Annotated in this window: 45 protein-coding genes and 2 riboswitches (2 of these 47 running past the window's edge); of the genes, 26 read left to right on the forward strand and 19 right to left on the reverse strand. The window is 46.0% G+C overall.

Annotation, left to right across the window (positions count from 1 at the left end; genetic code table 11):
• Nucleotides 1-98, reverse strand: the 5' portion of a protein-coding gene (locus H1S01_RS00825; protein ID WP_188038229.1) for a coiled-coil domain-containing protein. Its footprint begins 841 nt before the window's first position; 98 of the gene's 939 nt are visible here — the first part of the coding sequence; the start codon lies at nt 96-98; the stop codon falls past the left edge of the window.
• 118 nt (nt 99-216) lie between these two features.
• Here H1S01_RS00825 and queC point away from each other — a divergent pair, with 118 nt between their 5' ends.
• From queC to H1S01_RS00845, 4 genes are all read left to right on the forward strand, one after another.
• Nucleotides 217-900, forward strand: a complete 684-nt coding sequence (queC, locus tag H1S01_RS00830; RefSeq protein WP_188038230.1) for a 7-cyano-7-deazaguanine synthase QueC — start codon at nt 217-219, stop codon at nt 898-900.
• Between the two features lie 12 nt (nt 901-912).
• A complete protein-coding gene (locus H1S01_RS00835; protein ID WP_188038231.1) occupies nt 913-1,647 on the forward strand; it encodes a TIGR03915 family putative DNA repair protein in 735 nt (244 codons plus the stop codon).
• Between the two features lie 65 nt (nt 1,648-1,712).
• Nucleotides 1,713-1,958 (forward strand): hypothetical protein, encoded by a 246-nt coding sequence (locus H1S01_RS00840; RefSeq protein ID WP_188038232.1) that lies wholly within the window; start codon nt 1,713-1,715, stop codon nt 1,956-1,958.
• A 40-nt stretch (nt 1,959-1,998) separates the two neighbouring features.
• Complete coding sequence (locus tag H1S01_RS00845) at nt 1,999-2,301, forward strand: MTH1187 family thiamine-binding protein (protein ID WP_188038233.1); 303 nt, start codon at nt 1,999-2,001, stop codon at nt 2,299-2,301.
• A 90-nt stretch (nt 2,302-2,391) separates the two neighbouring features.
• On the opposite strand, the gene H1S01_RS00850 is transcribed toward H1S01_RS00845, so the two are convergent.
• The 3 genes from H1S01_RS00850 to H1S01_RS00860 form a co-directional block, all read right to left on the reverse strand.
• On the reverse strand, nt 2,392-3,996 hold the full coding sequence (locus H1S01_RS00850) for a spore germination protein (RefSeq protein ID WP_188038234.1): 1,605 nt from the start codon (nt 3,994-3,996) through the stop codon (nt 2,392-2,394).
• 176 nt (nt 3,997-4,172) lie between these two features.
• Entirely contained in the window at nt 4,173-4,316 is a 144-nt protein-coding gene (locus H1S01_RS00855) for a hypothetical protein (RefSeq protein ID WP_188038235.1), read from the reverse strand.
• Between the two features lie 114 nt (nt 4,317-4,430).
• On the reverse strand, nt 4,431-4,976 hold the full coding sequence (locus H1S01_RS00860) for a hypothetical protein (RefSeq protein ID WP_188038236.1): 546 nt from the start codon (nt 4,974-4,976) through the stop codon (nt 4,431-4,433).
• Between the two features lie 369 nt (nt 4,977-5,345).
• On the opposite strand from H1S01_RS00860, the gene H1S01_RS00865 reads away from it, so the two are divergent.
• From H1S01_RS00865 to H1S01_RS00880, 4 genes are all read left to right on the forward strand, one after another.
• Nucleotides 5,346-5,900 carry an S-layer homology domain-containing protein gene (locus H1S01_RS00865; protein ID WP_188038237.1) on the forward strand — a complete coding sequence of 185 codons (555 nt, stop codon included), beginning with the start codon at nt 5,346-5,348 and terminating at the stop codon, nt 5,898-5,900.
• Between the two features lie 605 nt (nt 5,901-6,505).
• Entirely contained in the window at nt 6,506-8,335 is a 1,830-nt protein-coding gene (locus H1S01_RS00870) for a PAS domain S-box protein (RefSeq protein WP_188038238.1), read from the forward strand.
• Nucleotides 8,336-8,632: 297 nt separating this feature from the next.
• A complete protein-coding gene (locus tag H1S01_RS00875; RefSeq protein WP_188038239.1) occupies nt 8,633-9,040 on the forward strand; it encodes a PH domain-containing protein in 408 nt (135 codons plus the stop codon).
• 402 nt (nt 9,041-9,442) lie between these two features.
• The gene (locus H1S01_RS00880) at nt 9,443-10,600 is read left to right on the forward strand and encodes a DUF6765 family protein (RefSeq protein ID WP_188038240.1); all 1,158 of its coding nucleotides are present in this window, start codon (nt 9,443-9,445) and stop codon (nt 10,598-10,600) included.
• 357 nt (nt 10,601-10,957) lie between these two features.
• Here H1S01_RS00880 and H1S01_RS00885 read toward each other — a convergent pair whose 3' ends face one another.
• From H1S01_RS00885 to H1S01_RS00895, 3 genes are all read right to left on the reverse strand, one after another.
• A complete protein-coding gene (locus H1S01_RS00885) occupies nt 10,958-11,803 on the reverse strand; it encodes an RCC1 domain-containing protein (protein WP_188038241.1) in 846 nt (281 codons plus the stop codon).
• A 139-nt stretch (nt 11,804-11,942) separates the two neighbouring features.
• Nucleotides 11,943-12,668: a glucosaminidase domain-containing protein gene (locus H1S01_RS00890; RefSeq protein ID WP_188038242.1), complete on the reverse strand. Its 726-nt coding sequence runs from the start codon at nt 12,666-12,668 to the stop codon at nt 11,943-11,945.
• A gap of 21 nt (nt 12,669-12,689) precedes the next feature.
• Complete coding sequence (locus H1S01_RS00895; protein WP_188038243.1) at nt 12,690-13,046, reverse strand: winged helix-turn-helix transcriptional regulator; 357 nt, start codon at nt 13,044-13,046, stop codon at nt 12,690-12,692.
• A 157-nt stretch (nt 13,047-13,203) separates the two neighbouring features.
• On the opposite strand from H1S01_RS00895, the gene H1S01_RS00900 reads away from it, so the two are divergent.
• The 3 genes from H1S01_RS00900 (at nt 13,204) to H1S01_RS00910 (ending at nt 15,025) form a co-directional block, all read left to right on the forward strand.
• The gene (locus H1S01_RS00900) at nt 13,204-13,725 is read left to right on the forward strand and encodes a nitroreductase family protein (protein ID WP_188038244.1); all 522 of its coding nucleotides are present in this window, start codon (nt 13,204-13,206) and stop codon (nt 13,723-13,725) included.
• A 276-nt stretch (nt 13,726-14,001) separates the two neighbouring features.
• Nucleotides 14,002-14,736 carry a hypothetical protein gene (locus tag H1S01_RS00905; RefSeq protein WP_188038245.1) on the forward strand — a complete coding sequence of 245 codons (735 nt, stop codon included), beginning with the start codon at nt 14,002-14,004 and terminating at the stop codon, nt 14,734-14,736.
• Between the two features lie 127 nt (nt 14,737-14,863).
• A complete protein-coding gene (locus tag H1S01_RS00910; protein WP_188038246.1) occupies nt 14,864-15,025 on the forward strand; it encodes a hypothetical protein in 162 nt (53 codons plus the stop codon).
• A gap of 69 nt (nt 15,026-15,094) precedes the next feature.
• Here the strand turns inward: H1S01_RS00910 and H1S01_RS00915 are convergent, their stop codons facing one another.
• From H1S01_RS00915 to H1S01_RS00930, 4 genes are all read right to left on the reverse strand, one after another.
• Nucleotides 15,095-15,667 (reverse strand): DUF1697 domain-containing protein, encoded by a 573-nt coding sequence (locus H1S01_RS00915; RefSeq protein ID WP_188038247.1) that lies wholly within the window; start codon nt 15,665-15,667, stop codon nt 15,095-15,097.
• 71 nt (nt 15,668-15,738) lie between these two features.
• A complete protein-coding gene (locus H1S01_RS00920) occupies nt 15,739-16,854 on the reverse strand; it encodes a DUF1501 domain-containing protein (protein ID WP_188038248.1) in 1,116 nt (371 codons plus the stop codon).
• A 126-nt stretch (nt 16,855-16,980) separates the two neighbouring features.
• Nucleotides 16,981-18,276: a DUF1800 domain-containing protein gene (locus H1S01_RS00925; RefSeq protein ID WP_188038249.1), complete on the reverse strand. Its 1,296-nt coding sequence runs from the start codon at nt 18,274-18,276 to the stop codon at nt 16,981-16,983.
• Between the two features lie 170 nt (nt 18,277-18,446).
• Nucleotides 18,447-19,367, reverse strand: a complete 921-nt coding sequence (locus H1S01_RS00930; RefSeq protein WP_188038250.1) for a DMT family transporter — start codon at nt 19,365-19,367, stop codon at nt 18,447-18,449.
• Nucleotides 19,368-19,623: 256 nt separating this feature from the next.
• On the opposite strand from H1S01_RS00930, the gene H1S01_RS00935 reads away from it, so the two are divergent.
• From H1S01_RS00935 to H1S01_RS00955, 5 genes are all read left to right on the forward strand, one after another.
• Nucleotides 19,624-21,405, forward strand: coding sequence for a YcdB/YcdC domain-containing protein (locus H1S01_RS00935; RefSeq protein WP_188038251.1), 1,782 nt, complete (start codon nt 19,624-19,626; stop codon nt 21,403-21,405).
• 207 nt (nt 21,406-21,612) lie between these two features.
• Complete coding sequence (locus H1S01_RS00940) at nt 21,613-22,263, forward strand: HlyD family secretion protein (RefSeq protein WP_188038252.1); 651 nt, start codon at nt 21,613-21,615, stop codon at nt 22,261-22,263.
• A 10-nt stretch (nt 22,264-22,273) separates the two neighbouring features.
• Nucleotides 22,274-24,064, forward strand: a complete 1,791-nt coding sequence (locus tag H1S01_RS00945) for a DHA2 family efflux MFS transporter permease subunit (RefSeq protein ID WP_188038253.1) — start codon at nt 22,274-22,276, stop codon at nt 24,062-24,064.
• Between the two features lie 285 nt (nt 24,065-24,349).
• Nucleotides 24,350-26,014, forward strand: a complete 1,665-nt coding sequence (locus H1S01_RS00950; RefSeq protein WP_188038254.1) for a PAS domain-containing sensor histidine kinase — start codon at nt 24,350-24,352, stop codon at nt 26,012-26,014.
• A 246-nt stretch (nt 26,015-26,260) separates the two neighbouring features.
• The gene (locus tag H1S01_RS00955) at nt 26,261-26,524 is read left to right on the forward strand and encodes a hypothetical protein (protein WP_188038255.1); all 264 of its coding nucleotides are present in this window, start codon (nt 26,261-26,263) and stop codon (nt 26,522-26,524) included.
• A gap of 89 nt (nt 26,525-26,613) precedes the next feature.
• Here the strand turns inward: H1S01_RS00955 and H1S01_RS00960 are convergent, their stop codons facing one another.
• Nucleotides 26,614-27,312 carry a 4'-phosphopantetheinyl transferase family protein gene (locus tag H1S01_RS00960; protein WP_188038256.1) on the reverse strand — a complete coding sequence of 233 codons (699 nt, stop codon included), beginning with the start codon at nt 27,310-27,312 and terminating at the stop codon, nt 26,614-26,616.
• A 388-nt stretch (nt 27,313-27,700) separates the two neighbouring features.
• Here H1S01_RS00960 and H1S01_RS00965 point away from each other — a divergent pair, with 388 nt between their 5' ends.
• From H1S01_RS00965 to H1S01_RS00980, 4 genes are all read left to right on the forward strand, one after another.
• Nucleotides 27,701-37,096 (forward strand): non-ribosomal peptide synthetase/type I polyketide synthase, encoded by a 9,396-nt coding sequence (locus tag H1S01_RS00965; RefSeq protein ID WP_188038257.1) that lies wholly within the window; start codon nt 27,701-27,703, stop codon nt 37,094-37,096.
• Between the two features lie 240 nt (nt 37,097-37,336).
• The gene (locus H1S01_RS00970) at nt 37,337-38,884 is read left to right on the forward strand and encodes a phytoene desaturase family protein (RefSeq protein WP_188038258.1); all 1,548 of its coding nucleotides are present in this window, start codon (nt 37,337-37,339) and stop codon (nt 38,882-38,884) included.
• A 31-nt stretch (nt 38,885-38,915) separates the two neighbouring features.
• Nucleotides 38,916-40,451 carry a phytoene desaturase family protein gene (locus H1S01_RS00975; protein WP_188038259.1) on the forward strand — a complete coding sequence of 512 codons (1,536 nt, stop codon included), beginning with the start codon at nt 38,916-38,918 and terminating at the stop codon, nt 40,449-40,451.
• The gene (locus H1S01_RS00980; protein WP_188038260.1) at nt 40,448-41,506 is read left to right on the forward strand and encodes a hypothetical protein; all 1,059 of its coding nucleotides are present in this window, start codon (nt 40,448-40,450) and stop codon (nt 41,504-41,506) included. The genes H1S01_RS00975 and H1S01_RS00980 overlap by 4 nt, the downstream gene beginning before the upstream one ends.
• Nucleotides 41,507-41,787: 281 nt before the next feature.
• Here H1S01_RS00980 and H1S01_RS00985 read toward each other — a convergent pair whose 3' ends face one another.
• From H1S01_RS00985 to H1S01_RS00995, 3 genes are all read right to left on the reverse strand, one after another.
• On the reverse strand, nt 41,788-43,839 hold the full coding sequence (locus H1S01_RS00985; RefSeq protein ID WP_188038261.1) for a methyl-accepting chemotaxis protein: 2,052 nt from the start codon (nt 43,837-43,839) through the stop codon (nt 41,788-41,790).
• A 372-nt stretch (nt 43,840-44,211) separates the two neighbouring features.
• Entirely contained in the window at nt 44,212-46,173 is a 1,962-nt protein-coding gene (locus tag H1S01_RS00990; protein WP_188038262.1) for a methyl-accepting chemotaxis protein, read from the reverse strand.
• 330 nt (nt 46,174-46,503) lie between these two features.
• Nucleotides 46,504-47,274, reverse strand: a complete 771-nt coding sequence (locus tag H1S01_RS00995) for an ATP-binding protein (protein ID WP_188038263.1) — start codon at nt 47,272-47,274, stop codon at nt 46,504-46,506.
• On the opposite strand from H1S01_RS00995, the gene H1S01_RS22735 reads away from it, so the two are divergent.
• The 3 genes from H1S01_RS22735 (at nt 47,216) to H1S01_RS01005 (ending at nt 49,771) form a co-directional block, all read left to right on the forward strand.
• Entirely contained in the window at nt 47,216-47,374 is a 159-nt protein-coding gene (locus tag H1S01_RS22735; RefSeq protein WP_480035565.1) for a DUF7248 family protein, read from the forward strand. The two genes, H1S01_RS00995 and H1S01_RS22735, sit on opposite strands and share 59 nt — an antisense overlap.
• A gap of 87 nt (nt 47,375-47,461) precedes the next feature.
• Nucleotides 47,462-48,202 (forward strand): Crp/Fnr family transcriptional regulator, encoded by a 741-nt coding sequence (locus H1S01_RS01000; protein ID WP_243236870.1) that lies wholly within the window; start codon nt 47,462-47,464, stop codon nt 48,200-48,202.
• Nucleotides 48,203-48,505: 303 nt separating this feature from the next.
• Nucleotides 48,506-49,771 carry a LysM peptidoglycan-binding domain-containing protein gene (locus H1S01_RS01005; RefSeq protein WP_188038264.1) on the forward strand — a complete coding sequence of 422 codons (1,266 nt, stop codon included), beginning with the start codon at nt 48,506-48,508 and terminating at the stop codon, nt 49,769-49,771.
• 184 nt (nt 49,772-49,955) lie between these two features.
• On the opposite strand, the gene H1S01_RS01010 is transcribed toward H1S01_RS01005, so the two are convergent.
• The 4 genes from H1S01_RS01010 to H1S01_RS01025 form a co-directional block, all read right to left on the reverse strand.
• Nucleotides 49,956-50,750: a M99 family carboxypeptidase catalytic domain-containing protein gene (locus H1S01_RS01010; protein ID WP_188038265.1), complete on the reverse strand. Its 795-nt coding sequence runs from the start codon at nt 50,748-50,750 to the stop codon at nt 49,956-49,958.
• A 259-nt stretch (nt 50,751-51,009) separates the two neighbouring features.
• Nucleotides 51,010-51,888, reverse strand: a complete 879-nt coding sequence (locus H1S01_RS01015; protein WP_188038266.1) for a ComEC/Rec2 family competence protein — start codon at nt 51,886-51,888, stop codon at nt 51,010-51,012.
• The gene (locus H1S01_RS01020; protein WP_188038267.1) at nt 51,881-52,111 is read right to left on the reverse strand and encodes a DUF3006 domain-containing protein; all 231 of its coding nucleotides are present in this window, start codon (nt 52,109-52,111) and stop codon (nt 51,881-51,883) included. Before H1S01_RS01020 ends, H1S01_RS01015 begins: the two co-directional genes overlap by 8 nt.
• Nucleotides 52,108-52,308, reverse strand: a complete 201-nt coding sequence (locus tag H1S01_RS01025; RefSeq protein WP_341479018.1) for a nucleotidyltransferase substrate binding protein — start codon at nt 52,306-52,308, stop codon at nt 52,108-52,110. Before H1S01_RS01025 ends, H1S01_RS01020 begins: the two co-directional genes overlap by 4 nt.
• Before the next feature lie 264 nt (nt 52,309-52,572).
• Here H1S01_RS01025 and H1S01_RS01030 point away from each other — a divergent pair, with 264 nt between their 5' ends.
• The 3 genes from H1S01_RS01030 to H1S01_RS01050 all read left to right on the forward strand — a co-directional run.
• Entirely contained in the window at nt 52,573-53,415 is an 843-nt protein-coding gene (locus tag H1S01_RS01030; RefSeq protein WP_188038269.1) for an MBL fold metallo-hydrolase, read from the forward strand.
• 91 nt (nt 53,416-53,506) lie between these two features.
• Nucleotides 53,507-53,694: riboswitch (Lysine riboswitch) on the forward strand.
• 119 nt (nt 53,695-53,813) lie between these two features.
• Complete coding sequence (locus H1S01_RS01040; RefSeq protein WP_188038271.1) at nt 53,814-55,067, forward strand: diaminopimelate decarboxylase family protein; 1,254 nt, start codon at nt 53,814-53,816, stop codon at nt 55,065-55,067.
• A gap of 90 nt (nt 55,068-55,157) precedes the next feature.
• A riboswitch (Lysine riboswitch) is annotated at nt 55,158-55,349 on the forward strand.
• 518 nt (nt 55,350-55,867) lie between these two features.
• On the forward strand, nt 55,868-57,671 hold the 5' portion of the coding sequence (locus tag H1S01_RS01050) for a CBS domain-containing protein (protein WP_188038273.1). 845 nt of this gene lie beyond the right edge of the window; only the first 1,804 of its 2,649 coding nucleotides appear in the window; the start codon lies at nt 55,868-55,870; its stop codon lies beyond the right edge, outside the window.

The following is a 57,671-nucleotide window of genomic DNA, read 5'->3' on the forward strand; positions in this document are numbered from 1 at the left end:
TTGCTGCGTTCCGATTGGGTCATCTGTGTCACCATCGATTCGACTTGACGAATCTGAGACTGGAGATTTTGAATTTGTTGCGGCAGAGACTGGTTCATGTAGTATACTCCTCCTATAAGAATGTCTTCCGACTACTGATAAATTTCCCCACAGGCTATCCAGGTAAACAAACAATTCTTGGCAAATAATGGACCATTGAGAGGCTCATAGGAAAGGATGATCGATGTGGCAACGGTGGGTGTAAGGGCCGTCGTCATTCTCTCGGGCGGTTTGGATTCGACAACCTGTATGGCTGTGGCCGACGAGAAAAGGGAAGAAATATATGCAATAACATTTGCCTATGAACAGCGGCACCTTCGGGAGATCGAAGCGGCGAAAAAAGTGGCCCATTATTACCGAAGTGTCCATCACATCATCGATTTAGGCAAAGTCTTTGGGGCCAGCGCTTTGACATCGTCCCATTTAAAGCCGGAAACAGAACAACAGCGCGGCACGATTCCGCTCACGTACGTGCCGGCGCGCAATATCCTCTTCCTGTCCTATGCGCTTTCCTTTGCGGAAAAGGTAGAAGCCTCGAAAATCTATATCGGCGTAAATGCCCTGGACAATCCCGGCTATCCCGACTGCCGGCCCGAGTTCATCGCCGCCTTTCAGCATATGATCCAGGTAGGTACGAAATTGGGGACGGAAGGACGAGGCGTCCAGATCGAAGCGCCTCTGATCAACTGGACCAAAGCTCAAATTATCGCGAAGGCCGTCGAGCTAGAGGCCCCCCTTCACCTTACCCACACCTGTTATAACGGCACTTCGCCGGCTTGCGGCATCTGTGACAGCTGCCGGCTGCGGCGAGAGGGTTTTGAAGAACTCGGTTTGACCGATCCGATTCCCTATCGCCGATAAGGGAGACGAAAGATGATCCATTACATCTACGACGGCAGTTTTGACGGCCTGCTCACCGCCATTTATGAGGCGTACTACCGGCGTCAAGTGCCTGACGACATCCGAGCCGAAGGGTGGGGGGAAGAAAACCTTTTTGCCGAACAAGTGCCGATTGAAACGGATTTGGAAAAAGCGGAAAAAGTCTTCGCAGCCATCGAAGGAAAGATCTCTCCCGATGCGGGCCATCATGCAGCCTACGCTTTTTTATCGGAAATCGACGGGATGGAACAGGCCATCTACCAGTATGTAAAGCTGGGTTTTTCCATGGGTCCGAAAGTGGATGCCTACCTGACCGATGACCGTGTCCTAAAAGTACACCGCATGAGCCACAAAGTGCGGACCGAGAGGCACCGCATGCTGGGGTTGCTGCGCTTTCGCCTGCTCCAAGGGAATATCTACTACGCACCGATGGAGCCGGACCACAACATCGTCAGTTTGATCGCCCCGCACTTTACCGAGCGGCTCAGCGACCAGAACTGGATCATTCACGACTGCAAGCGGGGGCTGGCCGCTTTGTACAACCGGCAGGAGTGGATCCTGACGGAGTTGGAGAGCGACGGTGCCGTCGCTGAGGTGCAGGCAGAAGCTGTCTACCAGCAACTCTGGCGGGACTACTATCACAGTATCGCCATCACCGGGCGGACGAACCGCAAACTGCAGCGCCGCTGCATGCCTGTGCGCTATTGGAAATATCTCATCGAAAAGTAAGGGCGCCCCGGAAAGGATAGACTGATAAAGACGGCAGGGAAGAATGGATGATCGGAGGGAGCGGCATGGACGATAAAGAATTAGCCGGAATCCTGTCTGACCTGATGCTCAAGGACGGACGTTTCACGGCCAGTTATATCCGGGGAAACCAATTATTTATCCAGTACAACGATCTGGAGGAAGAAGGTCCGGTCTCCAAATGGGTCGGCATTCAGATTCGAACAGGCGAAAGCCTGGAAGAAATGGAAAAACCGCCGGAAGGCGGCTGCAACTGTCCCCGGCGGAGCGGGCAACCGGCAGCCGGAAAATAGGGAAGCCAGGAGAAACATAATAGACGAAAGGGGAACGAAAATGTCTGTCATCGCCGAAGTCACTGTGGTGCCGCTAGGAACAGGCTCGCCAAGCCTTAGCCGCTATGTGGCCGCCTGCCATCGAGTGCTGCAACAAGCCCAGGGAATTCGCTACCAATTGACCCCGATGAACACGATCATCGAAGGGGAATTGGACAAGGTGCTGGAAGTGATCCGCCAGATGCATGAAGTCCCTTTTGGCGAAGGAGCCCAGCGAGTCTCCACATCGATCCGCATTGATGACCGGCGGGACAAAACCCTCACTATGGAGGGAAAGGTAGGCGCGGTCGAAGCGAAATTATAGCCCCCTGTATAGATCAAAAAAGCTAGCCGTCTGGAAAAGAGGGCTAGCTTTTTTTGCGTCATCGAAAGGTTATCATCAAAATGTCATTTTCTAAACATCATCTAAACTATTCAAGTTATACTTCATCGATTTCAAGTCCATCCGTTGCCCATCAATGGTTTTAAAGGTACGAGGCCGGTTCGTCCGCCATTTGGGAGAGAAGACATAGATTGTGTCCACGAGGTCTCGCAAATGGATGGCTGACATCTGGCTCAGGTAGGGAACGCCATAAGATTTGAGGGAACCTACGTAGGCTAGAACCGTTGTGGCGCCGAAGACGATACCAGGCATTCCCCAAAAGGTGGCCCAGATGACAAAATAGTATTTTAACAACCGCATGGCCGGCAGCATGGCAAGGTTAGACACGGTCAAATTGGTGATCGCCGTGACGGCCACGATGATAACCATGATGTTCGACGCCAAGCGGGCTTGTACGGCTGCTTGTCCTAAGATAATCCCGCCGACGATCGTCGCCGCGCCGCCGACGAGCCGGGGCAGCCGTTGGCTCGCCTCAAGAATGATGTCGAGCAGAATCAACATAATCAGCACTTCCAAGGTAGGAGGAAAGGCGAGGCCTTCCCGGGAGGCGGCAATATTCATGATCAAGTTCGAGCCGATGACCCCGGTGGGAAAGTTGGTGAAGGCGATATAAAGGGCAGGCAGCATCATGGTGAGGTGGTTGCCGAAGATCATCCGTAACATGCGAAAAAAAGTAGCCAGCAGGGGAGCGACGTAATAATCTTCCGGTGTCCGCCAGAAATCGATGAATAGGGCAGGTACAATCATCGCACCGGGAGAGTTATCGATGAAAACAGCGATGCGCCCCTCGAGCAGAGAAGCAGAGACCCGATCGGTTCTTTCGCTCGGAAGCGTAAGGGGGAATATATTAAAGGAACGTTTGTCTAAATAGATGGATAATTCAGCTACGTCGTGAATGATATCGATATCCAGGCTTTTTAAGTCTTCTTTGACAGCTTCGACACGAGGCGGGTAAGCGATGCCTTCGATGTAGGCTACAGCTACTTTGTTTTTACTCCGCCGGCCGATTTGAAAGGAATCAATCCGGAGACGTTCATCTTTGATATGTTTCCGAAGCAAGGCTGTATTCACTCGGAGGGCTTCCACAAAGCCTTCCATGGGGCCGCGAACAACCTGCTCCGCCTTGGGCTCGCTGACAGTACGGTGTTCATACTGGTGATTCATGATGACTAACCCGGAAGAGAGTCCGTCAGCCAGCAAAAGGGTATTACCATCGAGAAGCTGGCTCTTCGCCTGATCGATCGTGGTGATCTTCTGCCAATTCGGGACAGAAATGATCGTCTTCCCGATCGCTTCGAAAATATCGGACGTTTCATCATGGAGGCCGGCAACGTTCTGCAGAGGTTCGATCACGTGCAGGGCCAGTTCTTTTTTGTCGATCAACCCTTCAATAGCTGCCAGCATGAACTTCCGGCCGAGAGCGGGATTCTCGATCGTCCGAAAAAAAAGATCCTTCGGTTTGCCGAGGGCGTTTTCCAGCATCTCTTTGGTCGCTTTCAGCGCTGCCGGGAGTACTTGCTCTACTTTCCCTTCCCGGTCGTCGGGAGGTGGGATTTCGGTCATCCGGTGCTTATATAGAAAGGTATCCCACAAATTGTTATCCTTGTTGTCTTCCATCTTCTCACCCTTCGTTAGATTCGCCAGCAGGGGAGTGAAACATGTAGATTAACACGTAAATAAAAATGTAAATCCAACACGTAAATAAATACAACAAGTAAATAAAAAGAGCCCTTCCTCATCACTCGAACTTCCTTCGGTTCAAGTTTGAGGCCCGGACTCTTTGAGGATACCGACTATTCCATATGCAATCCGGCCGAAGGCACTACTTCGGTACTGCCCTTCACACTGGACAGATTCTGGGGTAGCAGATCTTCATCATCTAAAATGGCACCGGAGTCTTCACCAAGATTCGGCATGGTCATATTCGGATCTCCCAAGGCGATCACCTCCGAACACAGTATGCCCTGTCATAAGAAGATAATGCCATTAAAGCAAAAAGACCCCGAACCTCTCGTTACGAGGTCCGGGGTCTTAGGTATCGAATTCGCTTTTTAATTCAACAGATCTCCTGTGATCTGAACGCTTTTGGAGGGATCATCCGAATCGGCTTTCGATTTTTTGGCCCATTCCAAAAAGCTTGTCGTATCCATATTGGGATTTTGTTTCAAATCCTTGGCCCCTTCGGCACCGACGATGACCGTGAGGCCAGTCTTGCCATCAGGCTCGGACATGGTGATGGCAGCCACACCGATGGGGAAGTCGGTTCGGTAGGTCGCGAGGATGAAGTCGCGGGCATATTGCTGCGCTTTGGCTTTCATCTGGGGATCCTTCATCAAGGGGAACATGGCGATGACACCACGGCGGCCGTCAGAGAGGGAACCGATGGTGATATTCCCTTTCGCTTCTTCCGGTAAGAGGGACTCCAAATACTTCGGCATATCTTTGATATCCTTCGGTGTTTCCAGGGAAGACAAATTCGTGCTAACCACAGCTGGTTTGCTGGAAGAACAACCGGCGAGGATCGTAACCATCAAAAGCAAGGACATCATGAGCGCAATCAGGCCTTTGCGGCGAGAACCAGTTACGAATTGCAACATATATATACCTCCATGATTTTACTGGATGATTCAGCAAACTAATTATAACGCAAGTGAATGGGAAAGGGTATTGTAAAATATTTGGGGGGAAAAGAATCTAATAGATACCTTTAAAATGAGCAGTTTCCGGTGACGTGTACTGGAGTTCTTCTAAAAAGAATGCCACGCCCTTAAGTAAGGTGGAGTGTCGTTCTTTTTTAAAAGTATAATCATTGTCGGACTAATTTTCTAAGAGATAAAGATTAAGGGTATTATTCCCTGGATAAACAATAATTTTTACTATATAAGCAGTACAAAATGGTTTACTATTATTTTTGATATTCTACAACTTATTGTGTTTTAGGCACAACGACTGATGGAGGTATTTCGATGGGTAAATTCAATAAAGAACTGATTAAAGGTATGATCGCCGGGGCTACATTGGCGACCATGATTACTTCGGGGATTAGCATTGCAGTTGCCAGCAGCACTTATGGTGATGTTCCTTCTGGCAAATGGTATACGGACGCGGTGATGTGGGCGAAGCAAGAAGGTATCATGAAAGGTGTTTCTGAAGATAAGTTCGCACCTGACGAATATATGACCCGCGCACAGTTCGCTCAAGCAATGAAAAATCTTCAGGAACAAGGGTACCTTGTAAAGTCGTCTACTACGACGAATCCGACAGCACCAAGCCAAAATACTTCGAATAATACCACACCAACCACTTCTACCGAGGGAACAACGGGTAACGTAACTCCCACTACTCCCGCAGAGGAAACGACAGGCAACACCACTCCGGTCACCCCTGTAGAGGGAAACACGAGCACCACAACTCCGACTGTTCCAACAGAAGGGACAACCGCAAATACAAACACAACGACCCCGACTACGCCTGCACAGGGAAATAGTAGTGAAACTACAACCACTCCTGCACAGGGGTAACGAAAATTAGATCCAATGGTACGAAATAAAGCGAGAGCCTTGGTATTAAAAACCAAGGCTCTCGCTACTTTGATGTTGATATATATATTCGGTTGCCAATATGAAAATAAAGAGATAGCAGGTGAGCAAATTGAAGGTCATGGAAATTAGTGCGTTCTGTTGGGAGACGGTCTTTCATTGGGTAAGATTATAGCCAATTTTTGAAAGTTTGAACAGAGAGTGAGTTATGGGATATCAGGTCGGCGTTGCTTGGGAGAAGAAGGGATTAATTTAAGGGAAAATAACGTTAAAGGCCCGCCAGTTAAGGCGAGGTTTTTTTGCGTTGGGTGATGGGGCCAATTGACGGAACTACAGTTACACTTCAATTTTGACGTGTAATCGACCGAAGATCACTATTGCCCACCGGGGGTACAGAAGATGAGGGAACATAGAAGGATGAGTTGCGGTCTTGGCGGCAGTGTTGCCGGTGGGGGGGGATGAGGTGAAAAGGAATGTTGAGGGGAAGCAATTCGCCGATAATTAAGACTATTTCAGCAATTTTCTTGATTTAATTTACAATTAGTTGGATAATAATTGAAGGTATCTGATTTTTAAGGGTGATGTCGTTGAATCAAGAAACCAAGCGACAAAAAGCTAGTGATAGTCTAACAAACGAGCATTCTCCCCTGCCAAAGATAAGCGTATCTGAGTTAATCAACTTTTACAATCTTACTTCAGATTTACTGGTCGTTTATGATTTAGAGTGGCGGATCATTAATGTCAACTCTTCGGCTGAAAGATTGTTTGGGTATTCTCCAGAAGAGCTTATTGGAGTAAACAGCAAAAATTTTATTCATCCAGCAGATAGGGATGACGCAATCAAAATCATAGAAACGAACATAGGTATGTCGACGCCCATCGTTAACACCAGCCGTATTATGTGCAAAGATGGTAGTTATAAATGGATTAAGTGGAATAGCGTTCCGGTGTTAGAAGATGAGAGAGTTTTTGCTATAGGAAGAGATATTACTGAAAAAATCAAACTAGAGCAAGAGCTTAAAACCTCAGTAGATAAAACAAATCAATTTCTTGAAAGAATAACAGATTATTTTCTTTCCGTTGACAAGAATTGGACTATTGAATATTTGAATCAGAATGTATTAGATTTATATAAATCTGACTATAATCTGAACGAATCTAAGGATGATTGGATAGAACAAAAACTATGGGATAAGCTCAGTCGGGAGACTAATAAAGAATTTTATGCTTCACTTGAAAAGGCGTTAAAACAACAAAAACCTATAAATTTTACCGCTAAATCTAGTCTTAACCACTGGTTCGAAGTTAATGCTTATCCGTCTGGGAATGGATTAACCATTTTTTTTCGTGATATTACAGAATCAAAAATATTAGCTGAACAACTACGGCAATCTGAAGAAACTTTTCGTATAACCTTCCACGATAGTCCTACAATGATATCCATAAATTCATTACCCGAAGGTAGATTCCTTGATGTAAACCCTAAGTGGGTGGAAGTTATGGGTTATCAATCTCAACAAGTTATCGGTCAGCTCCCAAGTAAATTAAATATAGGTGTTAAATTATTTGATGGTAAAACAATTACTGAGAAAATACGAGACAATGAGATTGTAAAAAACGAGAAGATAAAAATGGTAAATGTTAAAGGAAGAGAAATAATTGGCCTGTTATCGGCAGTGCCCATACAGATCCATAAAAGAAAATCCTTCTTAGTAAACATTGTGGATATGACAGATTATTACAACCTTGAGAACGAAATATTACGCTTAGAAAGGCTAAACTTAATTGGCCAATTGGCCGCTGGTTTAGGCCATGAAATTAGGAATCCTCTTCAAACTATTAGAGGGTTTTTACAGCTTCTTGAGAATAAATACAAAAATGAAAAAGATTATTTTGACTTAATGATTTCGGAGTTAGATAGGGCGAATCATATAATCACGGAGTTTTTGTCATTATCAAAAAATAGACCTGGTAATCCTAAACGACTTGATATAAATAAAATAGTAACCACTCTTTTTCCGCTGATACAATCAAAGGCTTTCCTCGAAGAGAAAGATGTCCATTTAGAATTAAACGCCTCGTCCGACATTGTCGGAGATGAAAAAGAGCTAAAACAACTAATACTTAACTTAGCTCAGAATGGTATTGAGGCAATGCAACCTAGAAAAATGGTAAAAATACGAACCTTCGAGGAAGGATCTCATCTTACGCTTGCCATATCGGATCAGGGTAAGGGTATAGCTCCTGAGATTTATAGTAAGCTCGGAACTCCATTTCTCACAAGCAGGGCAGACGGAACAGGGTTAGGCTTAGCGGTTTGCTACAGTATAGCGGAACGTCATAACGCAAAAATCGACGTTGAAACAAGTTCAGAAGGGACAACATTCTTCGTAAAGTTCCCCATAAATCAACGATGAGAATAATCACAACAACAGTCCTGGTCGCAACACCGGGGCTGCTTTTCTTTTTTCGTACCGAATTTCAAAAACGCCGATAACTTCCCGCACTTAATCACCTAAAATCCCCCTACACCCAAATAAACCCGCTGTAATGGCCCACGTCCGATTGGACCTCCGTTGTGGATTGAATGGTATGGTTGGGTGGGTTGAGAGGCGTAGGGGGGAACGTGAAGGGGCGTTTTAAGTGCAGGAAATAAATTTAATGAGTAGAATGCATATACCTGTAAATAATGGCTATTATTTGGGGGTGAATTCATGTACTATCGTTCTAAACTCGACTTTTGGGTGGTAGGTTTTTGGATTGGAACATCGAGTACATTAATTACAGGAATTATCAATGGAAATAGCGTTGCTATTATCCTTGGAATAATTGTTGCCGCTACAGGTTGCTGGTTTATTCTAACGACGGGATATGCTTTAGGGGAACACTCATTAACAATAAAAACCGGCCCATTCAGAAAGATTTTGACTTACTCAGATATTAAAAGAATTCGAAAATCTCGAACGTTTCAATCTGCTCCTGCAATAGCTATAGATCGCTTAGAAATTGTTTATGGAGACGATATGAAACACGTTCTTATATCGCCGGTGCACCAAAATGATTTTTTGCTGCAGCTAAAAAAACGATGTCATCAGATGACAATAGAAGGTGTTTTTAATTGATTAAGCCTCCATTTGGTATGGTTGGTCGAGTTGGAGGGCGTAGGGGGGGACGTGGAGGGGTGGTTTTATTAGCTCCAGGAAATTATTGGGTGAAAAAGGTCTACGGTCCTTTGAACTCCAACATCGAGGCATGTTAATCTAAAAATGCCTTCTTTTCAAATATCCATCTACCTACCGGGATGTCTAGCTCCCGGTATTTTTTTGTGGATTCAAAAGTGGAATAAAGCGTAAATCGAAAAAATTTAACTATTCGACGAAGTTTTACATGGACAAGTCTTCTTGGAGTATATAATCGAAAGTAAGCAAAATAACGAACATGAAAAGAGGTGATTATTTACAGTTACTAATTTAATTTACCCGAAATCATAATCAAAAAATTTAATTCTGGAGGTGTAAGAATCCATGCAGGCCGATTTCCATTTTGGAGTAATTTATGTCTTGGCAAGAGCTGCGGGATTTGAACCCAAGGACGCAGAAGTTATTGCTTACAGTTCACAATACGTGGATGATGCTAAACATGGTGGATTTATTAAGTTTAATAACTACCCAATGTTCTATCATTTACGAACTACATATACTGAGATAAATAAAGATAATTTCGATGAACTATCTAATCAGCAAACTTGGATTCCCTTTCATTTTCTGCCCGGTAATCGATCTGATAAATCCAGCGAATTTGGTTATATAAGTAGTTTAGTTTGTAGGAAAAACAGCGATTTGGCAAAAGCTATGGTTAATAAATGCATCGAAGAGAAAGATAAGGGGGGAGGATTGTATCGTTTAGGAATCGTTCTTCATGTTTATGCGGATACATGGGCTCATGATGGTTTTCTTGGAACCACACACAGCTTAAATCGTGTAACCAATTTAGAAGATAGAACCTCCGAAGCATTTAATTTGCATAATATTAAACACTACATGGCATCATTGGTCAAAAAGCCTTTGGAAGAAATTGAGGATAATTTAGCAGATACAATCAAGCGACTCTGGAAAAAGAGCGAAAACGATCCTCTGGATGAGATTGAAAATAAGTTTTTATTAGGACATCTTGCCGCGTTAACCTATCCTGATTTACCTTATAAGAAATGGAGTTACATTAATTATTGGGGTACTAAAGTCGAAAGGGATAATACTAAACTCTTTCTAGAAGCAGCTGAAGAGATATATCGAGTTTTGAAACAATATAGAGATGGCAATCCCGTTGAAAATACAGATTCCATCCCGAAAGACTTGAAAGAAAAGATAGAAAAGATGTTCAAAGAAAATTGTAATCCAAACGGGCATATTAGACTGGCAAACTGGTTGGATGCGATCAAAAATGGTCACTTTGGCAAAGAATATGCTGACCCAGCCTTGAATTATATCCCCTCCGGGGAAGGCTCGTGGAAGCATACTGCTTTACTTAGCTCAGACGGAGCTGATATAGACTCGGATAACATTTACACTTGTAATATTAATGTGTTTGAAAACAGTCACTGGCGACGCTTTCATAACGCGGTTAAGGCACATCTGCACTATATTATTAATGATTTGATGGTTGAAAAAAAGGTCTGTCTCTAAGCGTAAGTGCGACTTCGCCACCCACCGGCGAGGTCGCTTTTTTGCGTTTACATAGCAGATGAGTTTTTTGAGGGATAAGTGGGGGAGTTTGTGGGGTTGATAGGGGTAGGTAGTCGCAAACTCATCTGCTATGGATAACTAAGCGGATAAGTTATATCTCTTATAGTTTACAGATACTTTGTCTTACGAATGATGGGATTGAAGGAAAAGCCAAGTCTGATTTAGAATAAAATTTATACTTGAAATAAAAAGCGGTCTACGACAACGCATAGTTTATGGGGGCAATAAAAATGTGGAGTATTAAAGAGCAAATAATATCCGTGGCCAATTCGTTAAATATCTAGGAGGATTTTACGGTTACGAATGAGTTATACCGGCGGATACGGCAACCACCTCGTTTAAGTAAGGCGGAACATTACACTGCCCATAACTGTTATCACCTATAGCGATAACGGTTCCATCTTTTTTAAGAATCAAGGAATGAAAACCGCCGGCTGAAATAGCCGTTGCATCAGTTATACCCATTACGTTGCATTGACCTAAATCGTTTCTGCCCCTAGCAACTACAGTACCATCACTTTTCAATGCGAGAGAGTGCCCCCAGCCAGCATCTATAGCGATGATATCGCGTAAATCGGATACGTTACATTCGCCGAAATAACCGCCTCCCCAAGCGACAATGATACCATTTTTTTTAAGAGCCAGAGAGTATTCATCTTCGGCATCGATTGCAATAACATCAGTTAGGTTAGATGGAACGTCACATTGACCACTATTGTTAGAACCACGGGCGATAACAGTGCCATCTTTTTTTAACGCCAGAGAATGTGATTTTCCGGCTGCTATCGAGATCACATCATTTAAATCAGAAACGTTGCATTGTCCATCACTGTTATTACCCCAGGCCACAACAGTACCATCGCCTCTTAAGGCCAGAGAATGAAAGCTTCCAGAGGCAACCGCTACTACATTCGTTAAATTAGTAGGTACGTTACACTGGTTGTTCCAGTTTTCTCCCCAAGCAATAACAGTACCGTTATTTATGGCCAAGGTGTGATCGTTTGCAGCAGATAACTTTACCTTATAATTGGTTTCGGGCGAACCAAAGGCTGCACTGAACGTCCAGGTTAAACAAAGTACAGTAAAAAAGAATGAGGCTGCCAATGTCGTGAAAGTTGTAAATCGATGCGCTCTGAAATGCAAAATATTCCCTTCTTAAACATATTATTTAATATAAGTTATTAAAAAGCTATGGTCAAGTCGAATTCGTTGGATGAATGTCGAACATAAAAATATCCTTGAAAATACGAAAAACCGCCATGTGAGGCGGTCCTTTCATAGACTAAACAAAGTATCTTCTCTCACTGATTTTTATTCCCGAGTCCTTAAGCATGTTGAGCACATAATCAACGGCTCGATTCACAATCACGGCTGCCATTTCACGGGTTAGAGGTTCAGCAGGTTTAAAGGTTTTATCCTCATAGCCTTTAAAGATTCCCCGCTCAAAGGCGGTTTTTATATCGGCATAGGACCACCTTTCTGGGGAAACATCAACAAATGGTTCATCAGGTTTAGCTATTTCTGGGGTATCGTATTTGGCTAAATTATATTTATTGATAATGCTTATCAGCTTTTTGGGATAATCAGGGTCTGTGGCATAACCGCAAGTGTATAGCTGTTTTGCTGCGTCTTCTGGAGACTGTGCTTCTCGTACGGGGGCGTAACGCTCATTTAATAGGAACTGAGAGTGATCTCTGAGGCTTTCGTCCCAGGAATGATATGAACGAAACTGCGCATCGATGGTAATTCGTTTTCCTTCAATGATCTCGGAAGTGGAACTCATGATCGTTCCGGCTGGGCCCGTTCCTTTGATTCCAAATAGATTGTAACTGAATTGTCCAGTATTTTTATCGACGGGCACAAATTTACCCCATCCTGTTTCTAGTGCTGCTTGTGCAATTACAATACTCGCAAAGATTTGAAATTCTTTTTGTAGTTGCATCGCAGGTTGTGAGATAGCTGCTATAAACGAATCGGGATTACCTGGAGTAAATGCGTTAAAAGACATTACCATCACCTCTTAATTATCTTATGGGTGAATAAGCATTTGCGTTTTAAGCTCATGTTCCTCCACATAGGATTTCCCGAATTGACACATAGCCTCAAGGACCGGTTTTAGGTTTTTACCTGATTCCGATAAAGAGTACTCCACTTTCGGAGGAACCTCAGGATAAACCTTCCTTATAATCAACCCGTCTTCTTCTAGACTTCGCAACTGCTGCGTAAGCATTTTTTGCGTGGCTTGTGGGATTAACCGTTTTATTTCGCTAAACCGTAACGTTCTATCCAATAAGTGCCATAGGATCAAGGCCTTATAGCGACCGCCGATGAGCTCTATCGCCAGCTCCATGGTGCAGTTAAACAGGGCATTTTTGTATTTGATCATCCTTATCCTCCTAAACGGGTAGTAAGTATCTAAATGGGTACTATATTACTAAATAGTGCGTACTTGTTTAGATGCATTGTAGTCGGTACTATTATACTGCATAAGACATCAGGGGAATATATCCATTAGAAGGTTTCGTAAGGAAAGGATGATAAGCATGGGATTTTTAGAAATCGCCAAAAAGAGGTATTCCTGCCGTAACTTCCTCCCTAATCCGGTGGAAAAGGAAAAGTTAGACCAAATATTAGAGGCGGCCAGGGTGGCCCCGACAGGAGCCAACAAACAACCCTATAAACTGCTGGTCGTTCAAGAAACGGAAGCACAAGAAAAATTAAAAAAGGCCGCCAAAACGTATGGGGCTCCCTTGTCGATTATCGTTTGCGGAGATCATAGCAAAGTTTGGGTCCGGCCTTTTGATCAAAAGAACATTCTCGATATCGATGCCAGTATTGTAACGGATCATATGATGCTTCAGGCCACCGAACTTGGTTTAGATTCTGTATGGATCTGCTATTTTAACCCGACAGTGTTACGCGAAGAATTCAATATCCCTGCAGAATACGAAGCCGTTAACATCCTGGCTATCGGCTATTCTGCCGAAGAAGCTCATTCTCCAGACCGCCACGAAAAAACCCGTAGACCGCTTCAAGAAATGGTCTGTTACGAGGAATTCAAATAAGCGACTTCTGTTTGGGACAAAAACTGTAGTTTGCACACATGTAAATAGGCACGTTTTTGAAACCACGAACAGCGATCTTGCCAACATGTGCAGGGTCGCTGTTCGCTTGTTCTAAAGTGATGTCATGTATTTTGAATCAATCACCGAAATATACAAAAAAAGGATTTTTGTATATCTTCCGCGAAATACCTAGAGTATACGCTGTGCTTTCAAAGAGAAATGAATGTACGGACGTAGACAAATGAAAGCATGAAAAACGGTCTTCGAGGTACGTTTATGGAGTTAGCGATGGTCTTTTTCGTCATATTAATATTTGGAATCACGGTGATGGTAATTTTAGGAAAGGGGCGGATCAAAGGGGTAATTGCACCTCTGGCGATTTTGTTAATCGCTGATTTTTTACTTCTCTACGGAAAATATGTTGTCTCTGACGGTTTTCTGACGTTCATTCTATACGTACCTTCACTGGTACTGATCGCAATCTCCAGCATATTGTCGTTGATTATTTGGGTAAAAAGTAAAAGAGACAGTATCGATCAGCGCAAGATACTGGCCGTTGCCCTCGGCGTTGTTATGACGGCTGTAATTATGGCAACTCCCGCACTAGACCAAATGGATAAGTTCAAACTCTATCAAGAAGAATATCTCGCCGTTTCCGACGCCATATTCCAAGCGTACGATCAGGGGAAACTTTCCCTGGGAGAGGAATTCACGTCACCGCCGTACAGTATTTTAGGTGTAGATAAGCAGAATAGTCGATTTCCCGAGGAAGTGGCACATAAGATGGATACTTTACATAAGTCGGCTGGCGTCAATAGTTATATTGTAGCCGACCAAGACGTCATCTATTTTTGCTTCGGGGCCAATCTCCAATCGATCGATGGCATTGCCGTATGTAGAAACGGTAAAGACCCTACGGTAGATCTATCGCTGAAGTCAAGGTTCTTTGATGGTGCCACTTCTTACGAATACATCACTGAGGGGGCCTATCATTTTAGAGACGGGTTGTAAATCTCTTGGACCGAACCTTCCGAGGTCGGTTGACTAAGACAACTAGAAATTAGTTAAAGAAACAGCCACGCAAGCACTTTATTCAAGCTGTACAGTATACGCTGTGTTCCCAAAGTGAGGTGAATGTATGGATTACAGTTTGAGCCTGGTATTCGCCCTATTGATCAACATGCTCGTGATCAGAATCATCATGGAAGTGTTAGCTCGATTTGGCATTGACTTCGTAGGGTTCTTTCAAAACTTGTGGAAAAAGCTAAAAAAGCAACGCCCGTCTTCACGGCCTCAATAAACCGCGTCCAGAGCGCGTTCAGAGGAGGCCAGTTAAGACGGGCTTTTTTTACATGTTATCTTGAGTCCTTTAAAGAGGACGATTTTCGTCCATCTCTTTTCCCAGGAGCAATAGCTTATTCATCGTTTTCCAATTGCGTATCGTGGCGGGCACCTCCAGTTTCGCAAGTTGACCGGCAAGTTTTGAATTTCGAATACTCTGATGAAATAATAGATAAATATCCCGTCCCTCGATGAAGAACTCTTCATGTTCACTGTTGTACTTTACTAAGGATTTTACGCTATCCTGTGAAAGGGTATCTGTTAGCAAGGCGACGTATAGGCACTCGCTGTTCGATAACGATTCGATTTCCGACACCTTTTTCTCCGGAAAAGGGCAACGGACTATAATTTGTTCAAACTCTGCTAGAGTTCTTAAAATCACGGCAACTGAAAATCCAAAGCTTAGCTCGATTTGTGACTCGATTTTTTTACAAAGTGCACTTTCCGGTTCGTCAGATTTTAATAGAAGATTGCCGCTTTGAATGTACGTTCGTACATCACCAAGCCCGACTGCTTCCAGTGATTTCTTTAACTCGTTCATTTTAATGATATTTTTTCCGCCAACATTAATTCCTCGTAAAAGGGCGACATACGTAGTCAAAGCAAATTTCTCCTTTCCCTGCATTCAGGATAACTACGTCGAACTTAATTTGAGATAGACCACTTTGCGACCTACAAAAAACCGACGGGTGCATATTGCGCCCCCAACACAGTCTCCGAAGACCCTCCGAGGAACCGATCGATTAAGGTAGCATAGAGGCACCGGAAATCGGTGGTATACTTCAAATCTCCTTGATCTAGGTCGGTCAACGATGGGTATTCCCCATAAAGACCTCCCTTCACCGGTGCACCAATGAAAAAGACCGGTCCTGCCGTTCCGTGATCGGTGCCGCCGGAAGCGTTTTCATTCACGCGCCGACCGAACTCGGAAAAGATCATCAGCAGCACCTGATCGGCTTTCCCTGATTCATCCATATCCTGACAGAATCGACTGACTGCATCGTCGACCTGCTTCAGTTGACTCGCCTGTGCCTGTGCCTGTCCCGCGTGGGAGTCAAAACCAGCGAACTGAGTATAGATGATTTGAGGCTGTGGCGGCTCGCCTTTGATCAATGCAGCTGCGTCGGCCAATGCCAGACCCGGAACGGTACTGAGGTAGCCTTCCCTCGTATGTTTAAGACGGTGTACTTTTTCTACAGATACCACTAGGCTATTCCCTTTTTGTCTTACCAAGCGGTAGGGATCGGTGGAAGAGGTGCTGTTCGGGGAATCTGAGGTATACATCTGTTTGAAAGCGTCAACCATGGCTGTGTCTTTAGACAAGGTGTAACTTGATAGGGAAGGAATGACCGGTACGGATAAATCCCCTGACAGTGCCAGCAGCATTTGATTACTAATGACGACGGCACGCAAGGGGTGATTTATATCGGGTGTAGACTCCATGTATCTTGCCAGCCAGCCTTTTCGCGCTTGCACATCGGGGTCGGCCAGATTCCAGATATCCATCGAACGGAAGTGGGAGCGGTCTGGTTTCGGATAACCTACCCCTTGCACGATGGCGACGCGGCCGGCACCGTAGAGTTTATGTATACCGGCGAGGGACGGCGCCAACCCCAGCCCGTTTTCGAGGGGCAGCACTGTATCCGCTTTGATCGCGATGGTGGGACGGTTCTTGTAATAGGCTTCATCCCGATAAGGAACTACGGTGTTCAGCCCGTCATTCCCACCGGCCAATTGGACGACGACCAGGGTCCTATCACTACGGGGTGCCTTGTTTTGGTGAGCCAAAGGGGAACTGTTTGTGAAAAAGCCGCTGCGCCATCCGGCGAGGGCGGCCGTTCCTAATCCCGCAGCCGCAATCCCGGTGCCGACAAGAAACTGTCTGCGTGTAAAGGAATTTATGACGTCCGCCCCCTACATCTTCTGATTTTCAGGTGAGATGAGCAACAGCGCCAGAAGTCCCTGAGCTTTCGTCAGGGACCAGTCGCCCTTTGCGAAATGCAGCAGGGCTTCGCGAGTGTTGGCTGTCAAGATAAGACATAAGATACTTGACCATTCTTCGATAGCGGCTTCTGCCGAGGGGGGCATATTTTGTCCCAGTGGACCTTCTTTGGCCAATCGAGCAGCCTCCTGGGCAAACTGGAATCGCGAGCGCAATGTGGCACTGTTCAGCCAGATCTCTCCACTGGGCCAACCGGCCACATTGGGGGGCTGAAAAAGCAGTTGTCCCATTTCGTTTAGCCAGTGGGAAATTTGATCTGCCGTCAGATGGATACCAGTGAGGCGGATAGTTTCCGCAAGAAACTGTGTAGGATTTTTGACTAGGCTATGTTCTTCAGCAGCTTGGTAAAATTCCTCACGGGTGAAGAGAGCTCCCAGAAGCGTTTTCATATCATATTGGCCGTTGCGATAAAGGTCTGCTAATTCCCGGACCAGTTCCGGCTCGGGATTTTCCTGGTAAAAATGACGGCATAATTTTGTGGTGATAAACTCGGCTGTCCGGGGATGTTCCAGTAACAAATTTACGACACCATCAGCATCAAAGGTATCGCTTTTTCCGAAGAGAGTCTTCACACCTTGGTCATGAAGCTCCCGGTGGAAGACGCTTGCACCGGTTTTATCCAGTTGCCAGCCGGTAAACGCTCGGGCGGCCGCTTTTATGTCGTCTTCGGTGTAATTCCCGACTCCCAAGGTGAAGAGTTCCATCACTTCGCGGGCATAGTTCTCATTGGGTGCTCGGGAAGTGTTGCGGTAGCCGTCAAGCCAGATCAGCATGGCCGTATTTTTGGTAATCGCTTTTAGCAAGTCGCCAAATTTACCTAGACCGAACCGGTAAAAGAGGTCATATTGCTGTGCCATATAAAGGCTGCGGTTTACTTTGGCGAGAGAAGTGGCGAAGTGGTTGTGCCAAAAAAGGGCCATCTTTTCCTGAAGCGGAAAAGTGCCTTCGGTGATGCGTTTGATCCAGGCGGCTGGCATGGCTTTATAGTTATTTTGTTCCCGCTGACGGCGGGCTTTTCGCTTTTCTTCGTCTTTCAATGGTTGATTACCGTCGTCGTTGATGTATGTACTCATAGAAAGAGGATGAGGATCTTCGCGCAACCACGACTCCGGTACATCCGCATTCTTCGGGACAGGGTAAAAGGGGCTGCCAGCCCAGCCGGCTCGCAGCAGCAGTGCGCGGCGGCGTTTTTCACTCTGATCAGCCAAATGGCATAACCCACCTTTCTTAGGAACCCTTCCCTCCATTGTAGCACCATACAGCACCTGGGGTCTGTAAACTGCCCTAAAATCACCCGTCGATGGGATAAAAAGGCCCAGAAAATGACGCTCTCGTTACGGAGCGCTTTTTCCGGGCTTAGAGATGGATGGTGGGTGTTTTAGGACGAACCTTCCTCGACCGTTTTGCTGGGGCGGCTATGTAATATCATGCCGACGATGACGAGCATCATGCCTGTGAAACCGCTCGTTGATGGTAAGGCGCCGCCTAAAAAGAGCATATCGCCCAACAGCGAAAAGATAATTTCTCCGGCTTGCGTCGCCTCGACGGCAGCCAACTGGTGGGGATGATTTTTGGCTATGTCTGTGGCCATAAAAAATAAGGTGGTTGCAATCACGCCGGAACTGACGGCGACGTTGAAGGACTGTTCGATTTGACCCAGGCTCGGCAGAGCGGTTGCGAACAAACCGTATAGGGATAAGAGAAGCCAAAAGGGCATACTCGCCAGGGTCATCCCTAAGATACGCTGGTAGGTATCTAATTTTCCCGCACAGAGGAGGATCATCTTTCGGTTCCCCAAAGGATAAGCGATAGCCCCGACGAGGACTGGGAAGGAGCCGATCAAGATCTCTTGGAGAGAAAGTGTATCGAATTGTACTTTTTGCATGATCAAAATGCCGAACAATATGACCATAGAATAGAGCACGCTTTTCCTGGGGATTTTTTGGCCACGATAAATCAAGGGGATCATTAACGTGCCGGCTACGATGGTGACTTGCCACATCCCCGCGATTAACCAAGAAGGGCCATAGGTAGCGGCGTAACAGAGTGGAGTGTAAAAAAGTCCAAAGCCGACGGTGCTCCACAAGATCCACCAACTGAGATGTCCTTTCATCACAGAGAAAAGCTCTGCGAGATTGCCCCGCAGATAGACGATGATGAGGAAAAAGGGTAGCGTGAAAAAATAGCGTAAGCTGGCACTCCAAACCCAACTTCCCCCAGAAAGTTCCATCAGCCTGTTTAGAACAAAGGTAATTCCGAAGAAAGCCGATGCGAAGATACCAAGGATGATCGGTTTCAAAGACGGCCTCCTTATTGTTTATAAAGTTTAGCGAAGCATAGGGCTCTCCTTAAAATTATACAATGGAAACAAGCCATAAAGAATTAGGTTTAGTTAGAATTATCTGGAGGAGTTACTTGATTTGTGTGGAATTTAATCTCATGGAATACACATACAAGAATATGCAAATATGAACGACATAGCCGGTGTTGTATACTGGGCGTTACGCAATCGGTGTGTTGACGAGACGAAGGGGAAATCGGGGGAAGGTCGACCGATGAACTGTCCAAACACTCCTGTCAAGAAAATGGCCGCCTTAACGATGACGTTGACAATGGCGTTGCTGCTTGGGCAACCGATTTGGATACCGGAATCGTCCATTCGAACAGCGGAAGCCTCCTTACCGGAAAACAAAGGCGAGACAGTTGCACAGGCGGACGCGGGGGAGACTTCTGAACCTTCCTCGGAGGTGATAGCACGCGCCGATGAGCTCTTACAAGCGCTGATCGAATCCAACCCCGCCTTAGGTAGGTTGAAGCTGCAAGGTAAATCGAAAGAATTCGTTGAAGGTACAGCCACGCAAGCCCTTTATTCCGGCTGTACATCTACCTGGAACATCACCTTAGGCAGTGAAAACGCAGATGAATGGGCACAGCTTACGGTGGACGGACAGTCGGGAGACGCGATCCGCTTTTGTTGGAACAACTATGTAGCTTCGAAAGAAAAGAATTTGACGGAAGAGCGAGCCAGAGAAGTGGCTTCGTCCTTTCTAAAGAGCGTTGCCGGTGAACAATTTTCCGTATATCGCATCAAGGAAGAAAGCCTAATCGAAAATGGAGAGTTTGCTTTTCAACGAACCGTTCGATTCGAACGGTTGATAAACGGCATCCCCCTGTTGAATTGTGGCTGGTATGTCGTCGTTGACGCATACGGACGCATCAATGACGCGAGGTTAGAAGGTCCTCATAATTTTTCCGACGCCTCTTTTCCGAAACCGACCGGTCTGTTACCGGTCGAAGAAATCAAGGCAAAGGTCGATAAGTGGTTACCATTTCAGTTGTCCTATAGGCCAATGACATCGGACGATTCGAAACAAGGCCCTCCTAAAGCCGGCCTCGTTTACACACCCGTGGTGACCGGAATCGTATTGGCAGACGCCGTGACAGGAGAGGCGCCGCCATCCCAAAAGTCGGAAATTGAGGTTTTTCGCTTCAAGGGCGATGATCGCAACATCATAGGCAATGAAGCAGAGGCGGTTCAGTGGTTGAAGCGAACCTGGGGAGTCGACGTCCAGACCATGGAACAGATAAGGGTTCCTATGCCTGGTCATGAGCCTGCCGAGGTATTATATCGTTGTCGAGTGCCCTTTAAGGGAGGGGTAGCCGTCCAGTCAGGAACGACCGATTCAGGAAATGGCTCCGAGCAGGGATGGGTCAGGGAATACAATATCGCCGTGGAAGCAACGACGGGAAAGTTTATCCGTTATAGCGTGATTCAAAGCGGTGAGGATATCCCACAACTGTCCTTACCGGAAGATCAGGTGAAGGAAAAAGCCCGCCGATGCCTGGAAAATATGCTAGGCAGCGGTGAGTACGATGTAGAGATGGAAATGCTGGACCGTACGGTCCACATTCCTGAATGGGTCGATCGCAGCCGGTTTTTAAAGGGCGAGTTTATTCCCGATGGACTTTATAATTTCCATTTCCGATTCAGGCATTATGGCATACCGGACGGGGAGATTGGTGCATCTTGTCTGGTCGACAGTAATACTGGCGATATAAACCTGGAGCAGTTGAAATACCCTCAAATGAGGGACTACCCGGATCCGTCTAAAGCGGTCTCGGTAGACAGGGTCAAGGCAGCTTATCTCAAAAAGTGGACGCCCCGCTTAGTCTATAAATGGCCTGATTTTTACGGACAAGGGGCACCGAAAGCCAATCTCTACTATACTATTTCTGATGAAATGGTAGGGGTTACATACGATGCCCTTACCGGGGAAGAGACGAGCCTGTATGCTCCTAGTTCAAGTGGAACCATTATGTTTGATTGGATTCGTTGAGAAACCGCCATGGTCTGGCGGTTTTTCTTTTTGAACGGAATGACAAGATAATAGCGAAAAAGATATTGTGAAAAAAGCCAAAGTGTTTTCTCTGCTCCCAGGCGAGAACGCTTCGCTGTAACAGGTATAGGCGAAACTAAAGTGGGGAAAATGATTTCGAGTTTTTGTAACTTCACCACAGTACCGCGCTTCAGAGGAGGACCTTGCGTGAACAACTTTCGAAGAATGTTGACCGTAAACATACTCGTCTTAGCCTTACTCGCCGGCGGGGCGATAGCCGCTGTATACTTTTATAATCGAGCGATCAATTATGTGACGACAAACAATGCACGTATTGATGCGACTCGTGTCACCATTACACCATCCGCTTCAGGTCAATTGATCGGTTGGAATGGGGACATCGGAAAAAAGTATGCCCCCGGTGAGCGAGTCGGCATGATTCAACCCGCCGTCCCAGGTTCCCCGCCTGTAGATGTGACCTTTCCGATGAGTGCGACGATCGTACAGCAATCGGCCGTGAAAAACTCCTTTGTCGCCGCCGGCACACCATTGGCGTACGCCTACGATATGGATAATCTTTTTGTGACGGCGAACATCAATGAAAACGACTTAAGCAAGGTCGCAGTCGGACAGAACGTTGACATCACTGTCGATGCTTTCCCCGGAACACTCCTCAGCGGTAAGGTTAACCGCATCGGGATGACGACGGCGGGGACATTTACCTTGTTGCCGGAACAAAACACCAACGCCAATTATACGAAGGTCGCTCAGGTGGTCCCCATATCCATCGCGTTGGATGGAACGAAAGGGCTCGACATTAAACCGGGGTTGAGTACCAACGTAAGAATCCACCGTTAGGAGTGGGGTCATGGTTCTTGAGTATTTGATAGGCTATCTCATCTTCGCCCTCATTGTCATCGCAGCGGCCTATGCGTTGTATATCTATAGAACCAATGAGAATCTGCCCGAAAATGAACCTCCTGTCATAGACCCTACCTTCACGGGAATGATCTCCGGACCCGTGACGGAGCCCTTTGAGACTCCCCATCACGAACTTGCCCGCAGCGAAGGTGAAGTAAGGCAAGTCAACCCATCTCCGCAGGAGGTCAACGAACCGCTGCAGGAACTTCCTGTCGGACGAATTGTCACGGTCATGATGTTGGGGGCCTTTGTATCCATCCTCAACCAAACGTTGATTAACGTAGCGATTCCCCACATGATGAATGACTTCAATGTCTCAGCCAGTACTATCCAATGGCTCATTACCGGATTTATGCTCGTCAACGGCATCCTCATTCCGATCAGCGCCTTTTTAATGGAGACTTTTAGTACGAGACAATTGTTCATCGCGGCGATGATTTCCTTTACCATAGGTTCGGTGATCTGTGGTTTCGCCAACTCCTTCGCCGTGATGATGATTGGTCGTGTGGTCCAAGCGGTAGGAGCTGGGATCCTTATGCCGCAAGTGATGAACGTATTCCTGACGGTGTTTCCACCGGAAAAGCGGGGCACGGCGATGGGAACCATGGGTGTGGCCATGATTTTCGCCCCTGCGGTAGGACCGACCTTGGCCGGGTGGATTGTGCAAAACTATACCTGGCGCATCCTCTTTTTCATCATGGTTCCCATTGGCATTATCGACATCGTCATCGCAATCAAGTGGTTGTCCAATGTGGCTAAACTGACTTTTCCCGAGTTCGATATCTGGGGAGTGGTCTTTTCCACCGTTGGTTTCGGCGGGCTCCTTTACGGGTTTAGTCGAGCCGGGACTGTCGGGTGGGGTTCGGCAGAAGTGCTCCTCTTTGTAACACTCGGCGTTGTCGGTGTCGCCTTGTTTATCTGGCGTGAATTGACCGTTGAAAACCCGATGCTAGAATTCCGTGTCTTTCGCTACGGTATTTTCTCTCTGACGACGGCGATCAGTTCGATCACAAACATGGCCATGTTTGCAGCCATGCTCCTTTTACCGATATACCTACAGAATATCCGTGGCTTTACACCCCTGCAGTCCGGCTTATTGTTGCTGCCGGGAGCCTTGATCATGGGGGTCATGTCACCGATTTCAGGAGCCCTCTTCGATCGTATCGGTGTTCGTCCACTCGCGATCGTTGGGTTGCTGATCACAGCAGCAGCCAACTATGAGTTCGCAAAACTGACGGCGACGACCACCTACCACAATATCGTCTTGATCTACTGCTTGCGAAGTTTTGGAATGTCCTTATTGATGATGACCGTTATGACAGCAGGCCTCAATCAACTCCCCGGCTATCTAAACAGCCATGGAACAGCCATGTCCAATACAATACGACAAGTGGCCGGCTCCTTAGGCACCGCGTTGTTGGTGACGATCATGACCAATCGCACCAGTGTACATCTGGGAGATTATATGAGTGCGATGGTCTCCACCAATCCGGCAGTCAATCAGCAATTCGGTGGAATCACACACGCCTTGGCCGTAGGCACAGGTGTGACGGCAGCCCAAGCTCAAGGGCTAGCGACCACTGTTGTCTATGGCTTATCGGCCAAATATTCGGCGATCGCTGGGATTAACGACGCTTTTTTGGTGGCGACGGGAATTATCCTGTTGGCCTGGGTGATGTCTTTCTTTATTCGAAGGGTCCCTTATGGGAAGACTGAGGTCGTGACGAGAGATTCATAAACAAAAAAGCCTAGCGATACACGATTATCGCTAGGCTTTTTTACTGGTTAAAGGTCGGCTAGGGTTTTTTATTGATAGCAAATATCATAACGCCTTGTTGTAGAGAACCTAGTGGCTAAATGTTTCACTCTTTATACTCATTACGATAAAAAATTATATAGGGACATGTATACCTGCCGGAGCATCTCGCTCCGGTTTTTTTGGTAAAGTACGTTTATATTTGTCATTAGGTGGACTATAATTAGCTAATAATCTGTGACAACGCGCTGACAGGGGCTGTTAAGCTTGGATAGTCTTCCGAAGGAAATAGATCAATTTATCGATAAGTTGACTGAATTTAAACAAGAATATACAGATCTTTTCTATAAATATCAAAATAATACACGACTGATGGTAAAAAATCAGACCGTCATCGATAATCTCTTAAATGTAATCCCTGATATTATTTTTGTGAAAGATGCCAATGGCGTCATGTTAAATTGTAACAAGGCCCTCTGTGACTTTTTTGGTATGGATAGTAAAAGAATCATCGGAAAGACCGACTATGAGTTGTTTTCCAAAGAAGATGCTAAACTTTACCGTCAGATGGATTCTAAAGTAATGCGAGAAAAAAGAACCCAAAAAATTGAGGAATGGATCCTTTATCCCGATGGGAAAAAAGTGCTGGTTGAGACGATCAAAGAACCCATTTTCGATCAAAATAATCAAGTGGTTGGCATTATCGGTATCTCCAGAGATATTACGCAACATAAACAAACACTGATGGCATTACAGGAAAGCGAAAAAAAGTTGGAGATGTTCTTCTCCCAGTCGATGAACGCTTTCTTTTACATAATGAGCGACGAACCGATTCGCTGGGATGATTCGATCGACAAAGAAGAAGTGTTGAATTATGCGATGCGGCATCTGCGAATTACGAAGTGTAATGACGCTTTGTGCAGCCTCTATAGAGCTCAAAGAGAACAATTAATCCATCTGCCTATGAATGATTTTTGGGGCAAAGACACAGCACAATGCAAGAAAATGTTAAAAGAACTGTTGGATTCAGGTAAACTTCGTGTTGAAATGTCTCGAGAGAAGTTCGATGGCACAGCCATGTATGTCGAAGGAGACTATCAACTTTTTTATGCTGACGACGGGAGAGTGCTCGGCTATTTTGGCGTTCAACGGGATATCACTGCGAAAAAACGAGGTCTCAAGGAGTTAGAAGTCGCTAAGGAACAAGCTGAAGCGGCGAATCATGCCAAGAGCCAATTCTTGTCGACGATGAGTCACGAAATCCGCACGCCCATGAACGGAATTTTAGGAATGTCTGAACTTCTTTTGGATACGCCCATGTCTGAGGAGCAAAAGGAATTCGCCAAGATGATCAAGGATTCTACCCATGCTCTCTTAAACGTCATCAGTGACGTGTTGGATTACTCTAAGATCGATTCGGGATCTATGATGATCGAGAAGGTGGAGGTACATCTTCAAGAAACGATTACGGATGTTATCGATCTTGTAAAGGTTACGGCTCAAGCAAAGGGACTACCCTTAATTAGTTTGATTGATCTCGAGAGTGCCCCGGCGATACAGTGCGATCCGGTTCGCCTTCGTCAGGTATTATTGAACTTACTGGACAACGCCGTTAAATTTACGCAACGTGGGGAAGTAACCTTACGAGTGTCCACCCAAGAAATTCATAGTAAGAAAGAAGTCCTCTTTGAGGTTATTGACACAGGGATCGGCATTGAGGCTAAAGATATCGAACGCATCTTCCAACCCTTTAGCCAAGTGGACAGTTCCTTTTCGCGAAGATACGGTGGTACCGGTTTAGGGTTATCTATCTCAAAGCGTTTAGTCGAGCTGATGGGCGGAACGATTGGAGTACATAGCCAGATCGGCAAAGGAACGAAATTTTGGTTTACCATTCCGTTGATTGAATGGACCGCATTTATTGCTGAGTAAGGCAAGTACCGAACGCATGAATGAGTAACGGCATAAGTGTTAGAACGCGAGTTAACAATAGCTTATAGATGAAAAGCCGCCGAGGGAGGGTGGCTTTTTTGCTATCTCATGACCTGTGGATGAACCTATTCGGGTAACACTTAATCGGTTATTGCGTAGATTATCTATATCGATATAGTGTAAAGCTATAAGTGATGAGGTATAATTCCTATAAGATTTCTGTAGATTCAAAGGGGGACGATAGCGATGTCTCTGGCTGAGTTACTTAGAGAGGGAGAAGAGTTTAAGTACGAGATGCTCAAGCTAAAGCTATCGGATAACTTTTTTAAGAGTAAAAAGTATTTGGATTGGATAGAGCGATGTATCCAATCGTTGAATGACCAGATCTCTTCGGAGCCCTTAGCTAAAAAGTTTTTGCATCTATCCAAAAAGCCGACGCAATTCAACGATATTACTCACGATGGTATCCTCTATATGTTAAGGGCCTTTTGTTTGACTGAGAGAGGATAAGAGCCGTTGGTAGGCGGCCCCACAGTGAACCATTCACTGCGGGGTCGCTTTTTATTGCTCAAAAGTCGGTAACCGTTGAACTTGATAAGCTAGGGCGCTTTACCATCTAAGGTTTCCAAAATGTCATGAATGGTCACCTCAGTTATTGTCGAACTGAAATTATTATCTAATGAACAGACTGAAACGATATGGTCTTTGTCAATATCAAAATGCGTAAAGAAACAAGATTGTAATGCGTTATCGGTGATAACGGAAATCCTATCATTTCGTATGTCCATCGAAAAAGAATCAAGGGGTATGACTAATCCTCTTCCATCGGCCTTAATATAGCTTTCCTTTAACGTCCACAGCAAGTAAAAGTATCTAAGTCGATGATCGACAGCTTGGTTTAATAGCTGGCAGTATTCTTCTTTTGAAAAGAAGTTCTTAGCAATGTCAAGATCTATCGGCCGAATATGTTCAATATCGATGCCCACAAGTTCATCGGATATGGCACAAACCACCCAGTTGCCCGAATGGGAAACATTAAAACTTACATTACTTGGATCAACCAAAAAAGGCTTATTATAGGTGGTGACATTGAAGTGCAGTTGGTTGTTCCTATATCCGGTTCTTTGACAGATGGCGAATCGTGAGAGCAAGTCTCCAAAGAGACAGCGAAGTGAATCCTGTTGAAATCGATAGTTATTTACTTTTTTGCTTCTCTCTTTACAAACAAATCGCATAAGTGAATCTTTTCGTTGGCTATCTGCGTCTGAATTAATTTGAATACCATAAATCTCTGTCATGGCAAACCCAATCTCCCTAATTGTTTTTATTCATCGTTCCCAGGATTAGCTTTTTAAGCTTCCCAACGGAGTTACTCTATAGAATCAAAAAGCCTACACTCCGATATATATATAAATATAATAAATTTTATTTTAAAAATTTTTAAAAATAAAGAATGATTAAATCCCCTAAACATACTATAGAAAGTGAGAATATTATTTAGAACTTTTTAAAGGAAGGGGGAGTAAAAGAGGTACAGGCCTAACTATAAGGTTCTGTCGGTAGAAAAATCTTTTCTATCAGTCTAGACACGTCCGTCGGACGTGAAGTTTCCATTTAAGTGATAATGATCACTTACGCGTTGAATAATGACGATAGTCTGCGAAGTTCAGTGGAGGGAAAAAGTACATGTGCAATGAACTGTCCCGTCAGGATTACGAACCTATAGCCATTATCGGGATGGGCTGTAGGTTACCGGGAGGGATTAATAGTCCTGACGACTATTGGGAAGTATTGAAACATGGCAAAGACTGCCTTACGGAAATCCCGGAATCCAGGTGGAGTTTAAAATTTTTCTACAGTTCACACAGTGACAAGCCTGGGAAAATGATCATCGGTCGGGGTGGTTTCATCAGTGGTCAAGATGAGTTTGACCCGCAGTTTTTCGGCATAGTTCCCCGGGAAGCAGAGTACCTGGATCCTCAGCAGAGAAAACTGTTGGAAGTCGCCTGGGAGGCCCTTGAAGATGCAGGACAGAAGCCGAGCGAACTGGCGGGAAAACCTGTAGGTGTATTTGTTGGGGCTTTTACACTGGACTACAAGATACTTCAGTTTGGCGGTAGAAGGCATGATAATCTTGCTGCCAACACAGCAGTAGGTCTGATGATGACCATGATTTCAAACCGTATTTCCTATATTTTCGATTTCAGGGGTCCCAGTATCTCTCTCGACACAGCCTGTAGTTCATCCATGACTGCCATTCACCTTGCCTGTGAGAGCATTCGGAGTGGAGAAAGCTCCATGGCCTTAGCTGGTGGTGTCATGCTTCAGTCCGCGCCTCAGTATACCACGTCAGAATCTAAGGGTGGGTTTATGTCACCGACAGGTACATCCCATGGTTTTGACGCAAGTGCTAACGGATATGTACGCTCAGAAGGTGTTGGCCTTGTTGTACTAAAAAAACTCAGCGAGGCATTGAAAGACGGAGACCCGATTTACGCGGTTATCATGGGAGAGGGAGCAAATCAGGACGGACATACGAACGGTATTACTGTGCCGAATCCCGAAGCTCAGAAAGAACTTATTCTGAAAGTCTGCCAAAAGATCGGCATAGAGCCGGGAAATTTGCAATATGTCGAGGCTCACGGCACCGGTACTCCTGTGGGAGACCCTATTGAAGCGAACGCCCTCGGAGAGGTGCTGGGTATAGGGAGAAAAGCAGGAGAGAAGTGTTATGTCGGTTCAGTGAAATCGAATATCGGCCATACGGAATCAGCGGCAGGTGTGGCTGGACTCATGAAAACCGCCCTCTCCCTAAAAAATAGACAAATCCCACCGCATCTCCACTTGAAGGAAATCAATCCTAAGATAAAGATTGACCAGTGGCCCTATGAAATCCCCACTAGTTTGGTGCCATGGCCTGAACATGAGGGGCCCGCACGTGCCGGCGTCAATTCCTTTGGCTTTGGCGGTGCCAACGCCTATGCAGTCTTGCAGGAAGCACCAGAGATCCCTCAAAAAGTGAATCACTCGTCATCTCCGAAAGTGGAACGGCCTGCGATCTTGGCCCTTTCGACCCGTGATCCTGAGGTTTTACAGGCCATAGCTGAGAAATACAAGGCTTTTCTATCGAGGGAACCGTGCCCGGATTTGAATGACATTGGCTACACCTTAGGCTACCGGCGAGAAACGCATGAACATCGCTTATCGATTGTATATTCTTCCAAAGAGGACCTGCTGAATAAACTTGATTCATGCATCGCTGGTGAAGAGAATCCCTACATACTGAAAGGTAGAAAACTGCCCGATACGAAGCGAAAGCTGATGTGGGTATTTACCGGCATGGGACCCCAATGGTGGGCGATGGGGCGTGAGCTTTACCTGAAGGAACCAGTATTTCGCGAAGTGATTGACCGGTGCGATATAGAGTTTGCCAAACATAGGGATTGGTCTCTAGTAGAGGAACTTATTCATAAACCGGAATCCGAGTCAAAGATGGCCGAAACGTGGTTGTCTCAGCCAGCCAACTTTGCTATCCAGGTAGCCCTTTGTGCACTGTGGCGATCGTTTGGAATAAAGCCCGATGGAATCGTGGGACACAGTACAGGCGAAGCGGCTGCCTTTTACGAGGCAGGTGTATATACTTTCGAGGATGCGGTCAAGGTTGTCATCCACCGTAGCCGGCTTCAACAGACGTTAAGTGGAACCGGTAAGATGGTTGCTGTCGGTTTGCCCGAAGCTGAAGTTTTAGAAAAGCTTAAGCCGTTCAGAGATAAGATATCGATCGCCGCAGTCAATAGCCCGCGGACCGTAACGATCTCTGGAAACGAGCAAGCCCTTATCGAATTTATCGAGCCATTGCAAGCAAGTGGTGTCTTTTGCAAGTTCCTTCAAGTACAGATCCCTTTCCATAGTTCATATATGGAACCGATCAAAGAGGAATTGCTTGAGTGTATCAGAGATATTAGACCCATGAAGGCGAAGGTGCCTTTATTTACCACGGGCGCAGGTGAAAAAACGGACGGTACCAATCTGGATGCTGCTTACTGGTGGCTCAACATCAGGGGAACTGTGCTTTTCGCGAAAGCGATAAACCAGATTATCGACGATGAATACAATGTATTCCTGGAAGTGGGGCCTCATCCTGTTCTAGCCGGATCAATTTCGGAATGCCTCGAAGATAAAAAGCAAGATGGAAAAACCCTTTGCAGCTTAAAACGCAAGGACAATGAGCAGGAACGGATTATTTCTACCCTCGCAGAGATGCACAACCTTGGCTTTACCATCGATTGGAACATATTTTACGCAGAAGGTAACATCACCAGGCTACCCACCTACCCCTGGCGAAAAGATCTCTATTGGACCGAACCGGAGGACGTCCAACGGCGAAGAAAAGGGCTCATCGATCATCCCTTACTTGGCTTCCGCCAGTATACGCCGTCCCCTTCCTGGGAAATGGGAATAAGCACGGAGCAATATCCCTATCTGAGGGATCACAGAATACAAGGAAATGTGGTATTCCCTGGAGCGGGGTATATTGAGATGGCTCTCAGTGCCGCTAAACTGCTGTTGGGTAACGGGATGTTCGCTGTCGATGACTTGGAGATTCAAAAGGCCCTCTTCATCTCGGACGACAGGGAGCCCAGGGTTCAGTTCCTCCTCGATGAGAACAACGCTACCTTCAGAATCGCTACATATAATGATGATACGAACAGCGCAATTCCCCACGCCAGCGGTAAAATACGCACCGTTCAGAGTACAAGAATTGCTCCGGAACTCCATATTGAAGGCCTGAAAATGAAGCTTGCCAATCAAATGGAGGCCGATACCTGTTATCAGAGACTTCATGCCATGGGATATGAGTACGATTATTTCTTCCAGGCAATCAAAGAATTATGGCTGAGTTCGGGAGAAGTCCTGGCCAAAATACAGATGAGGGAAGAACTGCCTGAGGTAGAACGGTACTATTTCCACCCGACGATGTTGGATGCATGCTTCCAGACCCTGATTGCAGCGGAGTTCTATAATGGCAAGACTGACGGGAACAGTGCGATTCGATTGCCTGTCTCTGTTGGAAGAATAAGAGTGGCAGACGGCTATAGGGGAGAACTCTGGGCTCATGCAAAAATCACAGAATCAACGGCTGAAAAGATGGCAGGGGATATCTACCTCTATGACGGTCAAGGAAATCCCATCGGGGAGATTAAAGATTTTATCGCCCTCGGAGTAGACCAGGCTTCTGGTGCAGTATCTTTAAACACCATCGATAATGCTCTTTATCAGGTGAACTGGGAGGAAAAGGAACGGCCAGCCAAAGAAAACAAAGACGATAAAAAGTCAGCTAAGGATAATGTCGGATGGTTGATCTTTGCCGATGAACAAGGTGTAGCCGATGATATTTCCGCTCTCTTGAAGAAAAGAGGGGAACAGAGCCTTTTAATTTACCCGTCCGATCAATATGAATGGGTAAATGGGGAAGGTACGGCGAAAATTGTACCGGATTCTAAAGAACAGATCATCAGCCTGATAAAGTCCTTATTTAAAGATAAAGGTAAGAAATGCAAGGGAATGATACACCTTTGGAGTCTTAATGCTCCTACTATGGAAAATACCTCACTGGAGGAGCTTCAAAAGGCCAAAGGTCCTGGTTGCTATTCTATTATCTCTATCGCAAAGGCTATCAGCGAAACTAGCATTTCAACAAAACTATGGGTTATCACTCGGGGTGCTCAAGCGGTGGAAGAGAATTGCCATGATATCTGTGTTGCCGCTTCGCCCGTATGGGGTTTGGGAAGTGTCCTGGGACAGCAGGAACTGGTGGAAAACTGGGGAGGACTTATCGATCTGGATCCGGCCAACGGCGCTGCCTTCGTCAAAGAAGATGCACTGAAGATATACGCCGAAATCACAGACAGCGACAGCGAAGATCTTATAGCCTTCCGCAATGAAAAACGCTTAGTACCCCGGATTAACCCAGTATCTGGCCTTACAAAACCCCTGCCTACTAAATTTAAGGCCAACGGCTGTTATCTTGTTACGGGTGCCTTTGGTGCCCTTGGTCAACTGGTGTGTCGTATGATGGTGAAACACGGGGTCAGAAGAATCATACTCATGGCAAGGACCAGAATACCGCCTCGAACAGAATGGAGCTATATCACACAGAACGACGATGTATACGAAAAAATCGCCTTTATCAAAGAACTCGAGCGCTTGGGGGCCGAAGTTATCCTTGCCAGTGTCGATATCGGAAATGAATCGCAAGTAGCGGAGTACTTCAAGCAGTTTAAACGGCTCGGATACCCGCCGATTCGCGGCGTAGTCCATTCGGCGGGCATTGTGAATGACATCGTTGTAACACAGATGAATACGCAGTCGTTTGATGTTGTTTATGATACGAAGGTATATGGTTCATACTTGCTTCACAAATATTTGCTCGATGAACCGATAGAACATTTTGTGATGTTCTCTTCGGTTGCCGCGCTGGTCACCACATCGGGACAGACCAACTACGCAGCTGGTAACGCCTTCCTAGATGCATTGGCTCATTATCGGCGAAGCATCGGCCTACCGGCACTTAGCGTGAACTGGGGACCCTGGGCGGTCGGTATGATCAAAGAGCTAAATCTTATTGACCACTATAAAAACCGCCGAGGAATGAATTGCACCCTTCCCCAAGTCGGCATGAGTATTCTCGACCGGGTGATGGGACAAGATGTAGCTCAGGTCATCGCTTGTGAAGCTGATTGGCCGAAAGTCTTGGCATGGTATCCCAAAGAACCGGCAATTTTTTCCCATCTTGCTAAGAAGGACCCATCGCAAGATACGAAAGAAGAAATAAGTTTTGCCACCCTGTTCAGAACTGCCAGTCTGGAGCGTAGAACAGAGCTTGTCAACGAACACTTGATCGACCTTATCGTCAAAGTCTTGCGGTGTAAACGCTCCCAAATAGAACCGACAACCACCCTCAACATGATGGGTCTTGATTCGATTATGGCAACAGAATTACGAAATAAAATCTCATTCTATTTCGGCTATACGCTTTCCATCGTTAAACTTCTCAGTGGCGCGACAATCCCACAGCTTGCCGAAGAGCTGGTCAAAGGACTGCTTGAGTCATTGGGAGATGAGGAGAGCGATCTGGCACAGGAAGAAGTTCTGGTAAGCGTTGAAAACGCCGAAGCAGGGCGGAGCATAGATCCTCTGAAAGGGTTGGAAGTGGAAGACGAGTATCCTCTGTCATATGGGCAAAAAGCCATATGGTTCATCAACCAGCTCATGCCCGATAGCCCTGCTTACAATATCAGCGGAGCGCTTCACATACCAGCAAAGTTGGATGTAGAGGCGCTACGAAAAGCGATCCGGGACATCATCCAACGATACCCTGCATTGAGAACCAATTTCTTCATTAAAGACGGAGAGCCTTACCAAAGGGTATATGCGACCCGAAAGGAAGACCTGCAGGTAATCCAAGTAGAGGGAAAAGAATGGGAAGAGATTCGTGCGTTGATCATCGCAGACAGCAGAAAACCATTTAACCTGGAAAAAGACCCTCTTTATCGGATACGTTTGTATCAGCAGGGAGACGAGAGTTACTACTTTGCTGTCACAATTTATCATATTATATCTGATGCCTGGTCTAACTACATGTTCATCGACGAAATGCAGATGTTATACGATAAATATGCAAATGACAAAGAGATCGACTTAGAACCGATTACTGTCACGTATAAGGATTTTATAGACCTAGAAAATAGAATGGTCAATACATCAAGGGCAACTAAAATGTTCAACTATTGGAGAAATCATCTACCTCAAGAAATGCCCGTCTTGAATTTACCCATCGATAAGCCTAGACCGGTAGTCATGACCAACAACGGAGCGTCGATCAGTGTTGTACTCAGTGCGGAACTGAGCAATGCCGTAAAAGACCTGTCAAAGTCCACTGGGGCAACCCTTTTTATGACCTTATTGAGTGCATTCTACACACTCCTCCATAAATATACGGCTCAGGAGGATATCATCATCGGGACGCCTGTTGCAGGAAGGTCCAATCCAAAGTTTGCCAAGGTGTATGGTTACTTTGTGAATATGCTGCCCTTATGGACTACATTCAAGGGAGATCCTACATTCAATAACCTGTTGAAAACTGTACAGAATAATGTGCTTATGGGGCTGGAAAACCAGGAATATCCCTACGCACTGCTGGTGGACCGCTTGGGACTGGAACATGATGCAAGCCGCTCGGCCGTATTCCAGGCCATGTTTGTTTATCTTTTTCATAAAGTAGAGCAGACAGGCATGGATGAAAATAACGTGGCCTATTACACTGGATTCCCGATGAGATTACTGGATATCCCCGAAGAAGAAGGTCAGTACGAAATAACACTTTCCATGCACGAAGAAAACGGGAAGCTCCACGCCATCTTTAAGTACAATACAGACCTCTTCTATGAGTCCACCATCCAGCGGATGGCCGATCACTTCAAGGCATTGCTGGAGGACGTTACTGAAAATCCAGACAAACATATTTCCGAAATGAATATCCTTACTTCCCAGGAAATGAACATAATTATGGACGGATGGAATAGTCTCCGGGAATTCCAAGGGACCGAAGAATGCATTCACCAAATCATCGAAAAGGTAGCCGCCGAAAAGCCCCTCGCTGTAGCTGTTACAGTGCCGTATGAGGATGGGACAGGCGAAAGGCTCACCTATCAAGAGCTCAATCAGCGGGCGAACAGGCTGGCCAGATATCTCAGGGAGAGAGGGGTCAAGGCCAATACCACTGTGGGAGTATGCCTCGATAAAAGCGTCGATTTGATCGTATCGTTGCTTGCCCTGATGAAGGCGGGAGGTACCTACATACCGATCGACCCCGAATATCCGGTAGACCGGATTAAATACATCCTTGACCATTCAGGGTCAGAATACATGATCAGCAAAATGACGATCATAGAAACCCTGAATATCAGTAAACCGATCATCTGCATGGACCGAGATGCGGGTAATATCAATAGTTTCGAAGCTACAAACCTGGAAAATATCAATGTTCCTTCTGATCTTGTCTATGTTGTTTATACATCCGGTTCAACTGGCCAGCCAAAGGGGGCGAAGATTGCCCACAAAAGCTTGGCATCTATATACCGGTCCTGGGAAAAGGAATATCGGCTCAAAGAAGACACGAGTGCACATCTGCAGATGGCGAGCATCTCCTTCGATGTCTTTGCAGGAGACTTGGTCAGGGCCCTTTGTTCCGGTGGTAAGCTTGTTTTGTGCCGAAGGGAGATCCTCTTAAACATACCGTTGCTGTATAAAGTCATCACCGATGAAGGCATAGACTGCGCTGAATTTGTGCCGTCCATCATGAGGAATCTGGTCAAATACATGCAAGTAGCGGGAAAAAGACTGGATTGTATGAAGGTCATGATTGTAGGTTCCGATGTATGGACAGTCGATGAATTCAACAGGCTCAAATCTTTCTGCAATAGAAAGACCCGTGTAATCAACTCTTATGGGTTGAGCGAGGCGTCCATCGACAGCACTTATTTTGACGGCGATACAAGCGACTATGAAAGCGGAAGCACAGTACCGATCGGCAAACCATTCCCTAACAGCCAAGTCTACATTCTCGATCAGTCGATGAACCCTGTGCCTGTGGGAGTCGCTGGAGAGATGTATATTGGGGGGCAGGGACTTGCCGAAGGATATTTAAATGATGAGCAGCTTACAGCGGAGCGTTTTATCGAGCATTCCTTCTTTAGAGGTCCCCTGATGAGATTGTATAAAACAGGGGACATGGCAAAGTGGGATGATAAGGGAAATATACACATCCTGCAGCGTGTCGACAACCAGGTTAAGATCAGAGGTAACAGGATTGAACTGGGTGAAATCGAAAAGAACCTAGCGAACTGTCCCGGCGTGATTTCAGCTGTGGCCGTGGCGAAGACCGATAGAAACGGGGACAAAGTGATCTGCGCTTACTATATACCCGAAGAAACCTCACCCATTGACGTAAAAAATCTACAGAAGATTCTGTCGGAAAAACTCCCTTCTTACATGATTCCTGAGTATTTTATAGAAATGAAGGAGTTCCCTCACAGTCCGAACGGGAAGATCGACCTAAACGCACTTCCTGCCCCTGAATTTGCCGAACATAGAGAGGACATCGTTGAACCGAATACTATGTATGAAAAGAGAGTTGCCGATGTGTGGAAAAGGCTTCTCGGCATACAACAGGTAGGGCTCCGAAGTGATTTCTTCAACATAGGCGGCAACTCCCTCTACCTGATTGAGCTGATGATACATCTGCAAGACGAGTTTAAGATCAAGCTCACTGTCAACCAACTCTTCAAGGCGTCCACACTGGAAGGCATGGCCAAAACGATAGAGAATATCGTGACAGGCAAGCAAAAAGGCGCAGAACCATACATCGAGTACAATCCTGGATGTAAGAAAGTTATGTATGGATTCCCGCCTGCCGGAGGATACAGCCTTGTGTATAAGAACCTAGCTGATAGCATGAAAGATGTCACGCTAGTAGCATTTAACTATCTGACAGAAGAAGGCAAGTTAAAAGACTACGCAGACATGATCACTGCCCATAGCGATAACGGACCCTATGTTCTCTTTGGATATTCACTCGGAGGAAACCTTGCCTTTGAAGTTGCAAAAGAGCTCGAAGAACGCGGCTATGAAGTATCCGACGTGATCATCATGGATTCGTATAGGATCACAGGCACCTTCAAACCCACGGAAGCAGACTTGAAGAAATTTGAGTATGAACTTGCTGAGCATTTTAAGAAACATACCGGTTCAGCGCACGTACAGAAGCACACTCTGGAGCAGGCAAGAAACTTCATCGACTTCTGCTATAACAGGACAAACGAAGGGAACGCAAAAGCAAGGGTGCACTTCATTATTGAAGAAAACGATTCAGATCCAGACCGAGAGCACAGAAAGGCAAGCTGGGATGGTAGTTCCCACCGGTCAAGCCATATTTATGACGGTTTTGGGCGTCATGCCGATATGCTTGACGCAGGTATAGTGGCGGAAAATGTGAAGATACTTCGGGGCATTCTCCTCTAAGCAAAAATTCATTTTTCTTCAGAACTGACGAAGAGCGAGTCGTTCCTGAAAAGTACTTTAGGAAATTATGAAGATGATGATCTTTTCGACGAGCCTGTTGACGAATGAACTACGAGGCCAAAACTGTTTTTAGCGGATTCGCGATTAAAATGCTCATATGTGTGCAGTTAGGCTCAGTTTGAATTGGTCGACAGGCTCTCGAAGGTCATCTCTAATAGAAACTTTTTTGAGGTGGACCGTATGGGCGATAAGATCCTAATCATAGGCGGCGGTCTAGCTGGACTGGCAACGGGTTGTTATGGGCAGATGAACGACTACAAGACAAAAATTTATGAGATGCATTTCATACCCGGTGGTTGTTGTACCGCATGGAAGCGCAAAGGCTATGTGTTTGATCAGTGTATAGACTGGATGCTTGGTGCAAAGCCTGGCATTGACATGTATCAGCTATGGGAGGAACTGCACGGCCTGAAAGGGAAAAATGTCCGCTTTTTTGAAGATGAGTTCAACTGTGTAGTAAACGAAAAAGGTGAGAAAGTCATTTTCTATACCGACCCTGACAAACTTGAAAAACATCTGAAAAAGATATCTCCAGAGGATCAGGATATCATTGAAGAGTTTTGTGACGGCGTAAGACTTTATGCGAGAAGCCCGAACTTTCCCTTCTTAAAGCCGGAGCCCCTTTGGACTATTTGGGACAAAGTGAAATATAACATCGGTTTGCTACCGTATATCAAATCTATCTTAAAATACGCTGTGGATCCGATAGAGAGTTTTGCCAACCGGTTTAAAAGTCCCTTGCTTCGTGCGGCATTTCCCTTCATTTTTCAGCAGAAAAATCCTGATTTTATGGTACTCCCGTACCTGTACAATCTCGGGGCAATGCACGCCAAAAATGCCTGTTATCCCGACGGGGGATCGTTAGAACTCGCTAAATCGGTTGAACAAAGGTACAAGGATCTGGGCGGGGAAATCCTATACAAAAAGCGCGTTACAAAGGTACTCGTAGAAAGGGACAAGGCTGTAGGCGTACAGTTTGAAGACGGCACCACTGAACATGCTGATATTGTCGTGTCTACGATTGATGGACGCACTACCATTTATGATTTGCTGGGAGGTCAATACGTAGATAAGGATATAACTATGTTATACGACGCATTATTGAATAACGATACAAATAAAGTAAAGATATATCACGGTTTCTATCTTCTGTTTCTTGGTATCAATCGGGATCTCAGCGATGTGCCGTCAAGCACAACGTATCTTTTGGAAGACGGCTCACAACTTTTTGGAGGCTATCAAAACAGCTTCTGTGTTAGGCACTTCTGCCATCATGAACCGAATTTTGCGCCTAAAGGAAAATCAGTGATAGAAGTGTTCTACTATTCAGACTATGATTGTTGGAAAACACTTTACGATAGCGATAGAGAAAGCTACAACGAGAAAAAAACAAAGGTGGCCAATTTCATTATCGATTTTTTGGAAAAGCAGTATCCCGGATTAAAAGGGCAGATTGAAGCGATCGACACTTCTACCCCTGTGACTGCCGAACGCTATACCGGAAACTATCAAGGGACCGTCATGGCTTGGTCACCCTTTGGAGATACTGAGGATCATGTCAAACCACTCATCGACAAGCTACATATGCAACTTCCTGGACTCAAGAATTTCTACATGGCAGGACATTGGCTGTCTACGGGAGCACTGATACGTGCGGTCTCTTCCGGGAGATATGTTATGCAATTTATATGTAAAAATGAGGGGAAAAAATTCAAGGTTATAAAGTAACGTCAATACAACTTGAGAGTGAGGATGCTTTATGAATTGTAATGAAAAATCGATCATTATTATCGGTGCTGGGATTGCAGGATTGGCAGCTGGTATTTATGGGCAAATGAACGGCTATAAAACTACGATTTTTGAAATGAACCATGTTCCGGGCGGACTTGTAACGTCATGGAAACGTAAGGGTTACACATTTGATGGGGCTATGGACTGGTTTATTGGGACAGGATTAAATGACAGAAGCAGCATCGTATGGAGAGAACTTGGGTATTTACAGGATAGGAAAATAGACTACTACGATGAGCTGTTACACGTAAGGGATAGAAACGGAAAACTGTGGACTTTATACACGGATCCTTCGATGCTTGAAGATCAGCTATTACAGCTAACCGATGATGAGGAAGATAAAGAGAAGGTTAAAAAGCTTTGTAAAGATATTGCTAGATTTATCGAAGCCGCTCCACTGGACTTTCGAAAGCCTCAAACGCTTTATGAAGCTTCTGATTATATGAAATTTGCGGAAGAATATGCGGATTGCATGGATATATTCATAGAATATAATCAGCTACTGGTCAGTGATTACGCCGACTCCTTTAAAGACCATAGATTGCGTGAAGTAATGACATACATGTTTTATGAGCCCGAGAGCCCCCATGTACCCTTCGTATTTATTTTTCAACTAGCGAGTATGTATAAGAAAACAGCAGGTTATCCACAGGGAGGAAGCTTAGGAGTATCGAATTTTCTCGAAGCTCGCTATAAGGAACTCGGAGGTAACATACAGTACAGAGCGACTGTTAAAAAGATTATTACACTTGATGGAGTAGCGAAAGGGATCATCCTCGAGAACGGAACGAAGCATTTTGCTGATTATGTAGTGTCAGCTTGTGACACTCGCCAAGTAATTTATGAAATGCTCGAAGGAAAATATGTCAATGATGCTATTGATAAATTGTATACTGAAGGGGTTATCCATGCATCTGTTCTTAAAGTCTATCTAGGGGTGGATAGGGACTTCAAAAATGAACCGGATGTTGCGGTCCATATGCTCAATGAGCCACTAGATATCCCAGGGCTGAATCAGAAAAGACCAAGAACTTCCCTTGTTTTGAGGCATTATTGCAACTTGGAATCGTCTTACGCACCTCCCGGGAAGTCTGTCATGGAGAGCTTCTTCTATTCCGGCTATGATTACTGGGGAGATTTGTATAATAAAGACCGTGAATTGTACAAAAAAGAAAAAGAGAGGATTGCTAGCATAGTTATTGATCAAATAGAGCGGATTTACCCTGGCACTAAAGAAAAAATTGAAGTTGTAGATGTAGTCACCCCGGTTACATACCAGCGTTATACGGGAAATCATAAAGGTGCCATCATGGGATGGATGGATGATACCACTATCGTACCTGATTTGATGAAACAGATCGGTGCGACACTGCCTGGACTGAATAATTTTTATATGACAGGGCAATGGATTGTAACTGGCGGAATGATCAGAGCGGCCTCATCGGGCAGGTATGCCATAGAGCGCATATGTTTAAAGGATGGGGTTGAATTCAAAACAATATGATTACATCATTAACACCTATACAGACAATACAAACTATTGGGGCCTATGCCTGTTCGGTTTTTACATTAGAGAAAAGTCAATGTATGGCCGTTGCTAATTGGTCTGACGGAAAAGACTATCATCAATATTCACGGATATACAAATGGAAAGACGGAAAATTCAAAGAGATACAGGCTCTATTAACCAAAGGGGCTTGTGACATAGAAGCTTTTTCTATTGGAGAGAACAGATTTTTAGCTGTCGCTAACTATTTTGATGGTGAAAACTATACAATTGACTCAGTTATCTATCGGTGGAATGGTGCTTCTTTTGAACAGTTTCAAGAGATTACAACTAACGGTGCAGTCTGTTGGAAGGCCTTTAGTATTAATGATGAGAATTTCTTAGCCGTAGCGAACTCCTGTAATCATGCCGGTAATCACGTAGAGTCTGTTATTTACAAGTGGAACGGTGATTGTTTTACTGAAATTCAGCGCATTCCAACAATCGGGGCCTTAGATTGGGAGTTCTTCACTATTGGTAGTAATAGCTATCTGGTTGTTGCCAATCATGCAGATGGTAAAAACAGTAGTGTCGACTCTAAAATATACCGATGGACAGGTAGTGAGTTTTTAGAACTTCAAAGCATTCTTACTCATGGCGCCCATGATTGGCTTTTTCTCGAAGTCGACAATAAACAATTTCTCGTAGTAGCCAATTGTAAGCAAGGGGAATCGTATAATGTTGATTCCGCTCTTTACTGCTGGAACGGTACGAGTTTCGAACCTTTTCAGTTTTTCCCCACTCACGGGATTCATGGCTGGGAATTTTTTAAGCATAACGGGAATAGTTACTTATTTGCCTGCAATACTTTTGATGGAAAAAGTTCTTCGATTAAATCTGTGCTTTATAAGTGGAATGGTTCCCAATTCGTTGAAAACATGTTGGTGAATACGAATGCAGGAATAGACTGCAAAGCCTTTTTTGCCGATGGTATTACATACCTCGCCGTAATGCAGTGTTCTGATGGCACTAGTTATACCACAGATTCTGTTATATTTCAGTTGGGTGAGTAACATACGCTTGAAGTCAAATAGGGAGAACCCCCTTGGCAAACAAGGGGGTTCTCCCTATAGGCTCAATTTATTGCTATATTTATCGTTGACGCCGGCTTATTTGTTCAGCCGAAATCGCTCTACCACTGCTTCAGACGGATGTGATATTTCCGTCAGTTTATTTGCCAATACGGCGGCTTCCTCTGATGAGGCGGCCACATCTTGAACGGTAGCAGTCTCAACAAAGAGCCCTGTTCGGTCCGGTTTTGTTGTGGCTCTACGATGAGATTTTTGGTCTATGTCTAGATGATAAACTTTTTAATTATATCTGTTAAATCGGTGGACAGTTGTGCCATTCGTTGTGAGGTAGAACTGATATCGTGCATGGTGGCTGCTTGTTCTTCTGTAGAAGAGGATATGTTTAATACAGCTTGTGATGACTCTTCCGTAACGGTTGCGACATGATCAATAACTTGCATGACAGATTGTGCTTTTATTATTAGTTTGTCGGTGGACTCATTTAACTTACCGATTTCACCCAAAAAGGAAGTGATCGATTGAGATATCTTCTTGTAACCGTTACCGGCAGCATTTGCTATCTCTACTCCATCGACAATTTGTCGTGTACCTTCATTAATATTATCGGCAATATGGTTCACGGCCGATTGAACCGTCTTAATGCGGTCGGCGATTTGCTGGGCTGCTTGATTGGACTCATCTGCTAGTTTACTTACCTCGCTCGCTACAACACCGAATCCACGGCCCATTTCTCCAGCTCGGGCTGCCTCAATCGCGGCGTTCAAGGCAAGCATGTTTGTTTGGCCTGCAATCGATGTGATCATATCTACGATAGTACTAATTTCTCGGGAGCTTTTCTCAAGTGCCTTAATCTGTTCAACGTTATGTTGATTCGTCTCTGAAATTTGATTCATTCTGTTTACGGCATTTTGAATCAAAATATTGCCATTATCGGTTAAAGAGCTAGTTTCCCGTACGATATTTACTAGTCTTTCTCGTTCAGAATCTACGACTTGACTTATTTCGATCATTTCTGATGCAAGGTTTCTTGCCTCAAAAATATCTTGAGCTTGTTTTGAGGCGCCATCAGCTAAATCTTGAACGCTATGAGAGACTTCTTCTGATGCATCACTGATTTCCGTAAATGCTTTTGCTAAATGTTGAGATATTATTACGACGTCATCAGACTGTTTGCGAATTTGTCTTATGATGGCCTTAATGTCGTTAATATTCGTGTTGATTGCGGATTGTAAATCTCCAATTTCGTCGTCCTTATTCTGGGTTTCATTTTGGAGAACATCTAAATTCCCGGCTGCTATTTCTTTCGCTAATCGAGATAAACGGACAATCGGTTGATATGTTAACCTCGTTAAGACAAGAGTAACGGCGATATTAATCAGAAGAACGATTGTGATTTGAAGAGCCAATTTCTTTTGCATAGCTTGGTATGCGGAAGTGATATCTCGTAAGACCACTACACCGCCAACTTTTTGATTCCCCGCATCGAAAACGGGGAAAATTGCTTTTGCGAAGACCGAACCTTCACGGTTAATTTGCTCGAGCACCAGTCCGTCATCAGGCAGATTATCGATAGCCTCCGCATAAGCAAATATATCTTCACTGTCCCTCGTCTTATCAACTAAAACTGACGACGATGAATTATTCCAATTGTTATCCAGCCCATGGCTTTTTCTATTTTTAGCCCATTCTTGTTCATCCAAGTATTCTTTTTTAATAATCATGCCATAGTCGTATCCAGTTTGGTTCTTCAGAATACCAAGAAAATGGTCCACTTCTTCTCCCAATTCCATGTAGCCAATTAACTGTCCCTGATATCGGTAAGGAGCAACCACTCTCAAGGCAAAAGCAGTTTTTCCCAGTTCTAATCCGGAACTGAAGCCCTGTTTCTCGATCGCTTTACGATATGTAACTCGATTGATCACGTCGCCAAAATTATCTGGTTGATGAACCCGTAAAAAGGCAGTTTTATCCGGTTCCGCATTATGAAAATACCAATGGGTGATACGATACCGTTCTTTAAGTTGATTGTAGAGCGGTGATGTAGTCTTATAAAGTGCGTTTCGGTCACGTTGGATAAAGATTTGGGCAATCTGTGGATTATCCATTAAGGCATTCATCGTCGCTGACATCATGGACACGTCGCTGCTCACAAGATGTTCAAAATTCTTTCTGGAAATCGTAATTTGTTCTCGACTATAAGCTGTTGCTTCATCATTATAGGATTTAATGATTAATGCTCCAACTGCAGAAGTACTGATAAAGATCGAGATAATGGTAGCTAACAGGATTTTCTTTTTGATTGAGTAGTTTTTCATACATATGACCTTCTCTCAAGTTTTTCACATAATTAAGCTAGGAGTTATGTATAAATAACTAAAGCTTTGTACAGGGAATTTTTAACCGATAAAATTATTATAGCCCTTGCTCCTTGTCGTCACAATACATTAATTTACATTAAAACCTATAAGCTCAACAACGACCTCTAGATGGTATTTATTGGAAAAACCAAAAGTGCGACTATTTAGTTACACTGAGCTGTAATCTGACAGATATCAATAATTTATTCTCTTTCCTAGCTTCTGCAGGTGCTTGGAATCGGGGATTGAATGGAAAAGAAAAGGCTATAGATATTCTTATTTGAATACCTATAGCCTTTTTCATTTTATTACCTGTTGTTATCGGGCTGTTTATACAAGCTGAAATCGCTCTACCACCGCTTGAGATGAATGAGATATCTGCGTCAGTTTATTCGCCGATGCAGCGACTTCTTCCGAGGAGGCGGCTACCTCCTGAGCGATAGCGGTAACAGCTTGGGTGGAAGAAGCGGCTTCGGTAGACTCTTTATATAGCTGCTGCAAGGATGCTGAAGTGGTGAGCGCCATATCCATCTGACTATCGGCCCGTTGAATTACGCTGTCAAAGCGTTCCATCTGGCCTTTTAACAAAACCACCATTTGACGCAGTCTTTCCGTATTTTCTTGTGATTTATGATACTCGGCGTCGGCCAATCGATAGCCTTCGTCGATGGCGTGAACGGTGGCGTTGATATCGGCGCCGATTGCGGCGATGATCTTTTGAATTCGGGAGGCCGCTTGGCGAGATTCTTCGGCCAGTTTTCGAATTTCTTCGGCGACGACTCCAAAACCGAGTCCATATTCACCGGCTCGAGCCGCTTCAATGGCAGCGTTAAAGGCCAAAAGATTCGTTTGGTCCGTGATTTCCGTGATCACGTTCAGGATTTCTTCAATCCCTCGACTCTTTTCGTGAAGTTCCTTCGTTGTTTTCGAACCATGAAGCATCGTTTTCGCCGTTGATTCAGACAAGGCCTGTGCTTCTTGAATGGAGTTGGAGATGGCCTCTGACAATTGGGTCAAATGAAGGCCCTCTTTTGAAGCGGCTCTTCCGTCCGCTACGATGTCTTGGGACAGTTTCGACAGCATTTCCACTTGCTCCACTGTCTCCGATAATTGGCGAGTTTGCAGAAGCAGGGTACTCGCCACGTCTTCGTTGCAGCGGGCCAAGTGGTCAGCCGCTTTTGCCGTCTGCTGGCAGGAACCGTTTAAATTGAGCGATTCTGTATGTAACGACTGTGAAGACTTCCGGATTTCTCCGATCAATTGTCGAAGCCCTAAAGACATTTCTTGAAAGGCATCGGCCAGTTGGCGCATTTCAGGTTCATGGTAATCGGCGGCGTTGAGAGCGACGGTCAAGTCTCCTGAGGCCAAATTCCGGGCATGTGCACCCATAGACTCCAGGGGAGAGGTTACGCGCCGAGCGAAAAAGGTCGAAATAATAAGGGAAAGAGCCGCGATTCCTAGCGACAGGCCGAGGAGTATGTACAGCAAATGCCGGATAGGGGCAAATAGGGCTCGCTCATCGTCGCGCATTAATACGGTCAAGTGTGTAAAGTCAGAAGTCAGGAGGGTCGCTACATATTGGGTACCGTCTTCTTTATAGTCTGCCTCTCCAGAAGCGTTTGCAGGAGGCAACGCATAGTTGCTGGAAGCTCCGATGTTTTTCTTTTCTGGATGATAGAGTAATTTCTGCTGGCTGTCTACGACGATGATCTTATTGTCGGCAAAGGGATCTAATTCTTTCATCCGTTCAATAAAGGAATGGATGACGTCGTCGATACGAACATAACCGGCAAGGACACCGACCAGCTTATCCCCTTCGGTGATTGGTACGGATATAGCCAAGATGGGCTTTTGTGTGACTTTACTGACGACGGGAATACCGATGACAGAAGATTTTCTTTCCTTGATTATCCCTTGTACATAATCTCGTTCAAAAACGTTGACCTTCCCGTCGTTGTTGGAACGAACGATTTGCATTCCCGAAGTATCTATGATGACAAGAGAATCCATGTCCGGAAAGACGTTGGCAAAGGATTCGAGGAGAGATTTTTGCTGCTCCGGGTCCATGCTTTTAATCTTTGGTAGATTTGACAGCTGCGTTAGTAGATTCCGGCGCTCTTCGATGGATTTGTTCAGATCTCGCAGCAGGCTGTTCGCCCAAAGGGATTGGTTTTGTCGAATTTGCGCTTCCAAGGAAGTACTGGCTGAGTCGTAAAAAATATAACCGAGAAGCAAAAGCGGCAATAGGGAAAACAAGGCTAGACTGATAGTGAGTTTAGATTTAAGGCTCACCGGAATACCTCCTTCATGAAGTTTATAAGCGGCTAGTTTCTTCGGATGATAAATAAAAGAACAAGTGAAAAACACTTGTTCTCGACTTTGAGATGGAATAGTTTAGATTTCCATTATTGACGAGTCATATCCATTTTACGGTTTTAAAATCGTCTCGTCAAGGATGAAAAGGGACGTATCTTGAATACCGAAGGGAATCATGAAGTGATATTCGGTGAAAAAAATGATAAAAAAGCAAGGCACAGTAAAAGTCATTCGTTTGCTTTTACTGTGCCTTTTTTATACTTGTTGTTTAGTTGCTTTTCCCGGAGTTAGTTTGAACGGTCTGAATTAGGTTCTATTGACGATGCGTCCGTCTGTACCGATCGTAACGACTTGCCAGGGGATGACTTTACCGCTTGCGGCGAGAGCCTTCTTCACGGAGTTCACAATTCCGCCGCAACAAGGCACTTCCATCCGGAGCACAGTCAAGCTTTGGATGTCGTGGGCGTTTAAGATTTCGGTCAGCTTTTCGGCATATTCAACGGCATCCAGTTTTGGGCAGCCGATCAGGGTGATTTTGTTTTGCATGAAATCTTGATGAATCCCGGCATAGGCGAATGCGGTGCAATCGGCGGCGATCAACAGTTGGCAATTGTCGAAAAAGGGAGCTCGCGGCGATACCAGTTTTAATTGACAGGGCCATTGGCGCAGTTGCGATTCCGCGCCGGTGGCATTTCCTTCCTTTGCACCGTGGCCGATGTTAGGTGGCACTGCGGATCCGTGAGGGGCCTTGGCTTCTTTCATTGGCAATCTTTCAAAAACTCGAGCCTGTGTCCCAGGGCAGCCACAGGGAATCGGAGCCGCTGTGTGGCCCTTTTTCGCTTCTTCCATGCGCTGTTTCACAGCAACCTCATCGAAAGGATCGGCCTCCCGCTCCTCTAAAGTGATAGCGTTGGTAGGACACTCGGGAAGACAGTCGCCGAGACCGTCGCAGAAGGCATCAGAGACCAGTTTTGCTTTTCCGTTAATGAGTTGAAGGGCTCCTTCGTGGCAGGCGGTGATGCAAAGCCCGCAACCGTTACATTTTTCCTCGTTGATCGTGACGATTTTTCGTTTCATATTGTTTATCCTCCTTAGGATTGTTTGCTTTTACATCTACACTATAATAAAATTGGGTGAAAAAATCGGTAGCCATGGCTACCGAGAAGTCTTGATCTAGAAAATGATTACGTGTAAATGTAAACGGTGACCCTGGTCGGCAAGGAAGATATACAGGACAAGTGAAAGCCAAGGGAGCAAAACACAAATGGAACAGATTGAGCTAATGAAGCAAATCAAACGGGATGGGCTGACGGATCTTACCGAAAAGTCCCGTCTTTTATCCCAATGTGCGCTCTTTCAAGGAATTGGACCGGTGGTAATCAACGAAATGCTGAATTGCCTTGAGCCCAAGAGCTACCGCTATCAAAAGAACGATACCATCGCTTTGGCGGGAGAACCTTTTGAGAGTATTGGTGTCCTGCTCAAGGGGGAGGCCTTGGTTATCAAGGAAACGGCCGCAGGCCACCGATCCATGATGGCACTGCTTCGTCCAGGCGATCTTTTTGGAGAAATCGTCGTCTTTTCTAAGAACTCGGTCTGGCCTGCCACTGTCATCGCTCAGGAAGACAGCCAGGCTCTGTTCATAGCCCGGCGAAAGCTGACCAGTCAATGTGAACAGAGTTGTACCTGGCACCGGACGATCATCGAAAATATGCTCAGGATCATTTCTGACAAAGCCATGATGCTGAATAAAAAAGTGGAGTACTTGACGATTAAGAGCATGCGGGGGAAGCTGAGCACCTTTTTCTTGGAACAGCATCAAAAAGCAGGTACAACCACGTTCCGTCTCCCTATGAAGAGGAACGAACTCGCTGACTTTCTGAATGTCTCCCGGCCATCCATGTCCAGGGAAATGGCTCGCATGCGCGAGGAGGGGTTAATTGACTTTCATCTGGAGACGGTCCGAATCATCAATGCTGAAGCGCTGCGAGAGATGGGCGAATGAAAAAAAGATCTCTACCAATGCTTTTACAGGTTCCCCCCAGGAAGGCATAAGTCTTTAACCATGTGATCTACTCATTGATTCAAATAAAAATGGAGAAAGAAACAGAAGAGACTCTGGGTCGTTCCTTACGAACAGTCCAAGAGTCTTTTCCATTATATTGATTGCTAATTGTCACTTTCTTTCCTTAAAGAATCTATACAATCGGAAAGTCATTACCCCCTATAATGAGGATGCGTAAAGTTATTAAATGCACAAGATGTACCCCTGTAATTTTAATTTAGTAGCAGCCGAAAGGAGCAACCTATGAAGCCTTACGTCAAAACTCTCATCGGTGCCCTCACCGTTTCTACCGCCCTTTTCAGTACTACTGCGGCCTATGCAACCGACGTGTCCTATGTCGTCCAGTCCGGCGATACTTTATGGATCATTTCCGTAAAACAAGGTGTTTCTGTAGATCGAATTAAGAGCCTGAACGGACTTACGAGCGATATGATTTATGTTGGTCAAAAACTCTATATGGTGGAAGCAAAAGTCTACACTGTCAAAGCGGGTGATACTCTTTGGCTGATTTCGAAAAACTTTGGCGTAACGGTGGACCAAATTAAGCAACTCAATAAGCTGACGAGCGATATGTTGTATGTGGGACAACAATTGAAGATTACCGACGGCGCGTTGCCAAAGGTATCCGGTACGACAACAACGACGACGACACCGACGACCACAACCACTACGCCAACATCTACTACGTCGACACCGACGTCTACAACGACAACAACGCCGACAACTACGACAACAACCGATACTACTACACCGACCCAAACGACCCAACCGGCTCCGACGACTGAACCAACGACCACACCAACCCCAACCCCAACCTCTGAACCTACGCCCACACCTACGACGGCATCCTCATCAGAACCTATACCTACACCGGGAGCCATCCGGCCGACAGCCGTTTCCCAGTGGCCGACCATCACCTATGTGGTCCAAGCCGGAGATTCTGGCTGGTCCTTATCGCAGAAGTTCGGCGTGCCGCTCAGTGATCTTTACCGGTACAATTATATGAAAACCGATGAGTGGTTCGATGCCGGTCAAAAAATCGCCATCAACGGTTTTGCTCCCCGCAACTATGATGTATTCCCTGGAATGCACGTAGCTCCCTCAAAGTACGGGGTCATAGCCGATTGGTTTCTCGACGGACAGTATGTATTAAACCGGAATGATCAATTTCAACTCACTGATGTTGATAGCGGTAAAACCGTTCAAGTGAAGATGTTAGGCGGATACAATCACTCTGACGTGGAACCTCTGACTACAACAGACACCCAAACGATGAAAGAACTTTTCACCACCTGGACGTGGAACCCACGGGCCGTCGTGGTCTGGAAAGACGGTATGAACATAGCCGCATCGCTCTCGGGGATGCCCCACAGCTATGATACGACCCCGGCGAATGGAGTAGATGGGCACTTCGATTTGTATCTGAAAAACAGCTGCCCCCATGGTACTGCCACGGACGCCTACCAAGCTCAACATGCGGCCATGATCCTCAAAGCGGCTGGAAAATAGTTTACATAATAGACCACGATGCCCTTAATGCAGCACCATCGGTGGATATAAACGGGCAATATAACCTTTATGCCAACCGTAAACACAAAGAAAAGGAGTTGCATTTATGGCAACTCCTTTTCTAACGGGTACAGCGCTACAGTCCTGGAATAATCGGATTATGAAACTTATGCAAAGAATGAATTTACTTCGCCGTAACCTTCACACCAGCGTGGTTCAGAAACATTTCAACAGCAGTCAGATGATTTTTCACGCGGGTATTGATCGGATCATCGTCACCAGTTTCAAAAATTGCCGATTTAGAACCAAAAATACCAGCGGCGCGGGCTAAACTACCGCCAACAGGATATTTAAGTTTCGAGAAACGTTTCGAATAGGCCGTAGTCTTGTTCAGTTTGGAGACGAGTTTGGACGCGTAATCATCCATGTTGCCAGCCGGATAGTAGATGATCGACTGGCCGACAGAATCTTTGTTTTGCACATGGTAATCAAATCCTTCATGCAAGTCCAGCAGGTAGTCAGGCTTGTAGTTCAAGTACTCGCTCCAAATGGCCCTTGCCAGTGCATTATCGGCACCTTCTTTTTTCGACTGTGGGAAGGCCCGGTTTAAGTCACCAAAACCAGAGTCACGGCGGAATTTTTTAATACCTACCTTATTGGCTTCGGGGAGAACAATGAGGGTACCTTTGTCGATCTTCCAGTTTTTCACCTGTCCAGCTGCTTTATAGCCGGCAGGTTCATTCCCGTGGACGCCGCCAGAGACCCACACTGTCGGGCCAGGCTTGTCCCCTTTAATGATATACATGGTCGTTTCCCAAGATGTTCCTTTGCCGAGCACCTTGGTAGTCACTGTCGAATTCGTTGCTGCGTCCGCTTCCCCAACAATATTCACAGAATTCGGAATCATGGACAGGGGAGCGGTGAGGAGACCGAATGATAAAACACCTGTAAGCATCCATGTTGTAGTTTTAATACGCATACCCAATCCACCTTTCCGAGTAAAAATTTATTGCAATAGTGAAGAAAAGTGCATGTCGAAGGCGATGCTGACTATATTAATACATATAAACGGACAAATCTATATTAAAATACTTGAAATAAGAGTAAGAATTGTAAATAAAAAATCCCTCCGTCTTTCCAATAGGGAAAAAACTGAGGGATTTCGAATGATATTAAATTATCAAATTGGCTCTTTTAATTGGAAATTATAGAATAGGCAATCCGATGCGAAATGATCTTTATTGACTTGTTGTCATATTGATCGTCTTACCGTCGCTTCTTGCGACAACAGTGCCTTGTTGATCGGTCCGGTAGACGCCGATCTTCGCTTTTGTCAATTTTGCCATCGTCTCTCGATGGGGGTGACCGTAGCTGTTATCTTTGCCGCAGGATATGATGGCGTATTTGGGAGAGACGGCTTTTAAAAAGGCGTCTGAGGTGGAACTGGAACTGCCGTGGTGACCGAGCTTCAGCACATCGGCTCGTACATCATAGCCTTTTTTCAGGATTTCTGATTCCGACAACGCTTCGGCATCGCCCATCAACAAAAAGGATGTGTTCCCATAGGTCAGCTTTAGCACCGCCGAGTAGTCATTTAACTCTTCATAGCTGTCGCTGTTGGGGGCCAGCATTTTGGCTTCGACACCGTTTAGGTTCAGGTTGACCCCACCTTTGGCCTGTACGCGCTGGGCACCGCTTGCTTTGATCGCGTTCAGCAGGTCCTCATACGTTTTGGATGTATGAGTAGCTTTAGGCAAATAGACCGTATTGACGGGTATCTGTTTCAGCACATCTGGGAGGCCGCCGATATGATCTTCGTGGGGGTGAGTAGCGATGATGGCATCCAGACGACTTATTCCTTGCGACTTTAGATACTTCACCACCGAGGGTCCATCGTCACGGTTGCCGCCGTCGACGAGAACCGCCTGCCCTGCAGGGGTCTGGATGAGTATGCTGTCGGCTTGCCCAACGTCGATATAGTGGACGGTCAGGTCTTTTACGTTCGCAGGCGTCGCTGTCGGTTTGCTGCTAGAGCAGCCGGCAAGGGCAAAGGAAAGGAAGGTAAGGAGAGCCAGCATTAAGACGAGTATAGAGGGGAATGAACGGCGACTAGGCATTGAAAAAATCCTCCATTGTACGAGCCATCGCTTCTCTTCGACGGGCCGTAGCTTCGTTATCTACTTCGATATGTAGCAACAAAAGATCACCCTCACGAGCTTCCGCAGGCAATAGGGAGCGGGGTAGGGAGAAGGTGGAGCCGTCTTCTGTCTCAATCACAGCCCAATTCTTCTCAAAGCGATCGATCGTTACATGGCTCGGGGGAAATGGTGCTGTCGTCATAGCTTTTCTTCACCTCCGATTCGAAGTGATATTCGTAGGACCAGTTCGGTAAAGGCGCTCACATACTTATCTCTGATATTATTACATATTTCAATCGATAAGTGTTCATCGTAAATACGGGCTGTAGTGTTTTGGTCACGTAACATAGATAGCCACAACTCGTCGTCTTCAACGATGCCTGCGGAAAAGATTAATATTCATTGATACTACCTTGACTTTCGTTTTAAAACAGCGTAAAACCTCAATGGGCAAAGGCCTATCTTTAATTATATTCTGCTTTATTCAACTTTAATACGTGATCATCCCATGACCGCATTAACTCCTGTGACATGTTTAGGATAGGCTTTTTTTACGACAATCACTAGAGAATTACAAAAAAAATAGAATGATAGTACCGACGGGCAGGAATTGGCCTTGAAAAAGCCAATAAGATAGAGAAGCCTGTCGGGAGGGATTTCGCAGTGAACAAAGCACCTTATACAGTAACCTTTTGGGGGGTACGCGGTTCTCTTCCAGTACCGGGTTCCCAAACGCTGCACTTTGGCGGCAACACTCCCTGTATCGAGATTCAGATTGGATCTCGCCTGCTCATTATCGATGCCGGCTCGGGGATTTATAATCTAGGCCAGAAACTTATCGCCAATGGCAGTCCTCTACGGGGTGACATCTTAATTAGTCATACACATTGGGATCATATTCAGGGTTTTCCCTTTTTTGCGCCAGCTTTTGTTCCGGCAAATCGCTTCATTTTATATGGGCAGAGTAAGCTTAACCGAACCTTCGCCGATTTGATGAAGCGGCAGATGATGCCTCCCCATTTTCCGATTCCTTTGCATGAAATGGGTGCCCAGATCGATTTTCAAGAGATCGCCCCTGGAGATGTGCTCGACCTCGGTGACGAGATCACGATAACGACGGCACGGACGAACCATCCCGATGAATGTCTCGCCTTTCGCGTGGACCATGGCGGACGATCTACCTGTTATGTCACTGATACAGAACATTTCCCACAAGTTGATCCAGAATTGACCCGCTTGGTGGCTGGTGCCGATCTGGTCATTTATGACTCTAATTATACCGATGATGAGTATACCGGACGAAAGGGAACGTCGAAGATCGGATGGGGACACTCGACTTGGCAGGAAGGAATCAAGCTTGTCCAAGCGGCGGGTGCGAAGCGTCTGATCCTATTTCACCATGCCATCCATCGCTCCGATGATGAACTGAAGCAGATCGAAGCGATGGCTCAGGATATCTACCCTAACTGCACGGCAGCCTGGGAAGGCATGGAGATTCCACTGTGAAAGAATTGCTAAACAGGCTGATTGACAGCATTTTTATCGCATGTTAAACTATATGCATCTTAAAAATCTATAGGATACCTCATCTCTTTCGGGGTGAGGTAGAGGCGCGGTTGATTATCAGTACCGACGGGAAGGTTCAAAGGCATGAACAGAGCACCGCTGGGAAAGGGATCACCGCCGAAGTCCAAGCTGTGCCAGGTTTGGGCTGGGTCTGCAGTGAACAATTGCAGGACTGTCACTGAGGACCTTTCCCGCCCTCGGTGGAGCACTATCTTACGTACCTAGGGGAAAAGAGTGAGGTATTCCGCCGGTGTACTTGTGTATACAACCGTCGAGAATGGCTCGGCGGTTTTTATTTTGCATCGCTGGATCGGACAACGAGAATAGGAGGAATTCCATTGCCTGCGAAAACACTTCCTTTCACCAAAGAGCAACTGGAAGACATGATCGCCCAATACCCGACGCCTTTTCACATTTATGATGAGAAAGCGATTCGGAAAAACGTACGCAACCTACTGGCCGCCTTTGCCTGGGCGCCCGGTTTCAAAGAATACTTTGCTGTCAAAGCGACTCCCAACCCCTATCTGATGAAAATTCTCAAGGAAGAAGGAGTCGGCGCTGACTGCAGTTCCATCGCCGAACTGATGCTTGCTGAGAAAGTGGGCCTCTCCGGGGAAGAGATTATGTTCTCTTCCAATAACACACCTGCTTTTGAGTACCAGAAGGCTTTTGACATGGGCGCTGTCATCAACTTAGACGACATCACCCATATTGAGTATCTGGAAAAGCATGTCGGTCTGCCTGAGTTCGTCTCTTTCCGCTATAACCCCGGTCCGCTCCTCAAAGGCGGCAACGTGATCATCGGTATGCCCGAAGAAGCCAAGTATGGCCTCACCCGGGACCAACTCTTCGAAGGCTATCAGATCCTGAAGGAAAAAGGGGTCAAGCGTTTTGGCCTGCATACGATGGTCATCTCCAATGAACTGAACTCCGATTCCTTCATCGAAACGGCCAATATGATGCTCGACCTGGTCGTCGATATCTACAAAAAGCTCGACATTCGCATCGAGTTTGTCAACTTTGGCGGCGGTATCGGCATTCCTCATCGTCCCGAACAAAAACCGGTCGACTTGGATTATGTGGGTGAAGGCGTCCGCAAGGTCTATGAAGAAAAGATCCTGGCCAATGGCCTTGAACCGGTTCGCATCGCCATGGAGTGCGGCCGCATGATCACCGGCCCATACGGGTACCTGGTGACCCAAGCGATCCATAAGAAGAACATTTATAAGCGCTACATCGGCGTCGACGCCTGTATGGCTAACCTGATGCGTCCGGCCATTTACGGCGCCTACCATCATATCACCGTCGTGGGCAAGGAAAATGAACCTCATGATGAAATCTACGATGTTGTCGGCTCGCTCTGCGAAAACAACGACAAGTTCGCTGTCGACCGGAAACTGCCTCGCATCGAAGATGGAGACATTCTCGTCATCCATGATGCTGGCGCACACGGTCATGCCATGGGCTTTAACTACAACGGTAAGCTCCGTTCTGCCGAATTGCTGCTCAAACCGGACGGCACCGTAGAGATGATCCGCCGGGCTGAGACGGTGGAAGACTACTTCGCCACACTGGACTTTTCCAGATTATAACCGTCAAGAATCATTGACACCATGCTGTCTAGAATGCTAGAATTATCTTGAACCTGGTCAATTGCATAGATGATACCTCATCTCCTTTCGGAGTGAGGTAGAGGCGCGGTTTCATCAAGAGTACCTCCAGGAAGGTCCAACGGCATGGACAGAGCACTGGAGAAAAAGGGATGGCCGCCGAAGTCCAAGTATGGCTACACTTGGGCTGGGTCTGCAGTGAAGAATTGCAGGACTGTCACCAGCGGGTTATTCCCGGCTTGCTGGTGGAGCGCTATCTTACGGTTATGGGAAAAGGGGAGGGGTATTCTCAGGCTTGTCTATACAGCCGCCGAGAATTCTCGGCGGCTTTTCTGCATGTCATGAAGAAATTTTGATTAGAAACTGATGGACTGACTGAGTTGGACCGATGCGGGCATGTACGGTGATAAGAAGCAGTGAATAGAAGCATGGCAATATAAGCCATACTGAGGAAACGATGACATAGGATCGGAAGGGTGGTGAGCACATGTCGGAAAAATACTATGAAATGATGATGGAAGAGATCAACAGCCGGCAAGCCTCCCAAGATACGGCAGAACAAGTGGAAACTGCTGCGGGACAAGAGTAATCACAAAAAGGAAGATAAAAAAACATTATAAATGGTAAAAATGCGGTGAGAAAGTCACCGCATTTTTTTATGATAAAAGTCTCCTTTCCGAGAAAAAGGTGAAAAGAGGCCCTCTTGCTGGATGGAAGATGGTAAAAGGCAAAGCGGCTGTGGTATAATATTCCCTATGATAATTTGTGAGAGGCGGGCTCACGTGGAGATTATTTTGACTCATAATAATACTGATTTTGACGGTTTGGCTGCTGCCTATGCCGCATCCAAGCTGTACCCACGGGCAGTCCCCGTCCTGCCTAGCAAATTGAGCGCCAATGTACAGGAATTCATGGCCCTGCATAAAGATACCTTGGGATTCAAACCGGCGAAGGATATTCCTGCGGCGATGGTCAAGCGGCTTATTTTAGTCGATACCAAGATGGCCTCCCGCGTCGGTCCTCTGGGGCAACTGGCCCAAAACCCTTCTGTCGACGTACACATCTACGATCATCATCCGCTGGGGGCTGATGATACGCCGAGCACCATGATGGTCCGGGAAGATGTAGGGGCTGTCACCACCATCCTTGTTGAAATCCTGCGGCGCCGGCACAGTAAACTGACTTCCTTTGAGGCGACTCTTCTCGCCCTTGGCATTTATGAAGATACAGGAAGCCTTATGTTTTCGACCACCACCGATCGGGATGCGGCGGCGGTGGCCTTTTTACTGCAAAATGGAGCCAACTTGGCCGTCATCAATGAGTTTATCGATCGGCCTCTCTCGGCGGACCAAAAGAACTTGCTCTGGATGATCACGGACCGATCGACCATCCATATGATCCACGGACTGAAAATTTTGGTGACTTCGGCGGCTATCAATGATTATGTGGAAGGGTTATCTCACCTCGTTCACAAACTGGGGGATATTGAAAGCCCCGATGTGATGATCGCTATCGTGCACATGCATGACCGGGTCCATATCGTCGCCCGCAGCCGAGTCGACGCGGTCCAGGTCAACCGGCTGCTCCATCCTTTTGGGGGAGGCGGTCACGGCGCCGCCGCGGCAGCGACGGTCAAAGGCGGTAACGCCGAGGTTATCATGGGGGAAATCGTCGATACCTTATATCGTTCAATCCGCCCTCAGCCCGGGGCACGAGAAATCATGAGTTCCCCCGTGAAGACGGTGACTTCGAACACGGTTATCGAAGATGCCGGGAAGGTCATGCTGCGCTACGGTCATACGGGGCTGCCTGTGGTGGACGGCGATCAACTGGTTGGTGTCGTCAGCCGGCGAGACTTAGATAAAGCATTCATCCACGGACTGCGCCATGCGCCCGTTAAGGGATTCATGTCTCGCAATGTGATCACCGTAACGCCCGATACACCGATGCGGGAGATTCAGCGTCTGCTCATCGAGCACAATATCGGCCGTTTGCCGGTGATGGAAGAGGGAAAGCTCGTCGGCATCGTTTCCCGTACAGATGTGCTCCGTACCCTGCACGGGGAGGCCCCGCTTCGCTATTGGACGAATTTTCAACGCTCCGGTGAGGCTTTGACAGCGCCGCAACAGCGCCAGATGACCAGCTTGATGCGTGAACGCCTACCAGCGGTAATCTTCAATCTTTTTGAAGATATCGGACGTCTTGCAGACGATGAAGGGATTCAGATTTACGTCGTCGGCGGGTTCGTCCGGGACCTGCTCCTCGGCGTGAGCAACCTCGATATCGATCTGGTTATCGAAGGCGACGGCATCCGCTTCGCCACGACCTTGGCCCGATTTTTAAAAGGCCGGCTCCGGGTTCACGAGAAGTTTGGCACGGCCAACATCCGTTTCGGCGATCAGAAAATCGATGTGGCTACAGCCCGTCGGGAATTTTACCAGTACCCAGCGGCCTTGCCTCAGGTAGAAGCGTCAGATCTTCGACAGGATCTTTACCGGCGGGACTTCACCGTCAATGCGCTGGCGCTATGCTTAAACAGCGACCGCTTTGGCGAACTGGTCGACTTTTTCATGGGCCGTAAAGATT

Source organism: Heliobacterium chlorum, from assembly GCF_014502795.1.
GTDB classification, from domain to species: domain Bacteria; phylum Bacillota; class Desulfitobacteriia; order Heliobacteriales; family Heliobacteriaceae; genus Heliobacterium; species Heliobacterium chlorum.

What these genes read in the sequence shown, in the direction of transcription:
- queC (WP_188038230.1), top strand. Translation starts at nt 217, where the DNA reads ATGATCGATGTGGCAACGGTGGGTGTAAGGGCCGTCGTCATTCTCTCG.
- H1S01_RS00835 (WP_188038231.1), top strand. Translation starts at nt 913, where the DNA reads ATGATCCATTACATCTACGACGGCAGTTTTGACGGCCTGCTCACCGCC.
- H1S01_RS00840 (WP_188038232.1), top strand. Translation starts at nt 1,713, where the DNA reads ATGGACGATAAAGAATTAGCCGGAATCCTGTCTGACCTGATGCTCAAG.
- H1S01_RS00845 (WP_188038233.1), top strand. Translation starts at nt 1,999, where the DNA reads ATGTCTGTCATCGCCGAAGTCACTGTGGTGCCGCTAGGAACAGGCTCG.
- H1S01_RS00850 (WP_188038234.1), bottom strand. Translation starts at nt 3,996, where the DNA reads ATGGAAGACAACAAGGATAACAATTTGTGGGATACCTTTCTATATAAG.
- H1S01_RS00860 (WP_188038236.1), bottom strand. Translation starts at nt 4,976, where the DNA reads ATGTTGCAATTCGTAACTGGTTCTCGCCGCAAAGGCCTGATTGCGCTC.
- H1S01_RS00865 (WP_188038237.1), top strand. Translation starts at nt 5,346, where the DNA reads ATGGGTAAATTCAATAAAGAACTGATTAAAGGTATGATCGCCGGGGCT.
- H1S01_RS00875 (WP_188038239.1), top strand. Translation starts at nt 8,633, where the DNA reads ATGTACTATCGTTCTAAACTCGACTTTTGGGTGGTAGGTTTTTGGATT.
- H1S01_RS00880 (WP_188038240.1), top strand. Translation starts at nt 9,443, where the DNA reads ATGCAGGCCGATTTCCATTTTGGAGTAATTTATGTCTTGGCAAGAGCT.
- H1S01_RS00890 (WP_188038242.1), bottom strand. Translation starts at nt 12,668, where the DNA reads ATGTCTTTTAACGCATTTACTCCAGGTAATCCCGATTCGTTTATAGCA.
- H1S01_RS00895 (WP_188038243.1), bottom strand. Translation starts at nt 13,046, where the DNA reads ATGATCAAATACAAAAATGCCCTGTTTAACTGCACCATGGAGCTGGCG.
- H1S01_RS00900 (WP_188038244.1), top strand. Translation starts at nt 13,204, where the DNA reads ATGGGATTTTTAGAAATCGCCAAAAAGAGGTATTCCTGCCGTAACTTC.
- H1S01_RS00905 (WP_188038245.1), top strand. Translation starts at nt 14,002, where the DNA reads ATGGAGTTAGCGATGGTCTTTTTCGTCATATTAATATTTGGAATCACG.
- H1S01_RS00910 (WP_188038246.1), top strand. Translation starts at nt 14,864, where the DNA reads ATGGATTACAGTTTGAGCCTGGTATTCGCCCTATTGATCAACATGCTC.
- H1S01_RS00935 (WP_188038251.1), top strand. Translation starts at nt 19,624, where the DNA reads ATGAACTGTCCAAACACTCCTGTCAAGAAAATGGCCGCCTTAACGATG.
- H1S01_RS00945 (WP_188038253.1), top strand. Translation starts at nt 22,274, where the DNA reads ATGGTTCTTGAGTATTTGATAGGCTATCTCATCTTCGCCCTCATTGTC.
- H1S01_RS00955 (WP_188038255.1), top strand. Translation starts at nt 26,261, where the DNA reads ATGTCTCTGGCTGAGTTACTTAGAGAGGGAGAAGAGTTTAAGTACGAG.
- H1S01_RS00960 (WP_188038256.1), bottom strand. Translation starts at nt 27,312, where the DNA reads ATGACAGAGATTTATGGTATTCAAATTAATTCAGACGCAGATAGCCAA.
- H1S01_RS00965 (WP_188038257.1), top strand. Translation starts at nt 27,701, where the DNA reads ATGTGCAATGAACTGTCCCGTCAGGATTACGAACCTATAGCCATTATC.
- H1S01_RS00970 (WP_188038258.1), top strand. Translation starts at nt 37,337, where the DNA reads ATGGGCGATAAGATCCTAATCATAGGCGGCGGTCTAGCTGGACTGGCA.
- H1S01_RS00975 (WP_188038259.1), top strand. Translation starts at nt 38,916, where the DNA reads ATGAATTGTAATGAAAAATCGATCATTATTATCGGTGCTGGGATTGCA.
- H1S01_RS00980 (WP_188038260.1), top strand. Translation starts at nt 40,448, where the DNA reads ATGATTACATCATTAACACCTATACAGACAATACAAACTATTGGGGCC.
- H1S01_RS00985 (WP_188038261.1), bottom strand. Translation starts at nt 43,839, where the DNA reads ATGAAAAACTACTCAATCAAAAAGAAAATCCTGTTAGCTACCATTATC.
- H1S01_RS22735 (WP_480035565.1), top strand. Translation starts at nt 47,216, where the DNA reads ATGCAAAGCCCGCAACCGTTACATTTTTCCTCGTTGATCGTGACGATT.
- H1S01_RS00995 (WP_188038263.1), bottom strand. Translation starts at nt 47,274, where the DNA reads ATGAAACGAAAAATCGTCACGATCAACGAGGAAAAATGTAACGGTTGC.
- H1S01_RS01000 (WP_243236870.1), top strand. Translation starts at nt 47,462, where the DNA reads ATGGAACAGATTGAGCTAATGAAGCAAATCAAACGGGATGGGCTGACG.
- H1S01_RS01005 (WP_188038264.1), top strand. Translation starts at nt 48,506, where the DNA reads ATGAAGCCTTACGTCAAAACTCTCATCGGTGCCCTCACCGTTTCTACC.
- H1S01_RS01010 (WP_188038265.1), bottom strand. Translation starts at nt 50,750, where the DNA reads ATGCGTATTAAAACTACAACATGGATGCTTACAGGTGTTTTATCATTC.
- H1S01_RS01015 (WP_188038266.1), bottom strand. Translation starts at nt 51,888, where the DNA reads ATGCCTAGTCGCCGTTCATTCCCCTCTATACTCGTCTTAATGCTGGCT.
- H1S01_RS01020 (WP_188038267.1), bottom strand. Translation starts at nt 52,111, where the DNA reads ATGACGACAGCACCATTTCCCCCGAGCCATGTAACGATCGATCGCTTT.